General features: G+C 61.8%; 53 protein-coding genes and 2 pseudogenes (1 of these 55 running past the window's edge). 32 read left to right on the forward strand and 23 right to left on the reverse strand.

Translation table 11 applies throughout. The features are described 5' to 3' along the window. Nucleotides 1–643 precede the first annotated feature (643 nt). Nucleotides 644–1,897 carry an IS256 family transposase gene (locus ASPHE3_RS20690; RefSeq protein WP_041653295.1) on the forward strand — a complete coding sequence of 418 codons (1,254 nt, stop codon included), beginning with the start codon at nucleotides 644–646 and terminating at the stop codon, nucleotides 1,895–1,897. A 678-nt stretch (nucleotides 1,898–2,575) separates the two neighbouring features. Here the strand turns inward: ASPHE3_RS20690 and ASPHE3_RS20700 are convergent. The 4 genes from ASPHE3_RS20700 to ASPHE3_RS20715 form a co-directional block, all read right to left on the reverse strand. Next, entirely contained in the window at nucleotides 2,576–3,640 is a 1,065-nt protein-coding gene (locus tag ASPHE3_RS20700) for an IS110 family RNA-guided transposase (protein ID WP_013603094.1), read from the reverse strand. Between the two features lie 508 nt (nucleotides 3,641–4,148). Next, entirely contained in the window at nucleotides 4,149–5,162 is a 1,014-nt protein-coding gene (locus tag ASPHE3_RS20705) for a DUF4192 domain-containing protein (protein ID WP_013603117.1), read from the reverse strand. Between the two features lie 602 nt (nucleotides 5,163–5,764). Then, a complete protein-coding gene (locus ASPHE3_RS20710; protein ID WP_013603118.1) occupies nucleotides 5,765–6,115 on the reverse strand; it encodes a hypothetical protein in 351 nt (116 codons plus the stop codon). Nucleotides 6,116–6,191: 76 nt separating this feature from the next. Next, nucleotides 6,192–6,623, reverse strand: coding sequence for a hypothetical protein (locus ASPHE3_RS20715; protein ID WP_013603119.1), 432 nt, complete (start codon nucleotides 6,621–6,623; stop codon nucleotides 6,192–6,194). Between the two features lie 908 nt (nucleotides 6,624–7,531). Between ASPHE3_RS20715 and ASPHE3_RS20725 the strand changes: the two genes are divergently transcribed. From ASPHE3_RS20725 to ASPHE3_RS20760, 8 genes are all read left to right on the forward strand, one after another. Next, nucleotides 7,532–8,551 (forward strand): ATP-dependent DNA ligase, encoded by a 1,020-nt coding sequence (locus tag ASPHE3_RS20725; protein ID WP_013603121.1) that lies wholly within the window; start codon nucleotides 7,532–7,534, stop codon nucleotides 8,549–8,551. A gap of 158 nt (nucleotides 8,552–8,709) precedes the next feature. Beyond that, a complete protein-coding gene (locus tag ASPHE3_RS20730) occupies nucleotides 8,710–9,039 on the forward strand; it encodes a hypothetical protein (RefSeq protein WP_013603122.1) in 330 nt (109 codons plus the stop codon). A 19-nt stretch (nucleotides 9,040–9,058) separates the two neighbouring features. Continuing rightward, nucleotides 9,059–9,349, forward strand: a complete 291-nt coding sequence (locus tag ASPHE3_RS20735) for a hypothetical protein (protein ID WP_041653737.1) — start codon at nucleotides 9,059–9,061, stop codon at nucleotides 9,347–9,349. A 411-nt stretch (nucleotides 9,350–9,760) separates the two neighbouring features. Next, nucleotides 9,761–10,930 (forward strand): DNA cytosine methyltransferase, encoded by a 1,170-nt coding sequence (locus ASPHE3_RS20740; protein WP_013603124.1) that lies wholly within the window; start codon nucleotides 9,761–9,763, stop codon nucleotides 10,928–10,930. A 53-nt stretch (nucleotides 10,931–10,983) separates the two neighbouring features. Then, the gene (locus ASPHE3_RS20745) at nucleotides 10,984–12,441 is read left to right on the forward strand and encodes an ATP-binding protein (protein WP_013603125.1); all 1,458 of its coding nucleotides are present in this window, start codon (nucleotides 10,984–10,986) and stop codon (nucleotides 12,439–12,441) included. Beyond that, nucleotides 12,428–15,241 carry a Z1 domain-containing protein gene (locus ASPHE3_RS20750; protein WP_013603126.1) on the forward strand — a complete coding sequence of 938 codons (2,814 nt, stop codon included), beginning with the start codon at nucleotides 12,428–12,430 and terminating at the stop codon, nucleotides 15,239–15,241. The genes ASPHE3_RS20745 and ASPHE3_RS20750 overlap by 14 nt, the downstream gene beginning before the upstream one ends. Continuing rightward, entirely contained in the window at nucleotides 15,241–16,224 is a 984-nt protein-coding gene (locus tag ASPHE3_RS20755; protein ID WP_013603127.1) for a PD-(D/E)XK motif protein, read from the forward strand. The genes ASPHE3_RS20750 and ASPHE3_RS20755 overlap by 1 nt, the downstream gene beginning before the upstream one ends. Further along, nucleotides 16,221–18,314: an AIPR family protein gene (locus tag ASPHE3_RS20760; protein ID WP_013603128.1), complete on the forward strand. Its 2,094-nt coding sequence runs from the start codon at nucleotides 16,221–16,223 to the stop codon at nucleotides 18,312–18,314. The genes ASPHE3_RS20755 and ASPHE3_RS20760 overlap by 4 nt, the downstream gene beginning before the upstream one ends. Nucleotides 18,315–18,996: 682 nt before the next feature. On the opposite strand, the gene ASPHE3_RS20765 is transcribed toward ASPHE3_RS20760, so the two are convergent. Continuing rightward, nucleotides 18,997–19,230: a ribbon-helix-helix protein, CopG family gene (locus ASPHE3_RS20765; protein ID WP_013603129.1), complete on the reverse strand. Its 234-nt coding sequence runs from the start codon at nucleotides 19,228–19,230 to the stop codon at nucleotides 18,997–18,999. Between the two features lie 396 nt (nucleotides 19,231–19,626). Here ASPHE3_RS20765 and ASPHE3_RS20770 point away from each other — a divergent pair, with 396 nt between their 5' ends. Together ASPHE3_RS20770 and ASPHE3_RS20775 are read left to right on the forward strand one after the other, a co-directional pair. Continuing rightward, nucleotides 19,627–19,896: a hypothetical protein gene (locus ASPHE3_RS20770; RefSeq protein WP_148258212.1), complete on the forward strand. Its 270-nt coding sequence runs from the start codon at nucleotides 19,627–19,629 to the stop codon at nucleotides 19,894–19,896. Next, nucleotides 19,893–20,258 (forward strand): hypothetical protein, encoded by a 366-nt coding sequence (locus tag ASPHE3_RS20775; protein WP_013603131.1) that lies wholly within the window; start codon nucleotides 19,893–19,895, stop codon nucleotides 20,256–20,258. The genes ASPHE3_RS20770 and ASPHE3_RS20775 overlap by 4 nt, the downstream gene beginning before the upstream one ends. 143 nt (nucleotides 20,259–20,401) lie before the next feature. Here the strand turns inward: ASPHE3_RS20775 and ASPHE3_RS20780 are convergent, their stop codons facing one another. Beyond that, nucleotides 20,402–21,049, reverse strand: coding sequence for a PIN domain-containing protein (locus ASPHE3_RS20780; RefSeq protein WP_013603132.1), 648 nt, complete (start codon nucleotides 21,047–21,049; stop codon nucleotides 20,402–20,404). A gap of 38 nt (nucleotides 21,050–21,087) precedes the next feature. After that, nucleotides 21,088–21,549 carry a helix-turn-helix domain-containing protein gene (locus ASPHE3_RS20785; RefSeq protein ID WP_013603133.1) on the reverse strand — a complete coding sequence of 154 codons (462 nt, stop codon included), beginning with the start codon at nucleotides 21,547–21,549 and terminating at the stop codon, nucleotides 21,088–21,090. 373 nt (nucleotides 21,550–21,922) lie between these two features. Here ASPHE3_RS20785 and ASPHE3_RS22205 point away from each other — a divergent pair, with 373 nt between their 5' ends. Beyond that, entirely contained in the window at nucleotides 21,923–22,963 is a 1,041-nt protein-coding gene (locus ASPHE3_RS22205; RefSeq protein WP_148258213.1) for a restriction endonuclease, read from the forward strand. Between the two features lie 83 nt (nucleotides 22,964–23,046). Here the strand turns inward: ASPHE3_RS22205 and ASPHE3_RS20790 are convergent, their stop codons facing one another. From ASPHE3_RS20790 to ASPHE3_RS20830, 9 genes are all read right to left on the reverse strand, one after another. Next, complete coding sequence (locus tag ASPHE3_RS20790) at nucleotides 23,047–23,640, reverse strand: recombinase family protein (protein WP_041653739.1); 594 nt, start codon at nucleotides 23,638–23,640, stop codon at nucleotides 23,047–23,049. Nucleotides 23,641–23,985: 345 nt separating this feature from the next. Continuing rightward, entirely contained in the window at nucleotides 23,986–24,306 is a 321-nt protein-coding gene (locus tag ASPHE3_RS20795) for a hypothetical protein (protein ID WP_013603137.1), read from the reverse strand. Continuing rightward, nucleotides 24,306–24,938, reverse strand: a complete 633-nt coding sequence (locus ASPHE3_RS20800) for a division plane positioning ATPase MipZ (RefSeq protein ID WP_013603138.1) — start codon at nucleotides 24,936–24,938, stop codon at nucleotides 24,306–24,308. Before ASPHE3_RS20800 ends, ASPHE3_RS20795 begins: the two co-directional genes overlap by 1 nt. A 616-nt stretch (nucleotides 24,939–25,554) precedes the next feature. After that, nucleotides 25,555–27,207: a hypothetical protein gene (locus tag ASPHE3_RS20805; RefSeq protein WP_013603139.1), complete on the reverse strand. Its 1,653-nt coding sequence runs from the start codon at nucleotides 27,205–27,207 to the stop codon at nucleotides 25,555–25,557. A gap of 351 nt (nucleotides 27,208–27,558) precedes the next feature. After that, nucleotides 27,559–27,804, reverse strand: a complete 246-nt coding sequence (locus ASPHE3_RS20810) for a hypothetical protein (protein WP_013603140.1) — start codon at nucleotides 27,802–27,804, stop codon at nucleotides 27,559–27,561. Between the two features lie 72 nt (nucleotides 27,805–27,876). Beyond that, nucleotides 27,877–29,340 carry a MinD/ParA family ATP-binding protein gene (locus ASPHE3_RS20815; RefSeq protein ID WP_013603141.1) on the reverse strand — a complete coding sequence of 488 codons (1,464 nt, stop codon included), beginning with the start codon at nucleotides 29,338–29,340 and terminating at the stop codon, nucleotides 27,877–27,879. Nucleotides 29,341–29,346: 6 nt separating this feature from the next. After that, entirely contained in the window at nucleotides 29,347–29,862 is a 516-nt protein-coding gene (locus ASPHE3_RS20820; protein ID WP_013603142.1) for a hypothetical protein, read from the reverse strand. After that, complete coding sequence (locus ASPHE3_RS20825; protein ID WP_013603143.1) at nucleotides 29,859–30,941, reverse strand: CHAP domain-containing protein; 1,083 nt, start codon at nucleotides 30,939–30,941, stop codon at nucleotides 29,859–29,861. The genes ASPHE3_RS20820 and ASPHE3_RS20825 overlap by 4 nt, the downstream gene beginning before the upstream one ends. A 36-nt stretch (nucleotides 30,942–30,977) precedes the next feature. After that, nucleotides 30,978–31,250 (reverse strand): helix-turn-helix domain-containing protein, encoded by a 273-nt coding sequence (locus ASPHE3_RS20830; protein WP_011689726.1) that lies wholly within the window; start codon nucleotides 31,248–31,250, stop codon nucleotides 30,978–30,980. A 167-nt stretch (nucleotides 31,251–31,417) separates the two neighbouring features. On the opposite strand from ASPHE3_RS20830, the gene ASPHE3_RS20835 reads away from it, so the two are divergent. The 12 genes and pseudogenes from ASPHE3_RS20835 (at nucleotide 31,418) to ASPHE3_RS20885 (ending at nucleotide 44,514) form a co-directional block, all read left to right on the forward strand. Beyond that, complete coding sequence (locus ASPHE3_RS20835) at nucleotides 31,418–32,011, forward strand: DUF6668 family protein (protein ID WP_254363184.1); 594 nt, start codon at nucleotides 31,418–31,420, stop codon at nucleotides 32,009–32,011. A gap of 13 nt (nucleotides 32,012–32,024) precedes the next feature. Further along, nucleotides 32,025–32,312: a hypothetical protein gene (locus tag ASPHE3_RS20840; RefSeq protein ID WP_009358107.1), complete on the forward strand. Its 288-nt coding sequence runs from the start codon at nucleotides 32,025–32,027 to the stop codon at nucleotides 32,310–32,312. Nucleotides 32,313–32,323: 11 nt separating this feature from the next. After that, entirely contained in the window at nucleotides 32,324–33,046 is a 723-nt protein-coding gene (locus ASPHE3_RS20845; RefSeq protein ID WP_011689723.1) for a hypothetical protein, read from the forward strand. Then, nucleotides 33,046–34,353, forward strand: coding sequence for a hypothetical protein (locus tag ASPHE3_RS20850; RefSeq protein WP_011689722.1), 1,308 nt, complete (start codon nucleotides 33,046–33,048; stop codon nucleotides 34,351–34,353). Before ASPHE3_RS20845 ends, ASPHE3_RS20850 begins: the two co-directional genes overlap by 1 nt. Before the next feature lies 1 nt (nucleotide 34,354). Then, nucleotides 34,355–35,866, forward strand: a complete 1,512-nt coding sequence (locus tag ASPHE3_RS20855; RefSeq protein ID WP_011689721.1) for an SCO6880 family protein — start codon at nucleotides 34,355–34,357, stop codon at nucleotides 35,864–35,866. Next, a complete protein-coding gene (locus tag ASPHE3_RS20860) occupies nucleotides 35,866–37,491 on the forward strand; it encodes a hypothetical protein (RefSeq protein ID WP_013603146.1) in 1,626 nt (541 codons plus the stop codon). The genes ASPHE3_RS20855 and ASPHE3_RS20860 overlap by 1 nt, the downstream gene beginning before the upstream one ends. Further along, nucleotides 37,491–39,266, forward strand: a complete 1,776-nt coding sequence (locus tag ASPHE3_RS20865) for a type IV secretory system conjugative DNA transfer family protein (protein WP_013603147.1) — start codon at nucleotides 37,491–37,493, stop codon at nucleotides 39,264–39,266. The genes ASPHE3_RS20860 and ASPHE3_RS20865 overlap by 1 nt, the downstream gene beginning before the upstream one ends. Beyond that, nucleotides 39,259–39,681 (forward strand): DUF4913 domain-containing protein, encoded by a 423-nt coding sequence (locus tag ASPHE3_RS20870; RefSeq protein ID WP_013603148.1) that lies wholly within the window; start codon nucleotides 39,259–39,261, stop codon nucleotides 39,679–39,681. The genes ASPHE3_RS20865 and ASPHE3_RS20870 overlap by 8 nt, the downstream gene beginning before the upstream one ends. Before the next feature lie 366 nt (nucleotides 39,682–40,047). Next, nucleotides 40,048–41,441, forward strand: a pseudogene (locus ASPHE3_RS20875) (IS1380 family transposase). A 212-nt stretch (nucleotides 41,442–41,653) separates the two neighbouring features. Next, a complete protein-coding gene (locus ASPHE3_RS20880) occupies nucleotides 41,654–43,435 on the forward strand; it encodes an SIR2 family protein (RefSeq protein ID WP_013603151.1) in 1,782 nt (593 codons plus the stop codon). Nucleotides 43,436–43,701: 266 nt separating this feature from the next. Then, nucleotides 43,702–43,854, forward strand: a complete 153-nt coding sequence (locus tag ASPHE3_RS22400; RefSeq protein ID WP_167537010.1) for a hypothetical protein — start codon at nucleotides 43,702–43,704, stop codon at nucleotides 43,852–43,854. A gap of 9 nt (nucleotides 43,855–43,863) precedes the next feature. Next, entirely contained in the window at nucleotides 43,864–44,514 is a 651-nt protein-coding gene (locus tag ASPHE3_RS20885; RefSeq protein ID WP_011689713.1) for a nucleotidyltransferase domain-containing protein, read from the forward strand. Nucleotides 44,515–44,816: 302 nt separating this feature from the next. Here the strand turns inward: ASPHE3_RS20885 and ASPHE3_RS20890 are convergent, their stop codons facing one another. Continuing rightward, complete coding sequence (locus tag ASPHE3_RS20890; RefSeq protein ID WP_011689712.1) at nucleotides 44,817–45,722, reverse strand: LysR family transcriptional regulator; 906 nt, start codon at nucleotides 45,720–45,722, stop codon at nucleotides 44,817–44,819. A 145-nt stretch (nucleotides 45,723–45,867) separates the two neighbouring features. Here ASPHE3_RS20890 and ASPHE3_RS20895 point away from each other — a divergent pair, with 145 nt between their 5' ends. The 8 genes and pseudogenes from ASPHE3_RS20895 to ASPHE3_RS22795 form a co-directional block, all read left to right on the forward strand. Continuing rightward, nucleotides 45,868–46,896: an amidohydrolase family protein gene (locus tag ASPHE3_RS20895; RefSeq protein ID WP_013603153.1), complete on the forward strand. Its 1,029-nt coding sequence runs from the start codon at nucleotides 45,868–45,870 to the stop codon at nucleotides 46,894–46,896. 17 nt (nucleotides 46,897–46,913) lie between these two features. Continuing rightward, nucleotides 46,914–47,600, forward strand: a complete 687-nt coding sequence (gene ligK, locus ASPHE3_RS20900) for a 4-carboxy-4-hydroxy-2-oxoadipate aldolase/oxaloacetate decarboxylase (RefSeq protein ID WP_409372061.1) — start codon at nucleotides 46,914–46,916, stop codon at nucleotides 47,598–47,600. Next, a complete protein-coding gene (locus ASPHE3_RS20905) occupies nucleotides 47,600–48,538 on the forward strand; it encodes an amidohydrolase family protein (protein WP_011689794.1) in 939 nt (312 codons plus the stop codon). The genes ligK and ASPHE3_RS20905 overlap by 1 nt, the downstream gene beginning before the upstream one ends. A gap of 1 nt (nucleotide 48,539) precedes the next feature. Then, nucleotides 48,540–49,841, forward strand: coding sequence for a protocatechuate 4,5-dioxygenase subunit alpha/beta (locus tag ASPHE3_RS20910; RefSeq protein ID WP_013603154.1), 1,302 nt, complete (start codon nucleotides 48,540–48,542; stop codon nucleotides 49,839–49,841). A gap of 37 nt (nucleotides 49,842–49,878) precedes the next feature. Next, nucleotides 49,879–50,820, forward strand: a complete 942-nt coding sequence (locus tag ASPHE3_RS20915; protein ID WP_041653752.1) for a Gfo/Idh/MocA family oxidoreductase — start codon at nucleotides 49,879–49,881, stop codon at nucleotides 50,818–50,820. A 26-nt stretch (nucleotides 50,821–50,846) separates the two neighbouring features. Continuing rightward, entirely contained in the window at nucleotides 50,847–51,791 is a 945-nt protein-coding gene (locus ASPHE3_RS20920) for an aldo/keto reductase (protein ID WP_013603155.1), read from the forward strand. Next, nucleotides 51,788–52,486, forward strand: a complete 699-nt coding sequence (locus ASPHE3_RS20925) for a substrate-binding domain-containing protein (RefSeq protein ID WP_011689790.1) — start codon at nucleotides 51,788–51,790, stop codon at nucleotides 52,484–52,486. The genes ASPHE3_RS20920 and ASPHE3_RS20925 overlap by 4 nt, the downstream gene beginning before the upstream one ends. 299 nt (nucleotides 52,487–52,785) lie before the next feature. Beyond that, nucleotides 52,786–52,908, forward strand: a pseudogene (locus ASPHE3_RS22795) (manganese catalase family protein); the annotation flags it as partial. Nucleotides 52,909–52,914: 6 nt separating this feature from the next. On the opposite strand, the gene ASPHE3_RS20930 reads toward ASPHE3_RS22795, so the two are convergent. The 6 genes in view from ASPHE3_RS20930 to ASPHE3_RS20955 are tightly spaced (at most 47 nt apart) and all read right to left on the reverse strand, a layout consistent with a single transcriptional unit that may run on beyond the window. Beyond that, entirely contained in the window at nucleotides 52,915–53,715 is an 801-nt protein-coding gene (locus ASPHE3_RS20930; protein ID WP_011689789.1) for an IclR family transcriptional regulator, read from the reverse strand. A 47-nt stretch (nucleotides 53,716–53,762) separates the two neighbouring features. Further along, on the reverse strand, nucleotides 53,763–54,509 hold the full coding sequence (locus ASPHE3_RS20935; protein ID WP_011689788.1) for a class II aldolase/adducin family protein: 747 nt from the start codon (nucleotides 54,507–54,509) through the stop codon (nucleotides 53,763–53,765). Continuing rightward, nucleotides 54,509–55,741: an NAD(P)/FAD-dependent oxidoreductase gene (locus ASPHE3_RS20940; protein WP_011689787.1), complete on the reverse strand. Its 1,233-nt coding sequence runs from the start codon at nucleotides 55,739–55,741 to the stop codon at nucleotides 54,509–54,511. The genes ASPHE3_RS20935 and ASPHE3_RS20940 overlap by 1 nt, the downstream gene beginning before the upstream one ends. Further along, the gene (locus tag ASPHE3_RS20945) at nucleotides 55,742–55,936 is read right to left on the reverse strand and encodes a ferredoxin (protein ID WP_013603014.1); all 195 of its coding nucleotides are present in this window, start codon (nucleotides 55,934–55,936) and stop codon (nucleotides 55,742–55,744) included. Between the two features lie 17 nt (nucleotides 55,937–55,953). Beyond that, nucleotides 55,954–56,292: a hypothetical protein gene (locus ASPHE3_RS20950; RefSeq protein ID WP_011689785.1), complete on the reverse strand. Its 339-nt coding sequence runs from the start codon at nucleotides 56,290–56,292 to the stop codon at nucleotides 55,954–55,956. Continuing rightward, nucleotides 56,289–56,606: the 3' portion of a 3-phenylpropionate/cinnamic acid dioxygenase subunit beta gene (locus ASPHE3_RS20955; RefSeq protein WP_011689784.1), read on the reverse strand. Its footprint extends 282 nt past the window's final position; the window shows 318 of its 600 coding nt (coding positions 283–600); its start codon lies beyond the right edge, outside the window; the stop codon is at nucleotides 56,289–56,291. The genes ASPHE3_RS20950 and ASPHE3_RS20955 overlap by 4 nt, the downstream gene beginning before the upstream one ends.

The raw sequence follows: 56,606 nt of genomic DNA on the forward strand, positions 1-56,606 counted from the left end.
GACAACCCCTGTACCGATTTAGTTGCAGTCAAGTCTGAATCGGTGCCTCGTTTCCGCTTCAGCTTTAGGCTGGGGCAACACAGCTCATTCTGATTGGGGACAGAAATGAAACACACACTTTCCTTCGGTGCTTTGACCATCATTGCGTTCTCCCTGGCTTCCTGCTCCGCGGTAGCCCAAGACTCTCCGACGGCCAGCAGCTCGCCTTCTGTGGTGCAGGAGTTACCAACAGAGCTGCTTCTTAGTGAGGGTGGCAAAAAGGCCGTAGTGCATTCTGGCCCGTCAACCGCTCCGAGAGAAGACGCCCAGCTTACGGGACGTCTCGATAATGATGGAGCGGGCTGCTTTATCGTCCGCGCGGACGACGGTGATGATTACACGTTGGTCTTTCCTGAAGGTACGAAGTTCGATGGTGAGTCATTGGTCCTTCCTGACAGCTCGTCCGTATCCGAGGGTGAGTCGGTTTCTCTGTCCGGTGCTCGTGTTCCCGGCAATGAAAGCCTGAGCATGTGTCTGAACTACGCCCGGCTCCTATCGGTGGAAACGGCCTCAGTCGGGACTGTCTGAATAACGGTGTGTGGAGTCCGGCCTGATCCGAAAGGAGACGGCCGTGTCAGAGTCCACGTCCGAGATGGCAGGGGTGATGATCGATCCTGTGACGGGAGAGATCATCGATCAGAAGGAGCTTGCGGAGCGGTTGCTCGCGCAGGCCAAGGAACAGGGCGTGAGCCTGGTAGGCCCGGGCGGGCTGCTGAACCAACTCACGAGAAATGTGCTGGAGACCGCTCTGGAAGCCGAGCTGACAGAGCACCTCGGCCACGAGCACGGCCAGACACCGATCGCAGCCAACATGCGCAACGGCACCAGGTCAAAGACCGTGTTGACCGAGATCGGTCCGGTCGAGATTGAGGTGCCCCGGGATCGGGACGGGTCGTTCGAACCGGTGATCGTGCCCAAGCGGAAACGGCGTCTGGACGGGATCGACCAGATCGTGCTCTCCCTCTCTGCCCGGGGGCTGACGACCGGGGAAATCGCCGCCCACTTCGAGGAGGTCTACGGGGCCAGAGTCTCTAAAGACACCATCAGCCGCATCACGGAGAAAGTCGCCGGAGAACTGGCCGAATGGTCGGCCCGGCCTTTGGATCCGATCTATCCGGTGCTGTTCGTTGATGCGGTCGTGGTCAAGGTCCGTGACGGGCAGGTGCGCAACACCCCGTTCTACGTCGTTATGGGCGTCACCACCAATGGGGAGCGGGAGATCCTGGGCATCTGGGCCGGCGACGGTGGCGAGGGTGCCCGGTTCTGGCTGCAGGTCTTCTCGGAGCTGAAGAACCGGGGCGTGGAAGATGTGCTGATCGCCGTCTGCGACGGGCTCAAAGGCCTGCCGGAGGCGATCACGACCACGTGGGAGCGGACGGTGGTGCAGCAGTGCATCGTGCACCTGATCCGCAACAGCTTCCGCTACGCCGGACGCCAGCACCGCGACGGCATCGTCAAGGCGCTCAAGCCGGTCTACACGGCCCCGTCCGAGCAGGCGGCGAAGGACCGGTTCGCCGAATTCACTGCCGAGTGGGGCCAGCGGTATCCGGCCATCGTACGGCTCTGGGAATCCTCCTGGGCCGAATTCGTGCCCTTCCTGGAGTACGACGTGGAGATCCGACGGGTCATCTGCACGACGAACGCGATCGAGTCGATCAACGCACGCTACCGAAGGGCGGTGAGGGCCCGCGGGCACTTTCCGAACGAGACCGCTGCCCTGAAATGCCTATACCTGGTCACCAGATCTCTTGATCCAACCGGCGGTGGCCGTGCACGCTGGGTGATGAGGTGGAAGCCTGCGCTAAACGCGTTCGCTATTACCTTCGCTGGCCGGTTCGAAAGAACCACTCAACAATGAAAACCGGCCGGACTCCACACACCGTTTATCGGACAGTCCCCCTCAGTCGCTTCTTAGCGCCTTGGACTGTCAGCCAGTTTGAGACTGTCCGCTGTCCGAAAAGTTTTCCGCGAGGTTTAGAGTCATAGGAAGAATGAAATGGGGGATTTCAATGGAGAAGACGGATAGCCCGGCTACGGGGAGTACGGTTTCAACTTCGAAGCGAAGCTCGGCGCTTTCAGTTGTAATCGCTGGAGTCGGTTCCTTGGTGGTGATCTGCTTGACGGGTTACCTCACGATGCAGCTGCAGCTGTCCGAGATTCATGCTGTCTTGGGTCTCGATGGGCGCGCTGTTGGAGTTCCCGGCGACTGGTTGCCGTACGTGTGGCGGCTCTGTCTCGTTCTTGTCGGGCTTGCAGCAGTCCTCACATACCGCCTGCTCGTACACGGCACACCCGCCCGCCTTGTCGCTCTTGCACTTCTGACTGTCGCTGCTTTGTGGGCCACCCCGCTTGCATCAGGAGGACCCCGTGCCGGCGAGGAACACTACCCGCTGCTGGTGTACATCTTGATAGAAGGGGCCAAATCGCCCCTAGTCCTCTCTCTTATTGGTGCCCTTCTAGCTGGTCTAGTTGCAAGCCGCAGCAAGAGACGCGCCGAGTAGTCTTCCTCGTTGTCAGCCAGACTTCCAGGTTGCCCTTATCTTGTCTGGGTCAGGTCCCTTTTGAGGCTGTAGTAGAGCTCGCGGGCGATGAAGCGTTTGAGGCAGCGGATGGCGTCGGCTGATGAGTGCCCTTGAGCACGTTTGCGGTCACGGTATGCCTGGCTCCTTGGGTCATAGCGAAGTCGGCAGATGGCTATGAGGTAGATGACCCTGTTGGCTTGGCGGTTGCCTCCCCGGTGGAGCCGCATGCGGTGTGATTTCCCGGAGGAGACGGGGATGGGAGCGACGCCGCAGAGCCGGGCGAACGCGGCTTCGTTGCGGAAGCGCTCGAAGTTCTCACCGGCGGTTATGAGTAGTTGGGCGACACTGACGGGGCCGACTTGGGGCAGCGCCAGGGTGTTGGGTGCCACGGCGGAGACCAGCCGAGTCAGATGCTTGTCTACCTCGTTGATTTCGGCCGTGAGCTCGTAAACGCGGCGGCCGAGCTCCCGCAGTGCGTATTTCACTGCCTGCTCGGGCTCGTGGATCCGGCTCAGATCCGGCCGCAGGGCGCGGGCTTGAGTGGCTTTGCCCTCGAGGGTTCTGGCGGTCAGCCTGGTCCTGAGATGATCCGGTGCGGTGAGCAGAACATCCCGCAGCTGAACACATGCCGCGCTGCGGGCCTTGATCGCAGAGTCTCTGACCAGGTGAAGATTGCGGATTGCTTCGACCGCTCCGGTGGTGTCCTTCGCTGGATCTGTGCATTCACCAGAGAGAACTTTGCGGGCAGCAGCTTCAGCGTCGACAGCGTCGCTCTTACCGACGCGGTGACGGACTTGAGAGTGGCTCTTGTTTACCTCTACGACATCGATCCCTGCCGCGAGAAGGTGCCGGGTCAGGCCCGCGCCGTAGGATCCGGTGCATTCGATGCCGAATGCGTTGATGATGCCGAAGCTTGCTGCCCAGTCCAGCAGTTGTTGGTAGCCCCCGCGGTCCGAGGGGAATTCTCGGTCGCCGAGCATTCGCCCGTCCTGATCTACTGCAGCTGCATGGTGGACCAGCTGGTGGGTGTCCACTCCGATGGTTACAGCCTTGGCGGGGTGTGTCGTTGTCAGAGTCATGCCGCCTCATTCCTGTCGAGGTTGAGAATGGCGAGCACGATTGACCGGGCCGGGCGGACAAAGCACTGAAAAGCTAAGCTGCACGTTCCTATCAAGTCACGACTCCGTCCGGCCCGGTCGCCCTAGGTGAGTGGCAGGACAGCTGTACCGACAGATCTCCGCATAGACAGATTCATGCACCAAGTACCGAACGTCACGCAGCGGGCAAGTCAGGAACTGCTCCCCTGCCACAGTCTCATTCTCGGCAGTTGGCCTGTCTCCAAACATCAGGCTCGCCATAGCCAAACCTTTGGTTCGAGACGGGCAGAGCAATCGAACCGACAAATCTCCTCCAATACAGATCCGGTCCTGTGCCGAACGTCAACATGCGGGTAAGCCAGGAACTACTGCCCTGCCACAGTTGCAATTCTCCTCAGTGCGCAGCGGGGGAGGCCGCCGCGCACCTGGGGACGATCCAACGATGAGGGCCGGACCCCTCTTTGCAGTGGAGTCCGGCCCGGTGTCGGTGCTAGCGCTTCAGGCGGCGGTCATAGGCCTTTTTCGGGTCCCGCGTGCAATCCGCAATGAGGCCACGGTTGACCAGTTCGCCCAGCAGCTCCGCCAGCCGGTATCCGTCCACGTCCTCCAGTGCGAGCTTGAAGTACCGGGCGGCGAAGCTGGACCGTCCTTTGAGCCATTCCAGCCAGCCGATCAGGCACAGCATCGGGGCGCGCTGGCCTTCCGGGGTGGCCTTCATCAGCTCGAAGGCGACTTCCTGGGCGGTGTCCACTCGGGCCCAGTCCGGGCGGCTCAGGAACACACCGAGCATGATGGAGGTGAACTGCTCCGGGGCGTAGGGGACGATGTCACTCATCATGTAGTCCCGGATGGTGGGGTGCTGCAGCGCTCCTGCCAGCTGGTGCGCGGTCCCGGTCGTCAGGCTCTTGGGGTCGTCCAGCACCTTGGCCCATGCTGCCCGGCTTGCTTCGAGGTCTTCGGGCCAGCCGTCGGGCTTGTGCGCAGCGATAGCCTCGTGTGCCGTCTCGTCTCCGATGAAGGGCGCAGGGGCGGTGAACCCGGTAACAGCGCTCCCCCGGTAGATCAGGGCGGCGTTGCCGTTGCTCGTGGTGATGGTGTCCAGCGACTGGGCAGGGCAGCAGGTGCTGTCGGTGCAGTGGTAGTTCCGCCACAGTTCGGAGGTCACCAGCCACGCGTCCTGCAGCGGCATTTCTGCGGTTTCCAGTTCCCTGCGCAGTGCCTCCACGTGTCCGGCGTAGGGGCGGGCGCCGTCATTGGTGGCCTCGTCGGTGTAGATGACCAGCAGGCTGCCGGTAGCGGCCTCGTCGGCGGTCAGGTAGCTGACGATGGTTTGGGCGTAACCAACCGGGTCCTGCCCGAACGGGGCATCCACGCGCAGGGTCGCGCCGAGCTTGTTGCCCTGCACCGTCATCGCGACGAAGGACTCTGCCGGGGTCTCGCCCAGCGTGTGCGGGATGAAGGCCAGGATGTCGGCCGGACCGGTGAATTTGATGAAGTCGTTCATGGTGTTGCTCCTTCTTGCCGAGAAGTGGGGTGGGTGGGGCGACCAATGGTGACCGGCCAGCTCCCCGCTCCCCCCGTTGTTTTTGGCTGCTGGCGAAGCTTGCGGAGCTGTGCACGTGCAGGCCCGTCTACCCGCCAGGGCAAGACCCGGGAAATCTTCGGAGGAAATAAGCGACGAAGGAGCGCCGGAGAAGACTTTCCCGGGCCGCAGGCCCCGGAGGAACGAAGGGGCTAGAGGGGCCGGAACGGGCACGTACAATCCGAAGGACAGCAGCCAAAAACGTCGTAGACACACAGGTTCAGGGGGTCCGGAGCTCTGCGACGGCGCGCCCTGGACCCAACAGCCGGCCGCGCCAGCGGACGCCCATCAACTGGTTGAAGCGCAGCGGAAACCAGGGCGAGCCCAGCGAGCCTGCCCTTCCACTCCCCTGCCCAGGGACAACCCAACGGCACCACAGCCCATGGCTTGCCGCCGACGGCCGCCAACCGTGCACCTGGTTACTGCGGGATTGGCGGTCCGCCGCCGGCGACCACCAACGAAAGCCCGCCACGACGGCGGACCGCCCGCGGTGACCGGCCCCGAAAGACCGGCCACCCCCGGGCCTATTCGCGGCGGTCGTGCAGCGGGACGGCTCCGTAGTGTCCGGCTGCGCTGCGGAACCTCGAGTCGCTGCTGAAGATGAACGTGCCGCCGAACATGTACCACGAGGCGGGTTCACCTTCCGGGGTGACCGGCTCGGCGTGGATCACGGTTTCGCGGTGGGAGTGCTCGTTTTTTACGAGCCGGACGGCTGGCCGTTCCTCGGTGGCTTCGCAAACCGGGTCGATGCCCTCGCCAATGACGGTTACTTCCATGACGCGGGCGGAGATGCCCCGGTTCGAGAAGTCCGTGCCCAGGGCGTCGCGGTAGACCAGGGCCGTGATGCCCTTAAGGGCGGTGGTGTCGTTGCTCATGTGCTGTTTCCTTTGAAGTCGTGGGGGCTGCACTGCCCGGCTCGTGGCCGGGCAGTGCAGCGGTTGTCGGTGCTGGTTAGGCGGCGTCCCTCACGGCGTAGGGCATCCGGTGCCGGCTGGGCAGTTCTGCGGCGGCCTCGGGCAGGTCTGCCGGGCCTTGGGCCTGCCCGTTCTTCCAGTGGGTGAATGCTTGCTCTGTGATGGCGTCCCACAGGCGGGCTTTCGTCCGGTAGTAGGTGCAGGTCACGTCGCCCTCGCAGTAGGTGGCGATGCCGAACAGGTTGCCGATGCTGTCGGCGGTGCGGGTGACGGCGACCATGACGTAGGGCCACTGGCCCAGGTCCCAGCCGTCACAGCCCCAGCTGGAGAGCACGGCCCAGCCGTGCTCTTCGATAAGTTCCATCCAGTCGTAGCCGCCGTTCATGTGGTAATCCCCCAGCACGGTCACACCGTCGATGGTTTCCTCCGTGTCCGCGAGGGTCACGGTCTTCTTGGTTACTGCGTTCATGGTGTTGCTCCTTCTTGCCGAGAAGTGGGGTGGGTGGGGCGACCAATGGTGACCGGCCAGCTCCCCGCTCCCCCCGTTGTTTTTGGCTGCTGGCGAAGCTTGCGGAGCTGTGCACGTGCAGGCCCGTCTACCCGCCAGGGCAAGACCCGGGAAATCTTCGGAGGAAATAAGCGACGAAGGAGCGCCGGAGAAGACTTTCCCGGGCCGCAGGCCCCGGAGGAACGAAGGGGCTAGAGGGGCCGGAACGGGCACGTACAATCCGAAGGACAGCAGCCAAAACGTCGTAGACACACAGGTTCAGGGGGTCCGGAGCTCTGCGACGGCGCGCCCTGGACCCAACAGCCGGCCGCGCCAGCGGACGCCCATCAACTGGTTGAAGCGCAGCGGAAACCAGGGCGAGCCCCGCGAGCCTGCACTATCACTTCCCCGTGTGGCATGCTCGAAGGCGTAAGCAGCAGGATGTTTACACCCCGGGGCAGAGGGCCCCTACCGTACCGGTTGCGGCCTCTGCTTTGCCTTGGACGGTCATTGAAGTGTTGATACGAAGGGAAAGCCGATGGGTCTTTGGAGCCGGTTCGCCCGTCGGCGCACGCCCGCAGCGGCTGCTGGTCGTCCCGTCTTCGTAGCGGCCATTGAGCCAAAGGAACAGGATCCGGTGACTCCTGAGCAGATGGCAGATCTGAACGCGGCCTGGTCCGAACTCGCCGAGGCAGCGAAAGAGTCAGCTGTCACCGGTTTTCATGCCTGCTCACGAGGCAGGAAGCCCTGGCAAGAAGATCCGGCCGCTGTGCGGAGCATGGCGGCATTACTCCGCCGCGTCCACGCGGAGGACGCCGCTACGGAAGGCCCTACGGCCAAGTAAAAGCCGGCACAGACATTGGTGCTGGTTTCTCCTTTAGGCTTGGCGCATGGCCGAGTCCCTTCCGCCGGCACTGCAGCCACCAGTCGCGGTCGCCCTGGCGAAACTCGTCAAGACCTTCCCCGGCCGCAACGCACTGCCCGGGGGCCTAAGCGCAGAACCCAAATGGGACGGTTTCCGCACTACTGCCTTTAATGACGGTGGCATGGTGACGCTGTGGTCCAGACAGGGCAAGGAACTTACCCGAATCCTGCCGGACGCAACGGCGGCTCTCGAAGAGCAGTTGCCTCCCGGTGTGGTCCTGGACGGTGAAGCCGTCATTTGGAACCGGGGCCGGCTGGATTTCGATGCGCTGCAGCGGCGCATGGTCACCTCCAGGGCCGCGCTTCCGGCGGTGGCCATTGAGCTGCCCGCTTCGTTCGTGGCCTTCGATGTCCTGGCCGTCGCCGGGCAGGACACCCGGGCTGTTCCGTTTAGCGGGCGACGGCAGCTGCTCGAGGAGCTCGCCCGGGACTGGGCGGCGCCGTTGCACCTCTCCCCCATCACCACGGACGTGGACTTGGCCAAGACCTGGCTCCGGGATCTTCCCGCGACCGGAATCGAAGGTTTGGTGTTCAAGGGTGGCGCCCAGCCCTACGAAGCAGCCAGGATCTGGTCGAAGCTCAAGCACAAAGATGTTTGGGACGTGGTGTGTGCCGCAGTGATCGGGCCAGTCTCCCAGCCGCAGGCCATCATCGCCGGCCTGCCCATAGACGGCGAACTGAAGATTGTCGGCCGGTCCACGGTCCTGTCCACTAAGGTCGGGCGCGAACTGGGCCGATACCTCCAAGCAGCCGGGCATGGGCATCCCTGGCCGGAAGAGATCAGCGAGTCCTCCCTGAACAGATTCAGTAGGGACAAAGGCCCCGCGCGGTTGACCTTGGTCGAACCGTTCGTAGTCGAAATCTCGGCCGACGTCGCTTGGTCCGGCACGTCCTTCCGGCATCCTGTCGGCTACCGGCGCTCCAGACCGGAGTTGGACCCTGCAGACGTCAGGGTCCCCCCTGAATTGAACAACAGGCACCGATGACGACGGCGCTTCGGCGGGTTGCACCACTGTGGACGCCACTTCCGGTGGGTGTAAACCCGGGCTTTGTCGTACCCCTCCCCCATCATCAGAAGCGGCGGCCATACCCAGGCCGCCATCCTTTGGTGTGTCTATTCGAATGTATGTTCTAAGGTTATGGTATGGGACCCGAGCAAGCTGCAGCCCTGCAGGCGCAGTACGCACGGCGCGCCGGCCCGATCGGCCTGACCGTGGAAGAGCTCGATTTCGAGCACTTCCCGGTCAAGAACGGATATCCCGGCATCCCGGTAAAGGCGTGGATCCGGTTCCCAAACTGCGCAGAGTTGGTGGACGGCGAAGTCTTCGCCTGGACAGCGAAAGCAGCCGAAGTGACATGGAAGGACGGGCCGGTCACGTACCGTACCTGGGTGTGGAGTTCGGCGGTCACCCGCCGTGAGGAAATGATGAACAGGAATTTGGGAGAGCGGACCCGTGGCAAGAACAGCAAGTGACAACCCCCCGGACGTCCCGGTGCAGGTCCGATTTACCGCCAAAGGTATTCCCTTGGCCGTCAGGTACGACGGCCGGATCTGGGCAGTAGCCGCCGAACCAGTGCGCTGGTTTACGCGCGCGAATTGGTGGAACACCGCCAAGCGCGCACCCGTCGGTATTGGGAACCTGGTAGACATCGAGAACTGGAAGGTTCAGGTGCGTTTGACCTCAACCTCGGCGTTGCGGACGTTTGAGCTGCGCAGAGACCCGTTGTCGGACCAGTGGCTCCTTGCGGCCATCTCCGACGACGTGGACGCAACCGCGGCATAGCCGCCCGGACCGGGAACGGGCGACCGTGCTGTTGCCCACAGTCAGGTCCTTATGGGTTGTTTCGGGAGCTACCTCCACGACTGCCCAATTCCGCCGTCGAGAAGCCGAATCGCCCCAAACCATGCACCATATAAAGTCACCCCGGGCCGCTGGAACGGGTCCGCTTTTCTTTGTCGGACATGCACCGGAGCGAGCAGCCGTGCAGATCACCTGTGTCGCTCACGACCGCCCGTTACGCAGCGTGTTTAAATGTGCGTCAAGACCAATACACTGGCGGGGAAGCGGTCAGGGTTGCCAAACCCGCACTGAATTACGTTGGTGGCGTTGCTAGTGGAGGCGGCAGCGTTGTCAACCGGGCAACTGACGGTTGATGGTCGCGCCCCCTCCAATCCGACCCAAGGAACAACGCAGATGATCAGCCAGACCTACCGCATGGGCGAGTTATTTAGTGGCCCCGGCGGCATGGCACTCGGCGCGCGGCTTGCAGCGCAGGCTGTCGAGGGCGTCGCACTCCGACACGCTTGGGCGAACGACTATGACCTCGATACCTGCAAAACTTACAAGCGAAACATCTTGGTGCCTGAATATGGCGATGACGCAAAGCTGGTTGAATCTGCGGCTGACCTTCCGGCTGCTGGCGGAGGCGTCGTCCATCAAAACGTTCACACTCTCGACATCGAGGCCCTCGGAGAGATCGACGGATTCGCGTTCGGCTTCCCTTGTAACGACTACAGTCTCGTCGGGGAATGGAAGGGGCTTCGCGGCGATTACGGTCCGCTGTATAGCTATGGCGTAAAGGTCCTGGCGTCCAAGCAGCCCAAGTGGTTTGTCGCCGAGAACGTGTCAGGACTTCGCGGCGCGAACGAGGGCAAGGCCTTCAAGCAGATTCTGGAGCACCTTCAGGCCCCCGACAATGGCCCTCGCTACCGGATCGTCCCGCACCTTTACTCGTTTGACGAGTACGGCGTTCCACAACGACGGCAAAGGATAGTCATCGTTGGAATCCGCGAGGACCTTCAGACCGATTTTCGCGTTCCGTCGCCGGAAATTTATAACGACATCGACGTAAGTGCGAAATCGGCTTTGACGGTTCCGCCGATCCCTCTGAGCGCTCCCAATCACCAATTTGTCCGTCCATCCGCAACGGTCGCCGAGCGGCTAAGTTACCTGCTCCCTGGTGAGCACGCCTTCTCTCCTCGCGCCCTTCAGGAGATGCCCGAACGGCTCCACATCAAGACGCGCACGACGATCAGCACAACCTATAAACGACTAGACCCGGACAAGCCGGCGTACACAGTGACGGGAGCCGGGGGTGGCGGTTCCTACATCTATCACTGGGTGCTGGATCGGGCATTGACCAATCGCGAGAGGGCTCGTCTTCAGTCCTTCCCGGATAACTTCGCCTTTGAGGGACTTAAGGAGAGCGTCAGGAAGCAGGTCGGAATGGCCGTCCCGGTTAAGGCGGCAGAGGCCATCTTTACCGCGCTGTTCAAGTCATTTGCCGGTATTCCATACCCCTCGATAGAACCGAACATCGAATTCACCAAGGTTCTTGAATCAGAACAGATCAAGACGACGTAATCGGAGCATCGGTTGCCTACCTACTACGAGCGGCCGATGAACCAAGGGGGGAAATGGATCCGGAGATCCTAGAGCCGGGCGTCAACTTGCTCGAATCCATGCGCTCTGTTGGTTACTCACTCGAAGCCGCTGTCGCCGACCTCATCGACAACAGCATCACGGCGGAAGCAGACCACATCGTCATTGACGCAGACGTCGTCGAGGGCAAGTACCTCGCGATCCTGGACGATGGATCCGGCATGACCCCAAGGGACGCTCGCGAGGCATTGCGACTGGCAGGTACCGTTGGAGACCGCAAAGATACGGACCTGGGTCGTTTTGGTCTTGGCCTCAAGACGGCGTCGCTTTCACAGGCGCGCTGCCTGACCTTGATCACTAAGCATGCAGGCACGGTCACCGCGTTACGCTGGGACATCGACTTCGTGCGCGAAAAGGGTAAGTGGCTCCTCAACGTCCTTGATGAGACCGACCTCAGAGATCTGCCCTTGTGGACCGAGTTTGATGACCAGCTCAGTGGGACGCTCGTACTTTGGAACGAACTGGATCTACTGCTGGGTGACACAACATCGCCAGGTCCCTTCCTCGCCGAACGGCTCGGTGGAGTTCGTTCCAGCCTCGCGCTCGTCTTTCATCGGTTTCTCGCTGATCGCCGCGACCGGATCAGCATCACGATCAATGGGCTTCCCGTGCGGCCGACCGACCCGTTCCTGTCCGACAACCCGAAGACCCAACGCACCGCACCGGAGATTCTCCAAATCGGCGGCGAAGAAGTGCGCGTAGAAGGGTTCACGCTCCCGCACCCCTCTGGTCTTACGCCCGTGGAACGGCAACGGCCAGACCTCGGCGAGGGCATGCGCGAGGCACAAGGGTTCTACGTATACAGGAACCGCAGGCTTATCTCGCACGGTCACTGGTACGGCCTAGCACGCATGAATGAACTGTCAAAGCAGACCCGCGTCCAAGTTGATGTGCCGAGTGCACTGGACGCGCTATGGCAACTCGACATCAAGAAATCTCGAGCGGAACCACCACAGTCTTTCAAGTTGCGACTCCGACAACTTATTGATCCGATCCTCAATCGGGGGCGCAGAGTCCACACTTTTCGAGGCAGGCGAGAGAACACCGAAGTCGCGCACGTCTGGACGAAGCTGAAGACCCGTGACGGCTTTGGTTACGAGGTGAACCTCGAAAGTCCGCTCGTCGAGTCGGTCCTGTCCCGCCTCGACACCGATAACGCCGAACGAGTGGTAGGCCTGCTACAAACCATCGCGAGCACCTTCCCTCTCATGGACGCCTACGTCGAGGTCGCCGCGAACGTCCCTTCGATTACCTCGGAGCCTGACAATGAGGCACTCATCGCAAGCCTCCGAAACATCCGGCGGTCAGGGCTATTCAGCACAGACCCCAAAATTGCCGTGACGCAACTGGCCGGCGTCGAGCCGTTCAACAGCCGTGACGATTTGAACACCCTTGTCGATCTCGTCTGGAAGGCCGCCGATGTCACTGAATGACCGTCAAACCGATTTCAAGAGGTACCTCAAGGATCAGTTGTTCAACGTAGTCCGTCCGATGACTTTCGACGAACTAGAGATGAAAGCCGCAGGCTTTGCCGCGTTGCTGTTCGAGGACCTCACCGCGATCGAAATCGGCGAAGTCCTCCAGGAGCTGACCCAGGAGAACGCTGTAGAGATGGCCTTGGGTGACTCCATCGTCGATCCGGCGACCTTCCGGTCATGGATAGCGCAACGCCGCGACGAGGTCGAGACACGTCGTTGGAACGCGTACAAGAAATTGCTCGTGAGCCGGGACTGGGAAGCGAATGTCATCAACACGCTCGACGCCCAGACTGATGATGTAGTCGAGCTGCTAGGCGATCCGATGCAGGTCGACGGGAAGTGGCCCCGACGTGGCCTTCTCATGGGTGAGGTGCAGTCCGGAAAGACGGCGACCTACCTCGGCGTCCTCAACAAGGCGCTCGACTACGGCTACAAAGTGATCGTCGTCATCGGCGGCCACACCGAGGACTTGAGGCAGCAGACACAAACGAGGTTCGACACCGACTTGCTCGGAATAGATTCCGAAACGTGGGAAGACGGAATCAGCAATGCTGCTGTTCGGTATGTGGGCGTGGGTGAGATTCACCGTGAGCGCGCCCATTTAATGACGACGGTTCGGCACGACTTCTCAAAGTCAAAGCGTGGGTCAAGCATCACTTGGGTCGAGGGCGGACTGCCGACGGTGTTCATCACCAAGAAGACGCCCTCACTCCTGGATAACATCCGCACGTACATTAAGAGCCAGGCACCAGGTGGTCGGCTGGACATCCCCCTCATCGTTGTGGACGACGAATCAGATTGGGGAAGCCCGAACACACGCGACAAGACAGACCCGACGAGCGTCAACAAGGCGATCCGCGCACTCCTCGATGTCTCGACGCGCAGTTCCTACCTGGCCATTACGGCCACCCCATTTGCCAACATCTTCATCAACGATCAGGCAGAGTTCGAGTTCGTTGAGAAGCCGAGGCGTGGCGAGCCTGTAGTCAGCGGTCCGGGGAGTGTGCTCAACGACCTGTTCCCGAGCGACTACATCAGGGCTATGTTCCCGCCGAGCACATACCGCGGGCTCGGCACGTACTTCCCCGAGGGCGGCCACGCCGCGATCAACACTGAGGTCGACGACTGTCTCGCAATCATCCCGATCAAGCACAAAAATCACCACCCAGTCGCTACGCTCCCTGAGTCCATGGAGACCGCAATAATCGAGTTCCTTCTCGGGACTGCGGTGCGGCGCATCCGTGATCGTAAGGTAAAAGCCGCATCGATGCTCATCAACGTTTCTCGGTTCAAGAGCGTAGAGCGCCGGGTTGCCGAGCTGGCCGAGTTGTTTCTGAAGGCGACAGTCGCGATGGTCCTTGGCGAGTTTGCTCGGCGGACCGCAACCAGAAGCTTGGCAGCCAAGAGGATCCAGGACGTGTGGAATGTTCGATTCGCTCACGTGACCGACGTTGCCTGGAATGACGTCGCAGAGAAACTCGTCGAGATAGCACCGGAATTCCGGATCGAGCTCATCAACGGCGATACCGCGAAGGAACGCGCGCAACGCCGAAAACTGATGACCGTCGCTGAGCGGAAAGCTGACGACCTTGTCCCGAAGATCGTGGTCGGCGGTGACATCCTCTCACGCGGTCTCACCCTAGACGGCCTCCAAGTAAGTTACTTCGTCCGGGAACCCCGCACAATGGATACCCTCATGCAGATGGGGCGCTGGTTCGGTTACCGCCCCGGCTTCGATGACCTCGTGAGCATTTGGATGCCGGAGACGACGCGCGCGGATTTCGCACACTCCGCTGAAGTCACCGACGAGCTGCGGGAAACGCTCCTCGACATGAAGGCGCGCGGACTCACACCGAGGGACTTCGGGTTGCGGGTGCGCGTCCATCCCGACAGCGTCGCTATCGTCGCTGCGAACAAGGGGCGCGACACGCAGGTTATTGAGATCGGACCGACCGTCTGGGAGAACAAACTCGCGGAATCCTACGACCTCACCGGCGACGCTGAGGTGGACCAGTTAAATCAGGCAGCCGTTGAGGCGCTGATCACACGGCTCGGACCCGGCAAATCGGTGAAGACGAGCGACGGGTTCGACTCCTGGCAGAACGTTCCCCTCGACGCAGTGCAGGACTTTTTCCGAACCTTTCAGGGCGACAAACGTAGCCAGACATTCGGTCGAGGCGGGGACGGGACTCTGCCGATCACGGATGCCTTCAAAGTTGTGCCCGGAAGCGATCGCTGGAGCGTCGTGTTGGTGAGTAGCGGCAAAGGGCAGCCTCACCACCACTTCGGCAAGGACTTCGAAGTCGCCATGAGCGTTCGAAACAAGATGGGTCGTAGCCGCTTGGACGGGCACATCCGTCTCGACCGCCGGCGCGTATCCACCGCGGGGGACCTCATCGGGTCGCTTCTCGAGCAGGAGCGCAAGGCGATGGATGTCGAGCCCCGCACCACTGCGGACGGCAGGGCAATGTCCTCGCAGGCGCGCACACTCCTTTGGATCGATCACCCGATACTGATGATCTACGCCGTCACCGCGGATGATCCGGCAGCCCATGAGGACTCCTCGGATCTCACACGGGTTGAAACAGGCTTGAAGCGGATCGCCGTGGCGATTGCGTTCCCGAAGATGACTCAGGAAGAAATTGAGGACGCGACTCGCGAATCCAAGACATACCGAGTCAATCAGGTGTACTGGCGCGCCTACAACGGCTTCGTTGAAGACCTGGGTGACGACGTCGACGAGGACGAGAACTGATGGACGCTTCTCTCGTGGGGCCGCTGTTCGAACAGGTGCTCGCCGCAGAGAGTGGGCGGATGATGGTCATCGCCCAAACACCTTTTATGTTTGCCGCAGTGAATGATAATGGCCGTGCAGCGCTATTCGTCCGTGTCTCGCTCACCCCAACGCAGGTCGTCAGCGACGGGCAGGGATTCTCGGTAAAGACAACGCGGAGCGGGAACAACGACTATGTCCAGATCACCGCCGCTGACCGGGGACTACCGCCCCTGTTCCTTAAGCTGGTCGAGTACGTCTTAGGCAGAGTGTCCGCCTCGACGTCGGTCGACCAGGGTGCTGAGGTGCTGATCCGCTCAATTGAGGAGTATCGGCGGTTCGTCGGCCAGCGCCGCGGTCGTCTTTCTGAGGCCCTTGTGCGGGGGATCTTTGCGGAGCTGTTGTTCCTGCGCGCCATCATTACGGCCGGAATGAGCGTCGAAGATGCCGTGACGGCCTGGCGGGGGCCCTGGGCGAAGGCTGGACTGGGCGTCCATGACTTTACGTTCGCTAATGGGCGCGGGATCGAGGTGAAGTCGACTCACCAGCCGCCCGGAACCATCCGGGTGTCGTCCCCGAGCCAACTCGTGCCCTCCGATCAGCCGCTCGATCTCCTCGTGCTGCCAGTCGAAGACGCCCCGGATGGTGCCACGGTAGCGTTTCCGTTCCGCGCGTATGTGCAGGAAACCGGCGAAGTGGTCGCGGCTGCCGGCCCGGGTGCCGCGGACAAGTGGGATGCAGCATTGGAAGCTCTTACTCTGGACCTCTCCGATGAGTGGTACGACAAGTACCGTTTCATGCCCGGCGTTTGGCGACGGTTTTCAGTGAAACAGGGATTCCCGCACTTAGACATCCCTTCACTTCCCGCCGGGATAATTGATGTCCATTACTCCCTCGAACTACCGAGACTGGCCCCCTTCGCGGCCCCCTTCAGCGAACTTCTCAGCGAGATGAAGTTGTCGTGAGCATCGAAGTTGATGACCTCCGCAACGAGATCAAGGTCGAGGCTGTTGCCGGCGACGGCGCGTTCGAGGTTGAGGCGTTCGCCACGGTGTTCGCCCGAAGGCTCGAAGATGCGGAAGCCGTAGCAGATCTAAATGTCGAGCCACTTCGCTGCAACGGGCCGCGAAGAAAGCGTCTCGAACTGCTTGGGTATGCGGAGAGTCCACTCGAGCAGTCCCTGGTTATCCTTGCCGGACGATACTTCGGCAGGGACGCGACGCTCACTATGACCGATGCCAAGGACGCCATCGGACGCGCCACCGGATACATCGAGGCGGCTGTCGACGGCTGGCTGACAACACACTTGGAGATGTCGTCGCGCGAATGGGAGTACGCCGATTACTTCTCGAAGCAGATCGGAAGCGGCAAAATCGCCAGGATTCGGGTCATCCTTATCACCGATGGTCTGATGAGCGGCCGCATTCGCACAATTGATAGCGGCACGGTTGCCGGTCTGAAGACTACATACGAGATCTGGGATCAGCGGCGTATCGTCGACGCTACTCTTCCGGAGCGCGGCAGCGAAGACATCCGCGTCGACTTTACGAAGTGGCTGTCCGATGGTCTTCCCTGTCTGGTCGCCCCCAGTAACGACCAGACCACACGGACCTACCTAGCCGTCATCCCAGCCCGGGTCCTTGCTGAAGTGTTCGACGAATACGGCAGCCTGCTTCTGGAATCCAATGTCCGGACCTTTTTGAGCGCAAGGGGTCAGGTGAACCGCGGCATCCAGAGCACCTTGGCTCAGGAGCCAGCACGATTCCTGGCCTATAACAACGGGCTTACGACGACAGCGACCGAGGTCGAACTCGGTCGCTCGCCGGAAGGGACGACCATCCGCAGTCTGGACCGCTGGCAGATCGTAAACGGCGGCCAAACGACCGCCTCGATTGCACACTTCCTTCGCAACAACAAGAGCGAAGACATCATCGACGAAGTTTCCATCCAGATGAAACTCGTAACGGTCAGCGAATCCGACTCCGCAACCGTGGTGCAGGCGGTCGCGAAGTACGCGAACAGCCAGAACAGAGTAAGCGCAGCGGATCTTTTCTCCACGCATGAGTTCCACATCCGCATGGAACAAATCAGCCGACGTCTCAAAGCGCCAGCGAAAGAGGGACACCAGTACCAGACCGGGTGGTTCTACGAGCGCGCTAGGGGCCAATGGGAGAACGACCGTACTGCGCGAGGATCCGCCGGTGAACAGGCAAAATTCGAGTTGGAGTACCCAAAGTCCCAACGCATCACCAAGACTGACTGGGCCAAGTACGATTACTGCTGGAATCAGCATCCTGACCTCGTCAGCAAGGGTGCCCAGTCCGTATTCGCCGACTACGCCACGAAGGTAGATACGCAGTGGACGAAGGACGATGGCAAGGGTGCGGACGCATACGGAGACGGTTACTTCCGCGCCGGCGTCGGCAAGGCGATTATGTACGAGACGCTACGCTCCCAGATTCTCAAGCAGGATTGGTACAAGGCGGCTCCCGGCTATCTCGCGAACATAGTTGCGTACGCGATCTCTCGCCTTGCGCTGGAGATTGGAGTCCGGTTCGGCGGAGCCAACTTCGACTTCGATCGAGTTTGGCAGCGCCAGGCGGTAAGTGACCCGACACTTGCGGCGCTCATCGAGATCGCGCACGCCGCGCAGCGGCATCTAACCGACCCGAATCGTCCCCAGGCAAACGTAACGCAGTGGGCGAAGCAGCAGGCATGCTGGGAGGGATTCAAAAAGGTCGGCGTTCGACTGGAAGGTCGCATCAGGGACGACCTCGTCACCGCCGACGAGGCACGGGGGCAAGCCGCCGACGACCGCAAGCAACGCGCGATGGACTCTGGCTTCGAGGTGGTCAAGCGCGTCCTTGCCGTCAAACCGCAGGTGTGGGAAATGGTCCATCGGGCCCAAGTCCCGATGTCCCCCACTGAGAAGGATCTCGTGCAGATGTTTGGTCTCCGCCAGGGGAAGGTTCCCTCTGAGCGTCAAGGAGCAGTTCTCCTGCGACTACTGGGGCGAATGGCCGAAAGCGGAATCATCGGGCGCGACGATCATTAGACGCAGTGGATTCCTTCTCGAGTAGAGTAGCTGGTCCTTCTGCGCTAACGTGCGAGATTCTCGACGAGCCCAGGAACGACCGCGAGCGGGCACCCTCATACTTCACCGAGGGCCGGCCTCCTTGGCATGCAGCGAGGCGCCAAACGAGTAAGTTGTATGGCCAACGGAGCTTCCGCTGGCGCGTTAGGGCCGGAGGGATTCCTGATCAAGAGGACAAATCAGCCAAAACCGCGAGCATCCATTGGCCGTCGCCGAACTGGATCTCAAACAGCGGTTGTCCATCGGCGGTAACGCCACGGGAATTAGCTGCAAAATAGGGCCACCCGTCCCGTGTCCGGGCCACGGCATCCCTAGTCTCAACACAATGAAAGGTACCTAAAGGGACACCAGAGCTCATTCGAATCTCCTCTAGCTAGAGCTTCTTTGTACACGACTCCACATTGTTGCAAGCAAAGGTGACTAATCGTTCTCTGCGGCTTCCATCTCAGCGATTACCTGGCTCCAGGGTCGGTCACCGCCTATCGGGATAGACCAGAGCAAAGCTGACCCCGCTGGTAGGAAACGCCCGTCTCGCTCTCACGAGGTAGAGACACCAGAATGCCGAAAGGCGGGAACCAGGCTGCTGCCGGGTTCCCGCCTTTACTATCCGCCCTAAGGTCAGGGCATCAAACTCCAAGGCCTATTACATAAGGACAAGTTCCCGACGGTCTTTGCCATCTGGTTCCATAGTTTGGATTTTTCGTCCCTCTTTCCGCTCTTCCTGAACAAAGTTAAGGACAGCGATGGCTCTGCGAACTGCTTCGGTCACAGAGATACCCTGCTCTTCAGCAAGCTTCTTCAGGGCAGCGGCGGATTCCTTGGTCAGGTTGATGTTCAGCCGGACGAGTGCGGTTTCGGAGTTAGTTTTGGATGACATGAGGGCTCCCTGCTAATACTCCCGCGCGGATTATTATCCGAGACCTTTCGGATATGAAAAAAGACCGCCTCTGGCGGTGTTCATAGTGCGTGCGGGGTGGTCGTGGCATGTGGCGGTTTGCGTGTGTGGCGGTTTGCGTGTGTGGCGCTGAATACGTTGTTGCGGGGCTTTTGTTCTTAGGCTCTGCTGGTGTTCATCTTGTAGATCCTTTCGACTGACTATCGACTACCTACGCTCCTTATTATGCCTCCCATGCGCCTATTGTCAACCTATCATCAACATCAGAGGCACATCAGACGTGCCTCAGATACATACCCATGGTACCCTTTCTCTGTACACCGCGGGGCCTACTCCCCCCGCCTTACGCCTGGCCCCGCCAGGGATTGGAGGGGAATCGTGGCTTCTAACGACTCCTCAAGTCAGCAACCTTTGGCAGACCCCACCGTCAATGCTGCACTCATGAACCTTGCTGCCATCCTCGCGGCCAAGGTCGGCAGGGAATGCCGGGTAACCATAGAGATGGGAGCCCACAGCACTCACGCAAGTGCGGGCACATCTCCCGATGTCGAGGTTCTTGCTGAAGACGTCGTACCCGCCTTTGAAGGTATCGAGGGCGCGTTCGTGGTCTTCAGCGAAGAGGGCGACGGCCTGGAGAAAGGTGAATGAGCCCGGATGGGGCAACGTCGCCTGCTGACGAACCCGAGCCCGGCGCAGAATTGACTGAAAATCTGGTCCCCGGGTCTAATGACGGTTACATCACCGAAGACGTGGTTCCCGAGGCCAAAGAGGTCTTCAAAAACCCAACAATTCCGGAGCCTACCCATACCGACAAGACACGTAGAACGCTGGCACTAGGCATCCTCGGCGCACTGATATTGGTGTACCTCGGCATATTCGTGTGTTTTCTGTTGACTGACATGCCTATGGAAAAGTTCACCGCGGCCATCGCAGGAGCATCTGGTCTTCAGGCGCTTGCCGCAGCCGCGGTTGGTTTTTACTACGGCAGAGGGCACCACAACCACGACTGAGAACTACCAGAACGATTCTCTAGGCCGAAGTCGGAATGAGCCGGCGTCTCTGAATCATATGATCTTGCGCGGTGTCCCACTTCCTTGGACCTTGGTACAACTCGGAAAAGCTTGAGTTCCTGCCAGGCACCTTAGACAGACGCTCATCCTCTAACTGAAACAACGTCTCCGTCAGGCGTCTCCGCGTCTTCTTTTCTCGTCAAGATGCTCATATCCACGTGTTGCAGATGGTCTCTGACCCGTGCAGCGAACTTCGGTGCTCCCGCTTTATTCAAGCGGAGGGGAAGGTCAATACCCTCATCTGGTGAGGACTTCTTGTGGAAGTAACAAAGCTGTGACTCTGTCACGGCTCGAACAGCCTGCGGGGCTGCGTCGTCAACGAGTATCAAGAAGTCGTCTGGCTCGTAAATTTCATAGGGAAGGTCATCACCATAGGGAAGGTCCTTCCCGTTCCTCGTGACAACTATGTCTACAGCACCATGGACGGCTGCGGCATGGAGATGGGCATCTCCGATATCGGGATACTCCAATGACGCATCAATCTGATACCCGGTGATTTGCCCTCCAGTGAAAGCTTTCTCAAGCTTCCGGCGAAGGCCGCCAATCTGTTCTTCCGACCACAGCGGATATTTCTTGCGGAGGTGATACAGCGTTTCAACCATGACGTCCTCCGTCCACACCACGGTGAAGAGTGCCGGCACCTCTCCCTGCAAGAGGCCAATCCAATCGCGAAGCGTCCGTGCGTAGAGGATATTTGCGTCTAACAGGACAATGGTGACCGCCGAGCTCATAGCGAGCACTTTACATCTTCGGCGGTCACCAGTCCGGATTAATCGTCAATTCCCAATTCGTCCTCAAGTGCTCGAAGTTCATCGATGCCCTGTCTGCGGGTAGCTGCCCTGGCTTCTCTGTACTTCTGCACATCTTCAGCAAATACGCGAGTGTGTGATCCGACCTTATGAGCGGGGAGCTCGCCCTTCTGTATCAGCTGCATCAGGGTCGGACGCGAAATTCCAAGCATCTTCGCCGCTGTAGTCGTGGTCAATTCCTTGGGAAGGGTTCCAATGGTGACGGTTGCACCCCGACCCATCGCCTCTACAACCTTACGAAGGAGAGCCGTTAGCTCCTCTGGAGCCTCCACGGAATCGCCTGAGGCGTTTTTGAGCGCCAACCGAGGCGACTCATTGGTCGTTTTCTCACGCAGCCGCGCAATAAGTTCTCTCGCCTGGGCGTTCTCTTGCTCAGTTGTGGCGACGACTGTTTTCTCAGTTCTATCCAACAGTGCGGACATTTCGCCTCCCTCGGCGTACTTTCCTTAGCTTTCCCTCAGAGTAATCCACTTTCACTTATAAGTGCAAGTAGCACAACGAGCCGCAGCGTACATCCGCGAGCCAACCCGGCTCATAACGGGCCGCACAGATACGCGCTGCGGACGGACGCGCTCCGGGGCTCTCAAGCGGCGAAAGTAACGTCGGCATGCAACAGATCGACGACCCCATCAACCAGTGCAGCCGCATATGGACATGGGACACATGAATCCAAATGGAATCAACGACGATAGCGTGTCGGCCCTACGGCTGCCAGCAGGGTGGCAATCTGTCACAGGCCGCATTGCCGTTCCCCGGAGGTTTCCTCGTCTCCGCGCCACGGCCTAAAGTCTGAATTTGGTCGAACTCGCTATACGCTTGCGCTTGATATGGCCAGGCATCTACCTGACAGCAGCTGGAGGAATTGTGTGGGGTTACAGGCTGGACGGACTGAAGATCGATTACTCCCGCCTGGACGAGGAAATCAAAGAGCTGGCACACGATATTGTCCGCAAAGGAATCCCCCCAGATCCAAACGATCAATACATGGACGAATGGGCTCGTTGGAGGGTGGAGCAAATCTTTCCATCTCCTGGTCGGCTCCCAGCGCCGCCGCGGAAGCCTAGTTTCCCCCAGAACTTCATGGCACTCGTAGGGATATGCAGTGTCGTTCCATCCGTCGTAGCCATTGCAATGCTAGCGGGCGCAGGGGCGAAGTATCAGTGGATCCTTGCCGCCGTAATCACCTTTTGGACTTGCTATGTGGCGCTATGGGTCATCGCCTCCAGGCGGGAGAAACGCTATTACAGGGCGAAGGAACAATATTGGGCAAGGCATGATCCGCACCATGATCATCGTGAGGATCTCCGGTCCGAACTGGCGCGCCGACTCGGATCGGAGATCAATGATGCTTGGTATGAATTCAGTCGGCCTATCGCCACGGTTCCGGCCGGTCATGTACGCGACAGGCCGCGCCGCGAGTTAGCGTGGACCCCTTGTGGGCCGCAACCTTCCGCCATGGCATCATGCAGTGATCGACAGGCCGAATTCCTGGCAAGGGATTGGATGCTGTTTTTAGGTGAATCCGGCTGTCAGGTATCTCCGGCAACCCGTGACGGCGGGGCGGATGTAGTTTCAAGCCGCTACGTGGCTGAAGTCAAGCACCACGCTGCCCCAGTCGGGCCCGCGTTGGTGCGGCAAATCTTCGGTGTGGCCACCGCCGAAGGGAAGACAGCCCTCTTCTTTTCCTTGTCTGGTTACTCGGCTGCATCTATCGAATTCGCTGAACAAGTGAAGATGGCCCTCTTTGTCTACGACTTCACACAGGGAACCCTCCACCCAAAAACCCGTGCGGCGGAACTGGCCTTACTCAAAGGCCTACCAAGCCTGTCAGGGTAGCTGCGGCTCGCTCCCCCGTGGACCGAAGCTTCACCATTCCTCGTCATCTGTCCGCCCCGAAAGCTATTCCAAAAATAGAGGCGCTATGCGGCTTCGGATACAACTTCTGGGACTGACTCGGGCAGGCTTAGGGCCCGAGTCAGTGAGGAGACGCTGACGCTGAGGATTTGAGCTGTTTCCTTCAGAGTCTTTCCCTGGCTGCGCAGCTGCCGGGCGGCGTCCGTTTTGGACGGAGTCATCGTCCGAGGGCGGCCGCCGAGCCGGCCGCGAGCTTTCGCCGCAACGAGACCTGCTTTCGTTCGCTCGGACAACCGTGATCGTTCGTACTCGGCAAGAGAAGCGAACATATCGAAAATGAGCTTTCCGTGTGCGCTGGTGGTGTCCAGCCACGGTTCAGCGAGGGAACGGAAACCTATCCCCCGCTGTCCCAGCACCGTCACTATGTCAGCCAGATCAGCCGTACTACGACCTAGCCTGGTCAGGTCAGTAACCGTGAGAACGTTGCCTGGTTGCAGGTAGTCCAGGCATTCCTTCCAGCGCGTCCTTGCTTGGGTGGCGCCGGAAGCGTACTCCTGAAAGACGCGCACGGCCCCGGCAGCGACGAGTGCGTCCACTTGGGAGTCCAGCGACTGCCCGCGAGTACTGACCCTCGCATACCCAATTACGTTGCCGGACACGTCAAAAAGCCTCCACCGTAGGTTTTGACCAGCTTTCATTTCGAAAACCAGTTTTGACCAACGGTATGTGGATTTTTTCGAATTTGTCGGAGACCTGCCGACAGCGGGTCAGAAACGGTCGTTTTTGAACGGTCGCTTGAATGTAAGTCAACAGGCTGCTGATACTGCAGCCGTTCGCTTGTGGGTCGGGCTCATCCTGATTAGAGGACCGTCACGGCCCAAACGGGCACCTACGCAACCTCGCGCAGATTGTTCACTGCCAAGCGATCATTGACGAGGGCCGCGTTCGCAGCCCCCAGGTGATACGGAGTTGCTATCAAACTGATAGCAACTCCTATCAATAGCTCATTCGTAAGTATCGCGGACCTGCTCGAGACCGATCCTAAGCGCGCGCAATGCCATTGGATGCTTCTTGCGGCCTTCAAGCTTCGCCACGACCGCGAGCAACTCCATGAGCTCACGGTCCTCGTCGAAACGAAGCAACATCGTCCTGGCGCTTCCCTTGTCCCTCGAATCGCTCAGTGTGGGCGTCACGCTGGGCCTAACCGGAACTCCACGCTCAGCACTGACAGCCGGCGGAGTCAGTAACGGTTCAGCCGCATTGCCGAAGGCCTCGATAGCCTCATCCCTAGCCTTCTCAGACGCGGAACGCTTCTTGATTGCCACTACCCCATCAACTCCTCTGCCAACCCGCGGATTTCCCTCGCCGCTTTAGGGTTTTTCCACTCAACGACCCCGAGCCCCTCCCCCACCACGTCTCGATAAGCCTTGCGCTCGTACAGGACAGTTCGCAGTGGCTCGATACTCGGATAGTCGGAAAGGTAATCCCTGGCGTCACCACTTTCGGACTCGAACGCGTTGGTCGACACCCGCGTGAGGGCCCCCCTGACACGTAACGAGGGGTTGAAGTCCCTGGCTGTTTCAATCAACCTATCGACAGTCGCGAGTGTGTCGAGATCAAACTGGCTCGATTGCGTCAGGACCAACAATTGATGTGCGGCAGTCATGGCTGTCCGCATCTCCTTGCTGTCCTTCCCTGCCACATCAACGAGGACAACGTCATAGCTCGTATCGAGTTCACGCAAGGTCTCGTGCAGGCTGCCAAGTTTCTCCACCACAAAGATGCGAGGTTCATGCCCAGCCTCTTCTCGGTCTCCCGCCCAACGTGCAGTGGACCGCTGCCGGTCACCGTCCACTACTGCTATGCGCATCCCTCGCTTCGCCAACTCGACGGCAAGGTTGGTTACAACGGTGGACTTGCCTACGCCGCCCTTTTCGCTACCCACAACAATGATCATGGCTCCAACCTAATGCCGACGTTGATAGCAGAAGGCTAGCGACACGCTACTTATTTGATAGCACTATGAAAGTAGTATCTAAATCGCAGTTTCAAACTGCTATCAAAGTGCTACTTTGGCCTCACCGTCTGATGAGTAGCCCCCGGGGCTGCTGGGGCGACTCCGAATCCCCGACCCCAGGCTCCGCTCGCGCCTTCGCCCAAAGCTATGCGGCATTCGAGTGTTTCCGCTATCAATATGCTACGAATTCGATAGCGCTTTGCTAGCGATTGTAGGCATGGGATGACTAATCCCTGCGAAGATAGCAATGGTTAGCGTAGTGCTACCTATTTGATAGCACTATCAAAGTAGTATCAAACCTTGCCGCAGCGCGGATCGATGCGCGTATGCCCAGTTGTTCTAGCAGTTTCAAATTACTATCAATATGCTGCTTATGGCTCGGGCCAGCGAAGAGTGCAGAAACTGGGGTGCCAGGGCTAACCCAAATCAAGATGCTAGCGACTGTCTATCAAAGCGCTAGCAGTTCGCTAGCATCTTATAGGTAACGGCGGAATCAACTGCATGAAGGCATCACAATCAGCCAGCACCACCTACGCTTATCAACTGGCATAAGAGACTATGCCGGTTGACACAACCGCCACACTGCCGCATCATCCGGGGGCAGCCAAAATTCATCCCTTTCAGGTTCAAACATGTCAGCCTCAAGGATCGCAAGCTGCACTGTCTTGAACCTGTCGAGGTAGGCGTGCCAGATTGCGCGCTCGTGGCGGTTCCGGCGGATGTGGTCGAGGTAGTCGTCGAGCACTCCGAGCCTGGCGGCGAGCATGCGAAGGTTCACCGACGTAGTTTTCCAGGTTCCACCGCGGCGCTGGATCATGCCAAGTGTCTCCATCTCAGCCAACGCAGCCGAGCAGGCGTTGCGGCTGACACCGCTGTTACGGACGACCTCGGCGGTGGTGGGGGAGTAGCGGCCGCGTTCGACTGCCTCGTAGGCAAGGGCAGCGGCGTCTCCCAGGGCCCGGAAAACGGGGCGGATGGCGTGGATTTTTCCTTTCCGCCAGGTCAGTTCCCGTGCAAGGTGTTGGTAGTGCTCAGGGAGTTGGATGAGATAGACGTCGGCCGCTTTTTGGCGGGCGTCCGCGATCTTGGTAAGGATCCCGTCAGAAGCCTGTACCAAGATGGGCAGCAGCCTGGCGATGGTGACGTGGTGTTTGCCCATCGCAACGGCAAGAGTGCGGCAACCGACGTCGAGAATGTCTGTTTCTCTGGCCCGCATATATCCCAGCAATCCGCGGATAAGTAAGCGGAGACTCAGGCCTTCACGGCCGCGTTTTTGGAGTCTCTGATCAAGGACTGCGTAGAGGATATTTTCCAGATCGTTCACAAGTTGGTGTACAGCAGCGCTGCTGGATTTCCCCGCCCCCCCTGTGGGTAATGTCGGGCTTGTGTTGTTAATAAGTGCACTCTTCTCCCCGCGTTTACGGGCGAGTGGTTTTCGCCCGCTTGAAGCTGGGCCGGTGAAGGCCTGGGCTTTGGCCCACTCGTAAGGGAGGAGCCTTGCCTGGCGTTCTGCAGATCCGTAGAGGGCAGCGAGGCCGGGGAACTGGCCGGCGAGTTCGTTTTCTACTTGCTGCAGGGACCAGCCACAGGCACTGAAGTGGTTCAGCACGGCCATCCGTGCCTCGGACGGGCTCTTGTACCTAGCCGTGTCGTACAAACCGGTCCGGGCGACCCGGCGCAGCGGAGTCTCACTACCGGAGTTCAGTAGCAGCGCCGGTAACCCGCCAGTCCGTTCAGAGGTCGCGGTCTTCGCTTCCCGGGCCTTGAGCGCGCGCTTGCGGGCCAGTTCCGGAGCCAACGTCGCACGCAGCTGCACCAAGCTCTGTGCGGGGTTGCGGCGGCGCAGGATGTCGTAGGCCTGGGACAGAGGAGTAATGAGGGTTTGGTGGCCACCGGACTTGTGGATGCTTCCTGGGACACGGATACACCCATCGGTGATGTTCTGGTGCGGGCTTGGGTCGAGACTGGTGGCCATCAGGGCCAGTGCTTCGACCAGTTCCCGGGCCTTGGCCGCGTCCATCCGGTCTTGCAGCGGGACGTACATGTGTCGTCCACCGCTGGGGGAGAAATCCTCCACAAATTTCATGCCGCACGCTGACAACAGCCGGCCCACCCGGACCGCGTCCGAGTCCACCACGCCCTTCAGCGCCTTCGAGGTGTCAAAGTCCAGGCATAGCGTGGAGACGCGACCATCCGCGCCGTGCACCATTACAGCGGCAGGACGTTCCGGCAAAGAACGAGTGATCCTCGGCGCATTCTCCGGCCTAGGATACTGAAACCGCTGCCCAATCCAACGCCCCAAACGGTACGAGGGAGCGCCAGCAATCAACGGAGCAAGACTCCATGCGTCTTCTGGTCTCAGATGTGGAGCGACACCCACAAGGGCATGCGTTGACGCCAATACCGGTTCCGGTACCATAAGGACAGTAGTTCCTTTCGAGGTAACACAAATGGCACCCACTGAATGGGTGTTGTAACAGCTCGGATCCGGATCTTGGCGGATGAGGGATCTGAGCGAAGGATTAGGAAGGTCCCTCCTTTTAGGAGGGGCCTTCTTCCGTTAGGAAGCCTTATCGATAGGCAGAGCTCCTTGTTCCTGGTAGTCGTCTATGTCGGGCCAAATCGGCAACCCGCGAGCATCCACCCGGATGCTCAGCAGGAGGCGTTCGGCTGCCTGTCCCTTGGAGAGCCCCATGTGGGTGGCAAGACGTTCCACCAGAGCTTTAGCATCGGCAGCAACGTCAACTTTGAGGACGACGTTGCCGGCCCCTGTACCCCGTACGCGTCTGTGGATGGCTGTACTCATAAACCCGAGCCTATAAGTACCGGTACCGTTAAGTGCGCGGCTCGTGCGGCGTGTCGTTCTCATTAGACGAGGTCAGAAGCCTTTAGCCACAGCGGCCGCGGCGGCGAGCCACGCGCGCTGGGTGGCGGGTTGGAGGGCGTCGTAGCGGATGGGCCCGTTGACCAGGGCGGGGTCGTAGGGGATGCGGACCACGGCTCGTACATGCGGGGCGAAGCCGTCAGCGATCCGCCTGGCCTCATCCTTGGCGCGCTTGAGCGCATCGCCGCTCATGCTGCGCTTGGCATCGGTGGACTCGGACACGATGACGACGGCGTTGCGGGCCAGCTCGGCATCTTGGCCGCCGCGGGATTCCAGGGTTTGGAGAGTCAGGCGTGCGGCCTCGGCGCGGTCTTCGATGGCTGTCACGGGGACCACGAGCTGATTGGTGTGGTGGATCATTCGCCGCCAATTCGCGGCGCGGGCCGTGTTTCCGGAGTCCATGACGATCAGACGGTAGTAGCGGGTGAGTACCTGGTGTGCGATGTCCACCTCCTCGGCGGTCACCTCGTGGTCGCCCTCCTCGTTCTCGTCTGAGCGCAGGACGTCGAACTTGTCCGAGGTCTGGTGGTGGACGAACTGGGCGATCTCTGCTGCTTGGGCGCTGGGGGAGAGCAGCGCCTTTGATGAGTCGATGAGATCCAGGACGCTGTTGTTGTGGCCGCCCTTTTCGGTGCGCCAGCCGAGCGTGCCCTGTGATTCGTTGTTGTCCCAGGCGACGGTCGCTGCGCCGCTGTAGCGGGCCAGGATCGCGCTGAGCATCACGACGGTGGGGGTCTTGTTCGCTCCGCCCTTGCGGTTGACGACGGCTACGGTGCGGGGGCCGGGCCAGTGCTGGCTGACTGTGCGGATATCTTCGCGTTCGGCCAGTTCCTCGGCTGATGGGTCCATGCGGAAGCCGAGGCGGCTGAGAATGCCCCGCCAGCCGCGCGTGGCCGGCTGGAGCACGGGCGCGCTGATGAGGAACGAGGTGTCTTTGAGGCTGCGCCGAGTGGCAGGCTCCGCAGCGGCTGCTGTGGCAGCCGGTGCTGGCCTTTCGGCGGGCGCGGCTGTAACGGCTGCCCTGAAGGTGACCGGCGCAGCGTCGGCAGCTTGTGCCGGCGCCTCCTCGGACGGAAAGTCGTCGGGAACCGAAACAGGCGTAGGTGCAGGCCCGGCCGTGGTCGTGGTCTTGGCCGTTTCGGGCGAAGGGGTTGCCGTAACGGGCAGGGGGTCCTGCTCCCGCCGGGAGGTGGGCTTGATCGGAGCGGCCTCGCTGACGACGCCCTCGGGAGAGACGATGATGAGGCCCTGCCCGTCCGGGTCGGTGGTGCTGACGCGGACGGGTCGGCCAAGCTGAGCAGCGGTTTCAGTGATTATTCGTAATGCATCGCTAAGGACGGCGGCTTCGTCGGGAGCTTCGATCGCGTGGGAGGTCCCGTTGATGGTGACTTCGCCGGTTCCGTTGGTCCGCAGAACGGCGTTGATCTTGGGGAAGTCGAGCGCTTGGGTTTCCATCATCTGTCCTTACTTTGTGCCGTTCGGGGGTGTGAAACGGTTGACCTGCCAGGGCTTGTCGGCTGCGCTGCGGAGCAGTTGCACGTCGTAGTCGCCGGCGTCCGTGGGAAACACGACATGGCAGCCGAAACCGTTGTTCTCATCGATCCTGAGCTGGCCTGTTCCGGTGATCCTGGTGACCGGGATGTTGGCCGGGTCAACGTATTGGTAATCGGCGGTGGCTTGGGCGGTCAGCAGCTGCCCGAGGTCCTGGATCCATTCCTTGTTGGTAACCGTGGGACGGGCGTACAGCGTCATTGCCTTGGTCGCGGTTTCCAGCGCGGCTGTTTTGCTTGCCTCGTCCCAGACGATACCCAGGGTGGCCGGTGCTGTGCCGCCTGGAGCCTGTAGCTTACCGCCCGCGCTGAGCGTGGCCGGGCTGGCGGCGGAAGCGCTGGGCGATGGTTCCGCGGATGTTGAGCTGGATACCGGCGCGCAGGCCGTGCACACGATCAGGGCCGCGAGGGCTGTCAGGGTGCGTTTCATGGTTCCTCCGGTGAGTCGCTGCCGGGCAGGTAGAGGAAGGCGCTGGGAGTGCTGTTCTCTACGGTGCGGGTGTAGTAGGTGTGGTCGTTCGGGGCGGGGTTGCCGTTGTAGCCCTCTTCCAGGAAGCTGCCGTCACCGTTGACGGCTTTGACGACGGCGACGTGACCGTAGGTGCCGTCGGCGCCGCCGGTGCCGGGGGAGTACCAGACGACCGCGCCAACCCGTGGCGTTCCGCCGGTGGGCCAGCCCTTGGCGTCCCAGCCGTCTTTCCAGGTAAGGGCAGAGCCGAGCACGGCACCATCGGGACGGAACGTGCCGTTCAGGACCTTGTAAGGTGCGGCGGAGCTGCCAAGCTGCTGGTTGACACGCCAGAGGGCGAAGTCGACGCATTCGCGGTTGTACATGCCCAGTGGGGATGGCTCGTAGATCTTGGCAGTGCGCCAGGGCAGGTCATCGTCCTTGCCGGATTGGCCGGGGATGCCGCAGGAGCTTTCCCCGCCGGCATCGGTGATCTGCACGTCGGCCAGGGCGGCGACGACCTCGACGGCGTCCGCCCAGTAGGACTGGTAGTGGAACGGGTCGGCGTTGCGCTGGACCCGGTGCGCGGCCGTGGTGGGTTCGAGCTGTTCCCACCCGCTGACCTTCTGCAGGGCGGTGAAGAAGTTTGTGGCTGAGGCCGTGGGGTTCATGCGGTCCGGATAGGACCCCCAGGCGCCGTTGTCGCGCTGCTGGAACAGTCCCCGGGAGTCAGGGCCCGGGCCGTCGCCGTAGTCCAGGACCCGGAGCCCGGATTCGCCCATGGCCGTCATGACGCCGATCGTCTGCCCCCGGGCCGGCAGGCCACGGGCTTTGCCTGCGTTGATGACCAGGGCCGCGTTCTTCAATTGCTCGCCCTCGTAGCCGGCGACAGCGACCTTGGGCAGCTGCCTTGCGTCAACGCTGACGCTGGACCCGGCCGGTGAGCAGACATCGGCAGCGGCCTGAGAGCCTCCGCCGAACAGGATGATGGACAGTACCAAGCCGACGGGTGCAAGGACGGCGCCGGCGGCCAGCGCAGGCGCGCTTGTTCGTGATTGCATGTGTCCCCCTCACATCTGCTCGTCGGCTGCTTCGCCTTAGGGCTGGTCCTCGTCGTTCACTTCTGGTGTCTGGCCCTTCCTGAGTGTGTTCCGGTTCTCCCAGACCCAGTCTTTGACTTGATCTCTGGCGATTAACCATGTCTTCTCGACTTGGTAGGCAGGAATCACTCCGGTTTGGAGCCAGCGGTAGACGGTGTTTCGGGACAACCCGAAAATCTCTTCGAGGTCCTGAGGCGTAAGACGCTCCGGGTACTTGGCGAAGAGTGCTTCCAGGTACTTGGGGTCCACGCTCAGTCCGTCCCACCGCATAGAGCCATCGTAGACCACAAATTGGTACTGTGATGTACTGGAAGTGACTGAAAGGTACTAAAGCTGTTGTTGGGGGTCACTTTTGGCCTTTCGTGTCGGATGGTACCGATACGATCTTTGCGGACATTAGTAGGGGATGTGAAATGCCGGTCTCAAAGAATCGCTGGGTGACGCTCGGCGCAGAAACTATCGACGAACCCGTTCCAGCTATCCCGGAAGAGCCGCCCTTCATCCCTACGGGGGCGACGAGGCCGCAGCTGAGTGTTCCGCAACCGGACCAGGCAGACCGGCTTCCACGAAGGAACGTTGCGGGGAGGGAACCGAGCTTTTGGTGGCTTGGCGTCCACGGCGGCGCGGGCGAAACGTCGCTTGCACGCCTGGACAAGAGAACCAAAGCCGCCGAGCATCAGTGGCCTTTGACGGCCGCCGGATCGGTGATCGTCCTGGTTGCCCGGTCCAACATCCCAAGCCTTCGTGCAGCACGGCTGGCTGCCACTGAATGGGCTTCCCGTTCTCTTCCCGGGATCCAGGTCGCCGGCCTCGTGGTCATGGCTGACGCTCCCGGACGGCTCCCCAAAGAGATCCGCGACTTCGCCCGCGTCGTCGGCGGGGGAGTGCCCCACATGTGGCATTTCCCCTGGGTGGACGCGTGGCGCTACGGCCACGACGTCGCCACCGAGGAACTTCCCAAAGAAGCCCGCACCACCCTTGAACAGGTCCAGATCGCAGTAACTGCCACTGCCGGACTAACCGCCAAGTAGAAAGTAGAAACTCATGTTGTTCTCCAAGGCCATGGAATGGTCAAGCTTTGCCATCACCGAGATACCGAACCCGGGCACCGGTGAAGCGCCTCCCGGCTCTGAAGGTTTGCTGACAATCCTCAAATGGGTCGCATGGATCGTCTTCGGCCTGGCCGTGGCGGGCATCCTGATCACGGCCGGAACGATGATGATCAACAACCGACGCGGAGAGGGCGGGGAGCATGCCGGCCGTCTGGCATGGGTCCTCGGCGGGTGCATCCTGGCAGCCTCCGCCGGCGGCGTCGTAGGCGCCCTGGTCTAAGGAGCCGAGCCATGACTGAACCGACAGTGAACGAAGACCAGAACCCGCTGACCAAACCTAAGTTCATCATCTCGGCCGTTGTCGTGGCGATCATTGTCGCGCTCGGGGTAATCCTCGCCCTGGTTCCCAGAGGCGGCGGAACGGCGTCCCCTGAACCGGGCACCACCAGCACGAGCACCAGCAGCCAACCTACGGCGACGTCGGCAGCCAGCGTGTGCGGCCTGCCATCCGGTGACCAGGCCAAGCCGGCCACTACGCCCGCCGAGACCAAATGGGAATTGGTCGGCAAGATCGCCGCACCAACATCGCCCACACAGTTCGGCCCCGGCAAGACCGAAACAAACGGCCTCCGCTCCTGCTTCGCACACTCACCGACCGGTGCGTTGTATGCAGCGGCAAACATGACTGCGTTGTCCGCAGCTGGAAAAGCGGACCTCGTTTATCAGCAGTTGGCTGTACCAAGCCCGGAGCGAGATGCGGTGCTGAAGTCATCCCCAACAGCGGCCCCAAACTCCGTGACCGCCCAATTGGCTGGCTTCACATTTCGTTATTACGAGGCTGACCGAGCCGTTATTGATCTTGCATTCAAGGGTGCAAACGGAACCTTCGTCTCCATTCCCGTTCCGCTCCAGTGGTACGAGGGCGACTGGAAGTTCGTTGTGCCGGCTACAGGGGACACAGGTGCGCGACAGCTCAGTGACCTCAGTGGTTACGTTGAGTGGGCCGGTGTCTAATGGCTGACTGCTCCGGGTTGAATGCAATAAATCCCTTTTGCCAGGCAGGGGCGGCCATCGAAGATGTCGCCAATGATGCCGTCAAGAACATGGCGAAAGCGATTGCCGATGCCGTTGGACAAACAGTCCAAACACTCGGGACATTTTGGGTGAACGTGGGAACTCCCGCTTTAACCGCAGCCCCCGGAGGGTCCACCGCGAGTGACCCGGTGTTGTTCCTGCAGAACAGTCTCTACTTCTGGACGGCTTCCCTGGCTGTGATGTCTGTCCTCGTGGGTGCAGCCAAGATGACGATTGAGCGCAGGGGTGCACCCTTGCGGGATCTGGTGCGTTCGCTGGCGACCCTAATCGTCGTCTCCGGCGCCGGTGTGGCAGCAGTGGGACTGCTGACAGTCGCGGCAGATCAGTTCTCAGCCTGGATCATCACCAACTCCACGAACGGGACCTCGTTCAACGAAAACATCACCGCCCTATTGGCGCTCTCGGCCACCAGCCCGATCGGGTCGATCATGATCATCCTCCTGGGGCTCATCGCCATTCTGGCCTCCGTCATGCAGATCGTGCTAATGATCATCCGCGGTGGCCTGCTCGTCATCCTGACAGGGATCTTCCCTACGGCTGCCGCTTTCAGCAACACCGAGGCCGGCAAGGGTTGGTTCCAGAAGTGCACAGCATGGCTGATCGCTTTCATCCTCTACAAACCCGCGGCCGCCATTATCTACGCGACGGCCTTCCAGCTCAGCGGCACCAAGATCTTCGGAAACGTTGGTGACGGCAAGGACTTCGGCTCCGCGCTCCTGGCAACGGTCACCGGACTGGCTCTGATGATCATTGCCTTGTTCGCCATGCCAGCCCTCATGCGGTTCGTCACCCCGATGGTTGGCGCTGTCGCTGGCGGCGGTGGCGCTCTGGCAGCAGGGACGGTCGGCGCACTGGCTTCCGGCGCCATCAGCATGGGCACCGCCGGACGCGGCGGCGGATCCTCCACCAGCTCGACGACAACCAGCAGCACCTCGAGCCAAAGCCCCGGATCGCAGGGCCCCTCGGGCACTGGCAGCCAGGGAACGGCAGGAACGTCCGGCACAGCGGGGAAGACAGGTACCCGGAGCGCCGGAGCCACTGGCGCGGCAGCACCTACCGGTACCGGTAGTGCTGCGGCAGGCAGCGGAGCAGCCGCCAGCGGTGGCGCTGTGGCGGCGGGCGCGGGCGGTGTCGCCGTGCTGGCAGCACAGAAGGGCATTGAAGCAGGCCAAGCCGCTTCCGGGGCCATCAAAGACATGAGCGAAGAATCCACGGGGGGTGCCTGAAATGGCCGCTATCGAGAACACATACAGGGAACCGACCTACGGCAACTGGCGGCGTCCGCGCAAAGCGGGCATCGGCACCCTTGGTGGGCTGGCAACAGCCGGTTTGTTTGTTGGCCTCATCATCACGGTCATCTGTCTCTTTGTCGGCGGCTGGTTCGCCGGGCTCATTGCCCTGCTCGTCCTTGGGGTGGCGCTGGCCGTCGTCTCGGTGACCGACAAGCACAACAAGTCCGTAGGGGAGCGGATCTTCGCCCGGCTGGCGTTCCGCTCAGCACGGCGCAGACGCGCCAACATCTACCGCTCCGGTCCGTTGGGACTGACGCCTTGGGGCGAGTTCCAGCTACCTGGAATCTCTGCCGGTTCCAAGCTTTACGAGTTCACCGACTCCTATGGCCGCCCCTTCGCGCTGATCCACCTTCCCTCCACCGCGCACTACACCGTTGTCTTCGGCACCCAGCCCGACGGTGCGTCCTTGGTCGATCCTGAGCAGATTGATGCCTGGGTGGCTAACTGGGGCGGCTGGCTGGCCTCGTTGTCGAATGAACCTGCCGTTGTGGCTGCATCCGTCACGGTCGAAACCGCACCCGATTCCGGGGCACGGCTGCGCCGGGAAGTTGAATCGAACATCCATGACGACGCCCCTGACATTGCCAAGGCCATGCTCTGGGAGGCCTTGAACACCTACCCGCAGGGATCGGCCACGATCCGCGCCTGGGTCGCGCTGACGTTCAGCGCCGCTGCCCGGGCAGGCGGCAAGCGACGCACCGCAGAAGAAATCGCAAGGGACCTCGCTTCACGGCTTCCCAGCCTGACCGAGCGTCTGGAATCCACCGGCGCCGGGGCATGCGCACCATTGAACGCCCAGGAACTGTGTGAGGTCGTTCGGGTCGCATACGACCCTGCAGCGGCCCGGCTCATCGACGAAGCCCACTACCAGGGCACACCCGTTGACCTGGACTGGGGCGACGTCGGACCATCCGCCCACCAATCCAACTGGGACGGCTACCGCCACGATTCCGGGCACTCGGTGTCCTGGACGATGACAGGCGCACCACGCGGACACATCCTGGCATCAGCGCTGGGCCGCCTCGTCGCACCGCACGCGGAGATCGACCGCAAGCGCGTCACCTTGCTGTACCGGCCCATCGAAGCCGGCCGCGCGGCCGCCATCGTGGAGTCGGACCAGACCAGCGCCCTGACCCGGGCCTCCTCGACCAACCGGCCCACCGCCCGGGCCCTGGTTGATGCCCGTGCGGCGCAGGCCACCGCAGCGGAGGAAGCCAAGGGGGCCGGGCTGGTCAACTTCGGCATGGTGGTTACGGCCACGGTGCTGTCCTCCCGTGACCTTGAGGACGCCGTGGCCGTCGTGGAGGGCAACCTCGGCCCGTCGGCACGTCTGCTGTTGCGGCGCGCTTACGGCTCCCAGGATTCTGCCTTTGCCGCGTCCCTGCCACTGGGTCTGGTCCTGCCCAAGCACTTGAAGGTTCCCGAAGAGATCCGTGAGGCCATGTGATGTTCGGCAGCAAGACCAAGCACCAGCGCACACAGGCCCCGGCCCCGGCCACGAAGCTCGCCGCCGCGGTCGCCCGCCGCCCGGGCCTGCGGGGCTGGCGCGGCCGCGGACAGGGCGAAGCCGTCTACGTCACGGCAGCCGACGAATGGCGCGGCACCTCGGTCCAGGTCTGCGGTCTCTGGCCGTTCGTGGGCGGGTCCGGCACCCCGATCCTGGGAGTGCCAATCGGCGTTCACACCGACACCGGAGCGCCCTTCGGGGCCGATCCGATCAGCTGGTTCATGCACGGCATGATCAACAACCCATCCATGTTCGTCCTCGGCCTGCCGCACTACGGCAAGTCCACCCTGGTCCGGCACATCGTCCTGGGCCTGGCAGGCCGCAGCATCAACCCGTTGATCCTCGGTGACCTGAAGCCGGACTACGTTGACCTGATCGAAGCACTCGGCGGGCAGGTCATCAGCCTGGGCCCGGGGCGTGGCCACTTGAACGTCCTGGACCCCGGTGAAGCCACGGGAGCCGCCGTCAGGCTGCTCGCCTCGGCCGAGGAACACCGGGCCAAAGCGAACCGGACCCTGAACGAACCAGATGGCGACCAGGCAGCGGCCGCGCAGCTGCTCGCTGCCGCGGTGAAGGCGGAGAAGCTGGCCGAACAGCTGATGGCCGACTCGCACAACCGGCGCCTGAACATGATCACCGCGCTGATCACCATCGTGCGCAACGCCAAGCCCAGCGCCCATGAGGAATCCCTGATTGACAGGGCCCTGCACATCCTGGACGAGCGCCTGGACCGCGTTCCCCTGATCGGGGATCTGATCGAGGTCATCAAAGACGCCCCCGACGAACTGCGCGCGATCGCCCTGGACCGTGGCGACATGAGCCGCTACCTCGACGCGACCGACCAGCTGCGCCAATCGCTGTACTCCCTCGACGGCTCGGGCCGGTTCTCAGACATGTTTTCCCAGCCCACCGACCAGCCGATGGACCTGACCAAGCCCGTGGTCTTCGACCTGTCAGGGATCTCCGACACGCAGAGAGACATCCAAGCGGCCTGCCTGCTGGCCTGCTGGTCAACCGGGTTCGCCACCGTCCAGGTGGCCCACACCCTGGCCGACGCCGGCCTGGAACCGCGCCGGAACTACTTTGTCGTCATGGACGAACTCTGGCGGGCCCTGCGCTCCGGCGAAGGCATGGTCGACCGGGTTGACTCGCTCACCCGCCTGAACCGGACCGAGGGCGTCGGGCAGGCCATGATCACGCACACCATGAGCGACCTCGAAGCCCTGCCCACGGAATCCGAACGGATGAAAGCCCGCGGATTCGTCGAACGCTCCGGCATGGTCGTCTGCGGCGCGCTCCCCGGAGCAGAAATGGAAAAACTCAACAAAGCCGTCACCCTCTCCCGGGCCGAACAAGCCCGCCTCATCTCATGGGCTGACCCGGGGTCATGGACCGACGTCGGCGGCTCCCGCAAACGGGTACGCCCGGGCCTGGGCAAGTTCCTCTTCAAAGTCGGCGGCCGCCCCGGGATCCCGGTCGCCCTCAAGCTGACCACTGTCGAGGAATCACTGCACGATACAAATAAGCGTTGGACGATCAGCGGGAACGGGGAAGGGGAGAACTGATGGGTGCACCAAGCAGCGGCAAACGCTCCCGGATGGATGGCGAAACCATCCTGCTCTGGGTCTTCATCACCGTCGTGGTGCTCGGTGTCGGCTCCATTGCCGGGGCCGTGCACCTGGGGTCAATGTTGTCCGGTGATGGGCAGAAGCTGCCGGCGAACCCGTTTGAATTGGTCTTCGGTCTGCTCTCGCAGAAGGTGACGTGGCCCGCGGCTGCCACCTGGGTGCTGATCGGCTTCGGCGTCCTCATCATTCTCGTGGCCGTTCTGGTGGTGCGTGCGGTGCTGCGCAAACGGTCCAAGCGTTCGCGTGTGGACGCCGCCGCCCAGCACATGGCCAAAGGCCGAGACCTGCGCGCCCTGAGCCTGCGCGGGGCCACGGCCACCGCCGAACGGCTCGGAGTGAAAGGCTCACCCGGCGTCCCGGTCGGCAAGACCGTCCGGGGAGGGCAGATGGTCTACGGCTCCTGGGAAGACATGCACATCGACATCTGGGGACCCCGCACGGGCAAGACGACCTCCCGGGCGATCCCGGCGATCCTCGCCGCCCCGGGAGCGGCGTTGGTGACCTCGAACAAGCGGGACATCGTTGACGGAACACGCGACGTCCGCGCTGCCGAGGGCCCGGTTTGGGTCTTCGACCCGCAGTCCGTTGCGCTCGAGGAACCCACTTGGTGGTGGAACCCCCTGAGCTACGTCACGGACGAAGTGAAAGCGGCACGCCTGGCCGACCACTTCGCAGCCGGTTCCCGCGGCCCGGACGCCAAAACGGACGCCTACTTCGATCCCGCCGGCCAGGATCTCCTCGCCGGGCTCCTGCTCGCCGCAGCCCTCGACGGCCAGCCGATCACGCAGGTCCACACCTGGCTGACCCGGCCCGCTGACGATGAAGCAGTGGACATCCTCAAGGCCCACGGCTTCATCCAGACCTCCAACGCCGTGGGCGGCGTCATTAACGCACCGGAGAAGCAACGCGGCGGCGTGTACGGCACGGCACTGCAGATGGCCTCCTGCCTCACCAACCGCCAAGTAGCCCGATGGGTTACACCCCAGGGTGAGAAGGACGAGCGGCCCCAGTTCGATCCGGCAGAATTCGTCCGATCCAAGGGAACGCTGTACAGCCTTTCGAAGGAAGGCAAGGGCACCGCCGGCCCGCTGGTGACTGCCCTGACCGTGGCCACGGTCGAGGCCGCCGAAGAACTCGCCGTCCATTCACCCGGCGGCCGGTTGGCCACACCCATGGTCGGTGTCCTGGACGAAGCAGCCAACGTCTGCCGCTGGCGCGAACTGCCGAACCTCTACAGCCACTACGGATCCCGGGGCATCGTCCTGATGACCATTCTCCAGTCCTGGTCCCAAGGCGTTGAAGTGTGGGGCCGCGACGGGATGCGCAAGCTCTGGAGCGCCTCCAACATCAAGGTTTACGGCGGCGGGGTCGCCGAAGCCGAGTTCCTGAACGAGCTCGCGCAGCTCGTGGGGGAATACAGGTACTCCAACATGACCCGAAGCCGCTCCAAACAGGGCACTTCCTACAGCCACGACGACGACCGCAAGGAACGCACCCTGGACGTGTCGGATCTGGCCGCGTTTCCCCGCGGCCGGGCCATCATGTTCGCTTCCGGCGCCCCCGCTGCACTGCTGGAGACGGTGCCCTGGATGAGCGGTTCACAGGCTGATGCGGTACGCGCCTCCATCGCCGCGCACGACCCTGCGAACAAGCCCGCAGCCGCAATTGCGGGAGGGAACCGATGGATCGCCGCGGGAGCCTCTGATGCCTGAGGGCTTGGGGGAGTGGGACGACGAACTGGAGGACGACGCGGCAGCAACGGAGCCAGCCGAGGAGGAGTCGCAAGCTCCTGAGCTGTTCTACCCGAACGTCGCCCAATTCGTCAGCGAAAAGCTGGCCACCACCTACCGCCGGCAGCTCAACGTGCAAGGCGGAGTGACCTGGTGCCCGCAGTGGTGGAAGCACGCTGAAGCCATCAGCCGTCTCGAAGCACTTTGGCGTGCCTGGGAGTTCCTGCGCCTTGACAGCACCACAGGGATGAGCGTGTGGTGGCGCGACCACGCAGACCACCACATGTCCGTTCTGCTCTCAACAGATGGGCCGTTCAAGGGATGCACCCCGGACGACGGCCACCGCTCCAAACTCGCCCCTCTACCCTGCGAGGAACCACCCGCAGGGTTGTTCTAAAACCGAGTTGTTTGCCAACGCTCAAGGGTGACTACGCGGGCTGCCCACAGTTGGGGTCAATCCGGGTTATCCACGGCTGGAAATCGGGAGCCATCGGGAAAGCTCCCTCAGCAGCAGTAGCGGTGGATAACCCATCAGGATTGTCCCCGGCTGTGGGCAGTCGGAGCCAACAATCCGGACCAGCATTGGGCGCCCGGCCGTCAGGTGCGTCTAAGAGCGCTCGGTGGGCCCACAAAAACTTCTAGCCTCGGGATTTCATCGGGGGTGTGACCGGAGTCCGTAATTAAAGCCTGAAAGGTGCCTCTGACGTGGGAAAATGTAGTTACCACACCGCATTTTCTACGCACATCAGGGAGCACCTCGCAGGTGAACTACTTTACCGGTTTTTACCCGTCGGTCCGAGTTGATTCCTCCGGCGGGGGTGTGGTGTCTCAAGCCGGTGGCGTGATCCTGACGTCGATGGTGAAGGCGGCTGGTCTTGGCACCGGTTTGTCGGAGGCTTTGGAGCCGTGGCGCAAGCCCTTCGCCACGCACGACCCGGGCAAGATCCTCACCGATCTGGCCCTGTCATTGGCCACGGGCGGGGACAGTGTCTCTGACATTGACCGGCTCCGCAACGAGCCCGGGGTCTACGGGCTCGTTGCCTCTGATCCGACCATTAGCCGGCTGTTCAAGATCTTGGCAACTGTAAAGCCTGCCAAGGCGCTGGCGGCCATCAACGGCGCCCGTGCCAAGGCTCGGGCCCATGTGTGGGCGCAGGCCGGGAAGGACTCGCCCCTGCACGCGGTGAGCGCGGGGAACCCGCTGGTCATCGACCTCGACGCGTCCCTCCTGAATTCCCATTCAGAGAAGGAAGACGCCCGCCCAACGTGGAAAAAGGGCTTCGGATTCCACCCTCTGTGTTCCTTCCTTGACCACGGGATTCTGGGCACCGGTGAGCCGCTGGTGACCCTGCTGCGGCCCGGTAATGCCGGTTCCAACACGGTTGCCGACCACATCCAGGTCGTCAAAGACTCCGTCAAACAACTCCCGACGGGGTACCGGTCCGGGCGGAAAATCATGATCCGCACCGATTCCGCCGGCGGCACGCACGGGTTCCTGGACTGGCTCACTGCCAAGGGTCGCAACTTCTCCTACTCTGTGGGGTTTCCGATCCACGGCGCCGTGGCAGATGTCCTGCCCCTGGTCCCCACAGACGGGTGGACCAAGGCGTACGACAGCGACGGGGTTGAGCGCGACGGCGCCTGGGTCGCGGACATCACCGGCATGCTGGAGCTGTCCTCATGGCCTGCCGGGATGCGGGTCATCGTCCGCAAGGAAATCCCGCACGTCGGCGCCCAGCTGCGGATCACCGACATCGACGGGCACCGCTACACGGCCATCGCGACGAACCAGGAAAAGGCCAACTGGCCACGTTGGAGGTCCGCCACCGGCTCCGGGCACGCTGCGAGGACAGGATCCGCAACGCCAAAGACACCGGCCTGGCCAACCTGCCCTTCCACGCCTTTACCGGCAATGAACTCTGGTGCCACGTGGTCATGCTCGCCGCTGAGATCATGGCCTGGACCCAAATGATTGCCTTGAGCGGCACAAAGGCCAGACGCTGGGAGCCTAAGAAACTCCGCGCGAGGCTGTTCGAAATCGGCGGCAAAATCGCCAGCCACGCCCGCCGAACCACCCTGCACCTGGCCACAACAGCACCGGACGTGGCGCTGCTGCTCAAGGGAATGAAACGCCTCGCGGTACTGAGCCCGCCATAGCGGGACACCAACCGTCCGCCGCTCATCCAGACAGAACCAGCACCACCGTGACCGGCGTGGAACCCGTCACCGACAACCGCCAGATGGTCAGCGGTCATTACTGTCACACCCAAATGCCACAATGGCAACCCTCAGGCAGCCAGTAAGCCCTGATCCACTGAAAACGGCGCCTCATGAAAGATCGAGGCTAGGCACTGACCTATTGTGGCGTTATGACTCCGCGCACCATCGATCCCCGCATCAGCCTCGCACTGTCCGTACAAGCCCAGCCCGGTGTTTATGCCCTCCTTATCGGTTCCGGAACTTCCACCGGGGCCGGGATCCCCACAGGCTGGGGAGTCATCAATGACTTGGTGCGCCAAGCCGCAGCAGCAGAGGGCACAACACTGAGTGCTGACCCCGCCGACGAGGAAATAGATGAATGGTGGGTTAACCATGGTGATGGCAACGAGCTCGGATACTCCGGGCTCCTTGAATCACTAGGCCGAACGCCTGCCGCCCGCAGCGCACTCCTGCACAGCTACTTCGAACCAAACGACGAGGATAGAGCGGACAACCGCAAGGTGCCCGGTAAGGCACACCACGCAATTGCTGAACTCGTGCAACGAGGAGCCATACGTGTTATCCTCACCACCAATTTCGACAGCCTCATCGAGCAAGCACTAGATCAGGCGTCCGTTCCGTACCAAGTGCTGTCCTCAGAGAGTGCTATCAAAGCGCGAAAGCCACTGCACCATGCTGACTGCACTGTCATAAAGCTTCACGGGGATTACAAGTCACTTGACCAGAAAAACACGCTGGCCGAGTTGACCGACTACGGGCAGGCAACACGTGAAATTCTCCACGAGGTCATGGAAAACTTCGGGCTGATCATTAACGGGTGGTCAGCCGACTGGGACAAAGCATTGGTAGAGGCGCTGGAAGGCCGCCAGAGTCGCCGCTATCCGTTGTACTGGACTACGTTGTATGGCCCAGGGCCTGCGGCCGCCGCGCTGATCGAACAACATGGAGCCGCCGTTATCAGCGGCGTCACCGCCGACGAATTCTTCCCAGACCTGCAGCAACGGCTCGAATCCCTAGATTCTCTTGCCGCACCGCAGCTAACTGAAGATATGGCAATCGCCCGCCTCAAGAGGCTCCTTCCGTACAGGGAGTCCTACATCGAGATATGTGAACTCTTGACCAGTGAAATCAGAACGCTGGCCTCGTACATCCGTGAGCGCGGGGGTTCCTTTCCTCCTGGTGGAGATTACGCAACTGCCTTCGATAATGAATGTTTGTCCCTCCGTAACCGCTCGCAAACTCTGATTCGTCTAATCGCGACCGGTGTGGCATTTGACCGTGACCGCATTCACGGTGACCTTTGGGTGTGGGCGGTTCAGCAGCTCATGAAGGCGAGAGGGCAGGTTTCGTCCTTTCAGGAAGGCTGGTTCAATTTGGCCCATTACCCTGCCCTATTGGCTCTACGGGCCATAGCGATGATTGCTGTCACCGAAGACCGCGAGGACGTGTTTATCCGAGCGGCGAGTGAGCCGAAGTGGAAGGATGCCTATTCCGGCCGCGATCCCGAACCTGCCTTCCTGGTTCTGCAGGACGAGAGGGTTGTTTCCTACGACTTAGCAAAAGCAGCGCCGCGATGGAACGGGACGCAGTGGATGTATCCGCAAAGCGAGCTGATTTCAGATGACATGCAAGCCCTGATAGGCCATCTGGTTGGATCTGGCGACGATTACAAGAAGGCCTTTTGTCAGGCCGAGTACCGCATGGCGTTAGCTCACGTGTTCCTTACTACTCGATCAAGCCGTCCCTCGGCAGGCAAGTATTGCTATGCAGCCACGCGTGGTGGCGACAAGAACATGTGGCAAAAGGACTTCGAACTCAACGGCGACCGTCAGGCGTGGCGTTGGTTACCGTCCCCTGATGGAGAAGCAGATCCTTTCGCCACAAAACTTGACGAACTCGCCACGGTCCTAGCCAGGCTGGAGCGCTGGTAAGGCGGCCGCCTGCAGTGCAACGGGCAGGGACACTCTGTACTGCCCCGAGCAGAAGCCACACTTTACAGCTGTTCTGCCGGGGCCAGTAGCAGGGAGGTGGGACTTGGGCGGGAATATATTTCTTCCGCGTCAAGACTGTCAGGATGGGACCTAAGATCTCCTCGGTCGTGTGCCCAGAAATACCGAGCCGAACCCTATTCTGACGGCCATTGAGGAGGGCACCTGACGTCAGGTTGGGGTTGTAAGCATTTGACGACTCACGTCCCATGAACCAATTCCGCATTTATGCAGGACAGGTGGGCCTTTGCGGCGGTGACTGCGTTCAGACGCTGGAGCCTGAATTTGTTGTTGGATTGTTTGCTCCCGCAGGTTTCCTATTCGATCCCCTTGCCATTCAAACCACCACCGCCCACGGGTAGCCTTGAGCCATGACCCCATCCACACCCACCCTCGCGACGCGCTGGGAACCCTTGCCCCCTCGAGTCGTGGCGGAGCTGCTCGGGCCGTCATCGGCGCGTTGGTGGTTGTCCGGAGGGGTGGCGCTCGACCACTGGCTCGGCACTAACACTCGCGAGCACGACAATATCGATGTCAGCACGACGATCGCGGACCTGCCCCAAGTGGTGCAGGACTTGCCGGCGCCGTTTAGCGCGTGGGCTCCGTCAGGCGACGGCGTTGTCCCTTGGGCAGAGGCTGATATGGATGCCGATCTGCAGCCGATCCGTATCCATGATGACGCAACGGGGGCATGGGTAATGCAGGTCGACGTCGAGGACGGCACGGATAGCCTCTGGGTTTATCGACGAGATCCCCGACTGCAACTGCCGTGGGATCGTGCGGTGATCGACGTCGACGGCATTCCGACCGGGGCGCCCGAGGTGCAGCTGGTCTGGAAGGCGCTGCGTCCCCGCCCGGAGGACGACGCCGACAAGGATGCGGTACTACCGGAGCTCTCAAACGAAGCCCGCGCCTGGTGGGAACACGCGATTCTAACGATCCACCCGCACTCGTCATGGTCGATCCATGTGCGTACCCCGTTCGCTCCGGGTAAGGCCAGCTGGAACAGGACGAGACGCTAGCGCTCCGCTTGGGCCTGCCGGCGACGGGAAGCCTGACTGCCCTGCCTGTGTCGCGTCGATGAGGTGGCCTACGATCCGGCCGATTCTCAAGAGCGAGTGGTATCACCCTGCAGGACGTGGTCGGGCATTCTCCCAGTGCCGTGAGTGACGGCTGCCTTCATTAGAAGAACCTCGTCATGCTGCCAGACAATCTCGAGGTCGACTGGCGACACCGGGTCCCACCGTCCCCACCGACCTCTTCAGTGCGCCGATGCGGCGTGAGCGGCCTGTCCGATTTTTGAGATGCCCGCAGACGCTTATGACTATGACTTGTATTCATCCGCCGCAACCGCATCAAGCACCAGCGAGCGGAACCATCGCTGCGCCTGCGAGAGGCTGGCCTCGCGCCGCGTGTACAATTCCACCGGCGTGCTGTGCCCGGACCAGGGCAGCTCGGCGATGCGAAGGCGGGGGAACCAGCCACAGAACACCCCCGCTACATGTCGAGGCAGCAGAACGACCAGATCCGTCGCCTCGAGCACGGCGGGCACGGTGCCGTATTCCTCCATGGTCAGCACGACCTGGGACATCAAGTCGTGTTCGGTCAGCGCCTGCACAGGATATACGTGCCCGCCACGGGCGGAGACCCGTACAAAGCGCCTCCCCTCGAACATGTCAGGCCCGGTCGCGGGCAGTGGATGCGACCCGGACGACAGAGCCACGTATTCGACCGAACGCACGTGCGTCCTCCACAGCCGCGGTGTAGCGATCCGCGACACGGTCAGTGCCAGATCGATGGTGCCGCGGATTAGCCCGCCCTCGACCTCGTCCGAATCGAGCCGTTCTACCTGAATTCGCGGATCGGCGCCGGCCCGCCCGAGGGCGGTCATGATCGGTGGGAGGAACGTCTGCTCGCCGATCGAGGTGAGTCCGAGGAAGAGTTCGCCGCTGAATCCGGTCGGTTCGAATACGTCCGATCCCATGACGGTCGCGTCTATTTGTGCCAAGGCGTTGTGTAGGGGCCCAAACAGTTGCGTCGCCTTCGCGGTCGGCACCATGTCGTTCCCTTCGCGACAGAACAGCTCGTCGCCGAACCGCTCCCTCAGCCGCTTCAGGGAATAACTGACCGTGGGCTGTGTCACGTGCAGTCGTTTGGCGGCGCCCGTGACGCTGCGCAGCTCGTAGAGCGTGACGAATGTCCGGAGCTGGTTGAGGTCGGTGAACATCATGCCATAGATCCTATCTATGTCTCCGTCTTTACATATCTATTCGACCACTGCAGCAAACACCCCTAGAGTCAATTTGGGGCAGCACTGATCCAACGAAGTGCAGCTGCTTTCGCACCGTTTACACTCAGTGACAAGGACGACACGCGTGATTATCGACATCCACGGCCACTACACCACAGCTCCAACACAGCTCGGAGCCTGGCGTGATCTGCAGATCGCGTTCACTGAAGGACGCACGGACGCTCCTGACCCTGCGACCCTGCGCATCAGCGATGACGACATCCGTGAGACCATCGAGGCCAACCAGCTCAAGCTCATGAACGAGCGCGGCAGCGACGTCACCGTATTCAGCCCTCGTGCCTCGTTCATGGCCCACCACATCGGAGACCTCGCTGTGAGCGAGACCTGGGCCCGGATCTGCAACGACCTGTGCGCCCGCGTCAGCGAGCTCTACCCCGAACGCTTCCTAATGGGGGCGATGCTCCCACAGTCCCCCGGTACGGATCCCGCGACGAGCGTTGCCGAGCTTACGCGCGCCGTCGAGGAACTCGGCGCCGTCACCGTGAACCTCAACCCCGACCCGTCCGGCGGCAACTGGACGTCCCCGCCGCTGACCGATCGCTCGTGGTACCCGGTATACGAGAAACTCGTCGAATACGAGATCCCTGCGATGGTGCACGTCAGCACGTCGTGCAACCCGGCCTTCCACACGACCGGAGCGCACTACCTCAATGCCGACACCACCGCGTTCATGCAACTACTCCAGGGCGACCTGTTCGGCGACTTTCCCGAGTTGAAGCTCGTAATCCCTCACGGCGGCGGCGCCGTTCCCTACCACTGGGGGCGCTTCCGTGGGCTCGCAATGGCGCTGGGCAAGCCCGTAATCGAGGAGCACCTGCTGAACAACGTGTTCTTCGACACCTGCGTGTACCACCAGCCGGGCATCGACCTTCTCACCAAGGTCGTCCCGACCGAGAACATCCTGTTCGCGAGCGAGATGATCGGCGCCGTGCGCGACGTCGACCCGCGCAGCGGACACTACTTCGACGACACCAAGCGGTACGTCGACGCCACCACCAACCTGAACGACGCGCAGCGCGCGCAGGTGTTCGAAGACAACGCCCGCCGTGTCTACCCACGGCTTGACCGCGCCCTTATTGCGCGCGGGCTCTGAGAGGACCATCAATGCGACTGAACAACCTCGGCATCGTCCGCACCAACATCGAACGTCCGGATCCCACGGACGTCAAACGGCTTTCGCAGTTCGGCGTCTCCACTATCCATGAGGCGATGGGGCGAGTCGGGCTCCTGCGCCCCTACATCAGGCCGGCCTACACCGGCGCTAAGCTCTGTGGTCCGGCAGTGACCGTGCTGCTACAGCCTGGTGACAACTGGATGTTCCACGTCGCCGTCGAGCAGGTGCAGGAAGGCGATGTGATCGTCGCCGGCTGCACTACCGAAAGCGAGGACGGCTTCTTCGGCGAGCTGCTCGCCACCTCGCTGACCGCCCGCGGCTGCAAGGGCTTGGTGATCGACGGTGGTGTCCGCGACGTCGCCGATCTGGAGAAGATGGATTTCCCGGTGTTCTCCCGCGCTGTCAACGCCAAAGGCACGGTCAAGGCCACCCTCGGATCGGTGAACATCCCCGTAGTGGTCGCGAACGCCGTGGTGAACTCTGGCGACGTGGTCGTGGCCGACGTCGACGGCGTCGTGGTTGTCCCGCGCGAGCTTGTCAGAGCGGTGGCAGACGCCAGCCAGAAGCGCGAGGATAACGAGGAAGCCAAACGCATGAAGTTCCGCGAGGGCGCCTTGGGCCTGGATGTCTACGGCATGCGCGGGCCTCTCGCCAAGGCCGGCCTGGAATACGTGGAGAACTGATGATGACACACGGCGATACCACCGGAGATTTCGAGAAGTCGGAGGGCTGGCTCGACTGGTACGACGGACCGAGCACACCGACGTTCCGGCTGCCAGAGGGCTCTGTAGACGCCCACTGCCATGTGTTCGGGCCGGGCGGGCAGTTCCCCTACGCACCTCAGCGCAAGTACACTCCATGCGACGCCTCGGCGTACCAGCTGTTCGCCTTGCGAGACCAGCTGGGATTCGACCGGAACGTCATCGTACAGGCGACATGCCACGGTTCCGACAACCGGGCCCTGGTCGACGCATTGCAGCGTAGCGAAGGTCGCGCCCGCGGTGTTGCGACCGTCCGCCGTGACGTGACCGACGATCAACTCGCCGAGTTGCATGAGGCCGGGGTACGGGGCGTCCGGTTCAACTTCGTGAAACGTCTGGTCGACCGCGTGCCCACCGACTCGCTCGAGGAGATCGTGGCCAAGATCGCGCCACTTGGATGGCACGTTGTGATCTACTTCGAAGCCGAGGATCTGCCCGAGCTGTACGACTTCTTTTCGTCGATCCCGACCGACTTGGTCGTCGATCACATGGGACGGCCCGACGTTACCAAGGATCCGGACGGTCCCGAGTTCGAACTGTTCCTGCGATTCATGCGTGAGAACACTAACGTGTGGACCAAGGTCTCCTGCCCAGAGCGTCTGTCCGTCACCGGCCCCCGCGCCCTCGAAGGCGAACAGCACGCCTACCGCGACGTCGTCCCCTTCGCCCGCCGCGTAGTCGAGGAGTTCCCCTCCCGCGTCCTCTGGGGAACCGACTGGCCGCACCCCAACCTCAAGGACCACATGCCCGACGACGGGCTTCTGGTCGACTACATCCCGCAGATCGCGGCGACGTCGGAACTGCAACGGCAGCTGCTTGTCGACAATCCTCGCCGCCTCTACTGGCCCGAAGGAGTATGACATGACACTCGACAAACCATACAATGACGTCCCTGGCACCACCATCTTTGATGCCGACCAGGCCCGAAAGGGCTACAACCTAAACCAGTTCTGCATGTCGCTGATGAAACCGGAGAACCGCGAACGGTATCTGGCCGACCGCGGTGCGTACCTGGACGAGTGGCCTCTCAACCCGGTGCAGCGCCAGGCGGTGCTCGACATCGACCTCAACACCTGCATCGCCGAGGGCGGGAACATCTACTTCCTGGCCAAGATCGGCGCCACTCACGGCCTGAGCTTTCAGCAGATGGCCGGCTCGATGACGGGCATGTCTGAGGCCGCGTACCGAGACATGATGATCGGCGGTGGGCGCCGCCCGGAGGGAAACCGCCTCAAGGACCTCGACGGATGGACGCCTCCTGAGCCCGGCGAGAAGGCGGAGACGGTGCGGCAGGATGCTCCGGCGCAGTACACCTCGGCACTATTCACCTCGCACGTGCCGGCGATCGGCGCAGCGATGGACCTCGGTAAGACCGAGGAGCCGTACTGGAAGAAGGTGTTCTCCGGGTATGAGTGGACGCGAGAGTGGGCCAAGGAGAACCTGCCCGACGTCGTCATCCTGGTGTACAACGACCACGCCACAGCCTTCGACTCCTCGATCATCCCGACCTTCGTACTCGGCACCGGCGCGGAGTACCCGGTCGCGGACGAGGGCTATGGCCCCCGCCCTGTGCCCGACGTCAAAGGCTATCCCGAGCTGGCCGCACACATCGCCCAGTCCGTGATCCAGGATGACTTCGACCTCACGCTCGTCAACGAGATGGTCGTGGATCACGGCCTCACGGTGCCGCTGTCGCTTGTGTATGGCGATGTCGAGGAATGGCCCGTCAGGGTCATCCCCCTCGCCGTGAACGTTGTGCAGTATCCGGTGCCGTCCGGACGTCGCTGCTACGAACTCGGGCGTGCGCTCCGCCGCGCGCTGGACAAGTGGGACGGTGAGCCGCTCAACGTTCAAATTTGGGGAACCGGCGGCATGAGCCACCAGCTGCAGGGCCCCCGCGCTGGCCTCATTAACGAGGAGTGGGACAACGCATTCCTGGACCACCTCATCGCCGACCCCGTGGGCCTGACAGAATGGCAGCACATGGAGTACGTCGACGAGGCCGGTTCCGAGGGCATCGAGCTAGTCGACTGGCTCATCGCGCGCGGTGCGATGGATGATCAGTTCGGAGGCGAGAGCCCCGAGGTGAATCACCGCTTTTACCACGTGCCCGCGTCGAACACCGCCGTCGGCCACCTTGTTCTCACGAACCAGACCGACTGACCGCATCCGCAACAAAGGAGCCCCCATGACTGAGAAGATCCGTGTGGCCGTCGTCGGCGCCGCAGGCGCCTTCGGCATGAAACATCTCGACGGCCTGATGAACATCCCCGATGTCGAGGTAACCGTCGTCAGCGGCACGCGGCTCGAACCGACCCAGGCAGTTGCCGAGAAATACGGCGTCGAGAACGCCGTTGTCGGCCTGGACGCCGTGCTCGAGCGCGACGACGTCGACGCGGTGATCCTTGCGACGCCCACGGGGCTCCACGCGTCTCAGACCCAGGCGGTGCTCGCCGCCGGCAAGCACGTGCAGGTCGAGATTCCGTTGGCCGACTCGATCGTGGACGCCGAGGCAGCGCTCGAGGCGGCTGAATCATCCAATCGCGTCGCAATGGTCGGCCACACCCGCCGCTTCAACCCCTCGCACCAGTTGGTGCATAACCGGATCGCGTCAGGGGAGTTCCACGTGCAGCAAATGGACGTGCAGACGTACTTTTTCCGCCGCACCAACACGAACGCGAAGGGCGAGGCCCGGTCCTGGACCGACCACCTGCTATGGCATCATGCCGCGCACACCGTTGACTTGTTCGCCTACCAGGCAGGCAAGATCGTGCATGCGAACGCGATCCAGGGCCCGATCCACCCTGAACTCGGCATCGCGATGGACATGTCGATCCAGCTCAAGAGCGAGTCGGGCGCGATCTGTACACTGTCGCTGTCGTTCAACAACAACGGGCCGTTCGGCACGTTCTTCCGCTACATCGGCGACACCGAGACCTACATCGCGCGTTACGACGATCTCTACAACGGCCGTGAGGAGCCGATAGACGTGTCGCATGTCGCTGTCAGCATGAACGGTATTGAGCTGCAGGATCGTGAATTCATTTCGGCTATCCGCGAGGGACGCGAGCCGAACTCCTCGCTTCGCCACGTGATCGACTGCTACCGAGTGCTCGGCTCGCTTGAGAAGCAGCTGTCGTGAGGCTACCCCCCATCGGCCTGGGCTGTATGTCGCTGAGTCACGCGTACGGTGTCCCCCCGTCGCGTGACGAGGGGCTGACGATGCTGCGCACAGCTCTCGATGAAGGCATCGGGATGCTCGACACGGCAACACTGTACGGCGGCGGCCGCAACGAAGAGCTTGTAGGTGCTGCGATCGCGGGGCGCCGTGACGAGGTCTTCCTGGCGAGCAAGTGCGGGATGGCGTCCGTCGACGGCGTGAAAGTCATCGATGGACGCCCCGATACGCTGCGGGCACAGGTCGACGCTTCGCTGAGCCGCCTTGGCGTCGACTACATCGACCTGTACTACCTTCACCGGTGGGACAAGAAGGTGCCAATCGGCGATAGCGTCGGCGCGCTGGTCGAGATGGTCGCCGCGGGCAAGATCGGCGCAATCGGCCTGTCCGAGGTGTCGGTCGGGCGACTGCGCGAGGCGCAGGCAATCACCTCTATCGCAGCCGTGCAGAACGAGTACTCGCTGTGGAGTCGCAATGCCGAGCTTGGCATGCTCGACGCCACTCGCGAGGACGGCGTGACTCTGGTTGCGTTTTCGCCGGTCGGAAGGGGTTTCCTCGCCGATGCGATCAAGGACCCAACTGAGCTGTCCCCAAACGACATCCGCCGCAGTATGCCGCGCTTCCAGCCCGAGCACTGGGGTGCAAATGTGACGCTGCTGGCCTCTTGGCGAGAGCTGGCTGCGGAGGCCGGTTGCACCCCAGCACAGCTCGCGCTGGCCTGGCTGATCTCCCGCGGCGATCATGTTCTGCCGATCCCGGGAACAACGAGCGTCGCGCACCTGCGTGAGAACATGGCGGCGGCCGACATCTCTGTCGACGGCGCGCTGCTGACGCGGGCCGGCGAGCTGATTGGCACGGCCACCATCTCTGGCGCGCGATATGCGCCAGCATCTGCCGCCGAAGTAGACGCTGAGACTTTCGAGGATGCCGCATGAAAGCGATCTCGTCGATGGCCACCCGCCGCGTTCTCGCCGACCTTGCCGAAGCTGCCGCCGCGGCGGGGCTACCGCTTCTGCAGCTCGAATCCGTAGGCGGAGTGGACGCCGCCCAGCGGGTGACCGCCGGCGAGCCGTTCGACCTTGTGTTCCTCGCCGAGGACGCTCTCCAACGCCTCGCTGCCGAGCGGCACGTCGACCCGGCATCCATCGCCCCGATCGTACTGTCGGATGTCGCCGTAGGCGTGGCCGCACGCAGCGCCGATGCAGCAGCATGTTCCGGAGGCACGGCCTTTACGAATGCCGACGAGCTTCGCAGCGCCCTGCGCGCGGCATTCCGCATCGGATATTCCACCGGACCGAGCGGCCTTGAGCTGTTGCGAATGATCGACCACTGGGGCATGACCGATGAAGTCAGCGACCGGCTTGTGCAGGCCCGTCCAGGCGTGCCCGTGGCGCGCCTGCTCGCAGATGGTGAGGTCGATCTCGGCCTGCAGCAGCTCAGCGAACTGGTCGGGCAGCCCGGCGTGTGTATCCTCGGCGTCCTCCCGGCCGACTGCGCGATCAGCACGGTCTTCGCGGGTGCTGTCGCGACATCCTCCAACAACGCGGCTCGTGCTGCGGAGATGTTGGCTTTCTTCCGCTCCGACCTCGCGGCATCCATCAAGTCGTTGCACAGTTTTCGCGCGCCCTGAGGCCCTGCCGTGACGTCTTGACTGATACAGGTCCTGCAGACATTTACGTCGATGCGAGACGCGCCGACGACCGTGGAGAAGGAACAGGCGAAGCGCGGTCCTGCTTTCCACTTCGCACCGGGGTCCACGGTGAGCTGGGTCAAACGCCTGAGCTCGTTCGGCCCACCGTATGAGCCCGTAAGTTCCGAGACGGCCCCGGGCAGGCTGTTTGCCGCCGTGACCCGGCGTATGGCACAGTCCAATGCCGGATCCTCGTCAAGTCAGGTCTCGCGTACGGCGTCGATGCCCCCGCGGCAGCAGAAATCAGCCACTTCGAATTAGTCGGCTCCACCATCGCCCAGATCTTGGATGGACCCCCCGCTATGGAAGGCAAGGAAAGCGATCCCGTCAACGAGCCAGGAGCCAAGGGCGCCACCGCGCTGTGAGGGCTAAAGCAGCAGTCCTTGAAGGTCCTCAGCGGAGGTGCGAAGCATTTCCCCGAGTTCGGCTCGCAGCTTGTCGGACATGCGATGGGCGGGCACCGAAACGTTTATTCCGTAAAGCGTGCCGCTCGGTCCCGCAATCGATACGGCGACCGAAGTGACCCCGTCTTCGCTTTCTTCCCTGCTTGTCGCGTAACCAATGCGGCGAATTTCATCAAGTTCGGCTTCAAGGTCAACCCGCGACGTTATGGAGTTTCCTGTCAGGCCTGGGAGTTCCTTCTTCGGGTAGAGCGCATGTAGCTGCTCCTGGGTGAGCCGGCTCAACATCGCTTTTCCTGTAGCAGTGCAATTCGCCGGTAACGTGAGGCCTTGTCGGGAACCTACCCGCACTGCCCTTGAGCTTTCGATGGCATCGATGAATTGGGCATCTGTCCTCTCGAGACGGGCGAAGTGGACCGTTTCCCCTGTTTGCTGGAATAGCTGTTCAAGGACAGGGCGGGCGAGGGTCCTTATGTCCACTTGACGCCTGATGGCGAAAGCAATGGAGCTGAGCGCCTGGCCTGGCTCATAGGCGCGAGTAGCCGGATTTTGCCGCACGAAACCCCGGTAGAGCAACATCCCCATAAGCCGGTGCGCCGTCGAGGATGCGACTCCCAGATAGTTACTCGCATCTGTCAACCGGATGCTGGGTTGGGTTTCGAATAGCAGTAGCAGTCGCAATGCATTGTCAACAGATTCGATACGGTACTGCGGGGGCGGACCGTTTCTGGACTCGGTGTCTGTATTTGTTGACTGCATGCCTAACATCGTATCCAGCCCGAGTGCGGGTCTCTGTTTTCCTTTGGTGGCTAGCTTCACTCGGCGGCCTTCAGCCGGGCGAGTTCGTGTCTCCAGGCCGTTTGGGTGTTGAACGATCCACCCAGGTCGGGCAGTTCAGCCATGTCCGATTCTGGAAGGTCTGCGAGCTCTCCCCCGGATGCCGTTACCTGGAGTGACAACCCGGCAAGCGTATCTACGCTGATCGCCTGGAGCACTGCTTGCTCCACAGTCTCCGCGGCGCTGGTCAGCCCATGGCCGCGGAGCAGCACTATAGGACGGTCACCCATGGCGTGGAGCATTTCCGCCGCCAGCTGGCGGTTCCTGACCAGCACTCCTCGCGGGTACACGGGCACCCCGCCGGCTGCCAGGCGGGTCCCGGGAATATCGAAGGCTCCGACGATCGGGCGGACACCAAGCCCGGCGAGGTCCGCGGCGACAACCCGCGGCGGGTGCGCGTGGACGACCGCGTTAATGTCACTGCGTTGCCGTAACAGTTCGGTGTGCAGTGGAAGTTCGTTCGGGACGGCGTAGCCTCCCTCCAGCTCGCCCTCAGCAGCAGGGTTGCCGTCGAGGTCCACCAGGCGGATGTCGCTGGCTTCGGTGAATGCCAATCCTCGCTCCTGGGGGCCCCTGCATCGAACGAGCAGGCTGTTCTCGCCTATTCGGAGGCTGATATGGCCGAGGATTCCGTCTGCCAGGCCGCGGTGTGCCAGCACGCGGCAGGCCAATGCAATGGCTTCCCTTTCCGCGGCGTGTGCCGGGGGCGGCTGAGTTTGTCCCATTACGATGCCGTCAGTGGCTGGGGGTCCAGCATCGGTTCTAGTTTTTCCCGCAGTTCTTGGACCGTGATCCCCGGACCCATGCCCCGCCGGCATGCCAGAAGGGCCTTTGGCCAGTTCACGATCGCTGCACCGCTCAGGTTGGTACCGTCGACTGTGTAGAGGGCGGCAAAGCGGCCGTGAACTTCCGGATGCCCGATGGTAACGTGTTCGGCGTTTCCGCCCACCCGGCCTACCACCTGGATCTTCCAGTCATGTTGGTCGCTCCAGACGTATTCGACCGGAGTGTAGGCGCGGGGGTTCTCCGGATGGGTGATGTTGTAAGCCACGCACGCTGCCTGCTCGACGGCGTTCGTCCAGTGCTCAATCCGGATATCCTCGCCGTGTTTTTGGTGCCGCCACCGGGCAACGTCGCCGACGCCGTAGATTTGCGGGGCGTCCACCGTACGGCAGTATTCGTCGAGCACCAGTCCGTTATCCACGAGCAGACCCGAAGAACTGAGCCAGGCATCATTGGGAACGGCGCCAATTCCGACCAGAACTGTGGCGGCCTCCAGGTTCTGGCCGTTGGTGAGCCGCAGGGTGAAGGAGCCCTGTTCGCCGTCGATGGTCTCAACCCCGGTACCAAAGATCGTCGTCACGCCGTTGCTGCGGTGAAGGTCTCCGAACCATTGCCCGACTTCAGCATTGAAGATCCGGCTCATGGGGACCGGGAGGGGGTCAATGACTGTCACTTCCAGACCGAGTCCTCGTGCTGTCGCCGCGGCTTCTGCCCCGATGAACCCCGCACCGATGACAGCCAGCTGTCCCCCCTTTGCAAGATCTGCGCGAAGGCTGCGGGCATCGTCGAGGGTACGAAGAACATGGATGCCGGGCCGGTGTCCCCACGGGGAGGGCCGGGCAAAGGCGCCTGTGGCAATGACCAAGTTATCGAAGCGCAGAGCTTCACGGCCCTGCAGCTGGAGCAGGTTGCCCGCGACGTCGATCCCGGTAGCGGCATGTCCAAGCTCCAGTTCTATGCCCAGTTCCTGCGCCTGGTCGCGGTTCAGCAAGCAGGCGGAGGCTTCGGTCGCTGTACCCGCCAGGACGGCCTTGGACAAGGGTGGTTTGTCGTAGGGCAGTTCTGTTTCTTCACCGACGATGACGATGCGTCCTTCGTATCCCTCCAGGCGTAAGGACTGCGCCGTGCGCACGCCCCCGATGGAGGAACCGACGATGACAGTTACTGTATCCAACTAGTCCTCCACTATCAGGGCGGAAACGGGGCAGCTGCGGGCTGCCTCCACGACGCGGGCTCGGTCAGCCTCGGGTACCTCGGTCTTGAGGAGGACTACGATCCCGTCATCATCCAGATCGAAGTAGTCGGTCGCCCCGACAACGCAGTTGGCGTACCCTTGGCAGGCTGCGAGGTCTGCTTTTACGACAGGCATGTTCAAAGCTCCTTGGCCTAAGTTTTGCTGTTCTTCTTGAATTGGGGCGGCCGTTCATCCTCGGGGATGAGCGGACCGAAGGGATTTCCGATCATGGCGGAGAACGTTGCCGGCGCCTGCCAGGTCAGTGACTCAAGTTCCAGGGGGCACAAAGAGACCCACTGGCCGGAGCGCGGGGATGTGATCATCAGCCTGGAACCGTTGCGTGTCTCCACCCTGCTGATGTGCACTTCGGAAAACTCATTGGCAATGACGATCGGGGCGCCGGTGGTGTGTGCTTCCAGCCGGAGGCGTTCCTCTGCCGCGCGAATGGCGGCAAGGCGGTCTTCTTCCTCGCCTTCCCATCCGATTTTCATAGGAATATGGCCAGGTTCTGCATGCGGATAACCGATTCGTCCACCATGATGGTTCGGCGTGCGAGCTCCCATCCCGTTCCGGTACGGCGCAGCAGGTCTTCCCGGCCGGCGGACACCGTGGCTGCTTCACGCACGTCACCCCTGCTGCGGAAGAGCAGGACCGCCGAATCCACGATGATTTCATCCGGATTGTCTGTGCGGAATGTTCGAACGTTCGTGACGTAGTGGCGTAACCGTGAAGGCGGGTCTTCTGTCCAGGCATGTTCGGTGGCGAAACGCGCTACCCGCCGGCTGAGCGAGTACCTGTTTTCGTC

It is taken from the genome of Pseudarthrobacter phenanthrenivorans Sphe3, from assembly GCF_000189535.1.
In the GTDB taxonomy this organism is placed as follows: Bacteria; Actinomycetota; Actinomycetes; order Actinomycetales; family Micrococcaceae; genus Arthrobacter; species Arthrobacter phenanthrenivorans.

Excerpts from the sequence above, each read along its gene's own strand:
- ASPHE3_RS20730 (WP_013603122.1), top strand. The coding sequence starts at position 8,710 with ATGGGACCCGAGCAAGCTGCAGCCCTGCAGGCGCAGTACGCACGGCGC.
- ASPHE3_RS20890 (WP_011689712.1), bottom strand. The coding sequence starts at position 45,722 with ATGATGTTCACCGACCTCAACCAGCTCCGGACATTCGTCACGCTCTAC.
- ASPHE3_RS20830 (WP_011689726.1), bottom strand. The coding sequence starts at position 31,250 with ATGCGGTGGGACGGACTGAGCGTGGACCCCAAGTACCTGGAAGCACTC.
- ASPHE3_RS20865 (WP_013603147.1), top strand. The coding sequence starts at position 37,491 with ATGGGTGCACCAAGCAGCGGCAAACGCTCCCGGATGGATGGCGAAACC.
- ASPHE3_RS20845 (WP_011689723.1), top strand. The coding sequence starts at position 32,324 with ATGACTGAACCGACAGTGAACGAAGACCAGAACCCGCTGACCAAACCT.
- ASPHE3_RS20850 (WP_011689722.1), top strand. The coding sequence starts at position 33,046 with ATGGCTGACTGCTCCGGGTTGAATGCAATAAATCCCTTTTGCCAGGCA.
- ASPHE3_RS20860 (WP_013603146.1), top strand. The coding sequence starts at position 35,866 with ATGTTCGGCAGCAAGACCAAGCACCAGCGCACACAGGCCCCGGCCCCG.
- ASPHE3_RS20755 (WP_013603127.1), top strand. The coding sequence starts at position 15,241 with ATGGACGCTTCTCTCGTGGGGCCGCTGTTCGAACAGGTGCTCGCCGCA.
- ASPHE3_RS20920 (WP_013603155.1), top strand. The coding sequence starts at position 50,847 with ATGTCGCTGAGTCACGCGTACGGTGTCCCCCCGTCGCGTGACGAGGGG.
- ASPHE3_RS20740 (WP_013603124.1), top strand. The coding sequence starts at position 9,761 with ATGATCAGCCAGACCTACCGCATGGGCGAGTTATTTAGTGGCCCCGGC.
- ASPHE3_RS20870 (WP_013603148.1), top strand. The coding sequence starts at position 39,259 with ATGCCTGAGGGCTTGGGGGAGTGGGACGACGAACTGGAGGACGACGCG.
- ASPHE3_RS20810 (WP_013603140.1), bottom strand. The coding sequence starts at position 27,804 with ATGAGTACAGCCATCCACAGACGCGTACGGGGTACAGGGGCCGGCAAC.
- ASPHE3_RS20745 (WP_013603125.1), top strand. The coding sequence starts at position 10,984 with ATGGATCCGGAGATCCTAGAGCCGGGCGTCAACTTGCTCGAATCCATG.
- ASPHE3_RS20910 (WP_013603154.1), top strand. The coding sequence starts at position 48,540 with ATGACACTCGACAAACCATACAATGACGTCCCTGGCACCACCATCTTT.
- ASPHE3_RS20705 (WP_013603117.1), bottom strand. The coding sequence starts at position 5,162 with ATGAACGACTTCATCAAATTCACCGGTCCGGCCGACATCCTGGCCTTC.
- ASPHE3_RS20935 (WP_011689788.1), bottom strand. The coding sequence starts at position 54,509 with ATGGGACAAACTCAGCCGCCCCCGGCACACGCCGCGGAAAGGGAAGCC.
- ASPHE3_RS20880 (WP_013603151.1), top strand. The coding sequence starts at position 41,654 with ATGACTCCGCGCACCATCGATCCCCGCATCAGCCTCGCACTGTCCGTA.
- ASPHE3_RS20715 (WP_013603119.1), bottom strand. The coding sequence starts at position 6,623 with ATGAACGCAGTAACCAAGAAGACCGTGACCCTCGCGGACACGGAGGAA.
- ASPHE3_RS20815 (WP_013603141.1), bottom strand. The coding sequence starts at position 29,340 with ATGATGGAAACCCAAGCGCTCGACTTCCCCAAGATCAACGCCGTTCTG.
- ASPHE3_RS20785 (WP_013603133.1), bottom strand. The coding sequence starts at position 21,549 with ATGTCCGCACTGTTGGATAGAACTGAGAAAACAGTCGTCGCCACAACT.
- ASPHE3_RS20945 (WP_013603014.1), bottom strand. The coding sequence starts at position 55,936 with ATGCCTGTCGTAAAAGCAGACCTCGCAGCCTGCCAAGGGTACGCCAAC.
- ASPHE3_RS20825 (WP_013603143.1), bottom strand. The coding sequence starts at position 30,941 with ATGCAATCACGAACAAGCGCGCCTGCGCTGGCCGCCGGCGCCGTCCTT.
- ASPHE3_RS20700 (WP_013603094.1), bottom strand. The coding sequence starts at position 3,640 with ATGACTCTGACAACGACACACCCCGCCAAGGCTGTAACCATCGGAGTG.
- ASPHE3_RS20725 (WP_013603121.1), top strand. The coding sequence starts at position 7,532 with ATGGCCGAGTCCCTTCCGCCGGCACTGCAGCCACCAGTCGCGGTCGCC.
- ASPHE3_RS20805 (WP_013603139.1), bottom strand. The coding sequence starts at position 27,207 with ATGGTGCACGGCGCGGATGGTCGCGTCTCCACGCTATGCCTGGACTTT.
- ASPHE3_RS20820 (WP_013603142.1), bottom strand. The coding sequence starts at position 29,862 with ATGAAACGCACCCTGACAGCCCTCGCGGCCCTGATCGTGTGCACGGCC.
- ASPHE3_RS20690 (WP_041653295.1), top strand. The coding sequence starts at position 644 with ATGATCGATCCTGTGACGGGAGAGATCATCGATCAGAAGGAGCTTGCG.
- ASPHE3_RS20710 (WP_013603118.1), bottom strand. The coding sequence starts at position 6,115 with ATGAGCAACGACACCACCGCCCTTAAGGGCATCACGGCCCTGGTCTAC.
- ASPHE3_RS20775 (WP_013603131.1), top strand. The coding sequence starts at position 19,893 with ATGAGCCCGGATGGGGCAACGTCGCCTGCTGACGAACCCGAGCCCGGC.
- ASPHE3_RS20905 (WP_011689794.1), top strand. The coding sequence starts at position 47,600 with ATGATGACACACGGCGATACCACCGGAGATTTCGAGAAGTCGGAGGGC.
- ASPHE3_RS20950 (WP_011689785.1), bottom strand. The coding sequence starts at position 56,292 with ATGAAAATCGGATGGGAAGGCGAGGAAGAAGACCGCCTTGCCGCCATT.
- ASPHE3_RS20855 (WP_011689721.1), top strand. The coding sequence starts at position 34,355 with ATGGCCGCTATCGAGAACACATACAGGGAACCGACCTACGGCAACTGG.
- ASPHE3_RS20885 (WP_011689713.1), top strand. The coding sequence starts at position 43,864 with ATGACCCCATCCACACCCACCCTCGCGACGCGCTGGGAACCCTTGCCC.
- ASPHE3_RS20840 (WP_009358107.1), top strand. The coding sequence starts at position 32,025 with ATGTTGTTCTCCAAGGCCATGGAATGGTCAAGCTTTGCCATCACCGAG.
- ASPHE3_RS20930 (WP_011689789.1), bottom strand. The coding sequence starts at position 53,715 with ATGTTAGGCATGCAGTCAACAAATACAGACACCGAGTCCAGAAACGGT.
- ASPHE3_RS22400 (WP_167537010.1), top strand. The coding sequence starts at position 43,702 with ATGAACCAATTCCGCATTTATGCAGGACAGGTGGGCCTTTGCGGCGGT.
- ASPHE3_RS20765 (WP_013603129.1), bottom strand. The coding sequence starts at position 19,230 with ATGTCATCCAAAACTAACTCCGAAACCGCACTCGTCCGGCTGAACATC.
- ASPHE3_RS20750 (WP_013603126.1), top strand. The coding sequence starts at position 12,428 with ATGTCACTGAATGACCGTCAAACCGATTTCAAGAGGTACCTCAAGGAT.
- ASPHE3_RS20800 (WP_013603138.1), bottom strand. The coding sequence starts at position 24,938 with ATGATCATTGTTGTGGGTAGCGAAAAGGGCGGCGTAGGCAAGTCCACC.
- ASPHE3_RS20925 (WP_011689790.1), top strand. The coding sequence starts at position 51,788 with ATGAAAGCGATCTCGTCGATGGCCACCCGCCGCGTTCTCGCCGACCTT.
- ASPHE3_RS20780 (WP_013603132.1), bottom strand. The coding sequence starts at position 21,049 with ATGAGCTCGGCGGTCACCATTGTCCTGTTAGACGCAAATATCCTCTAC.